The sequence below is a fragment of the Nocardia arseniciresistens genome, from assembly GCF_046764875.1.
In the GTDB taxonomy this organism is placed as follows: Bacteria; Actinomycetota; Actinomycetes; order Mycobacteriales; family Mycobacteriaceae; genus Nocardia; species Nocardia arseniciresistens.
Genome location: NZ_JBKORD010000007.1, coordinates 228,732 through 284,934 on the forward strand (window position 1 = coordinate 228,732; position 56,203 = coordinate 284,934).

Annotated in this window: 55 protein-coding genes, 4 tRNA genes and 2 pseudogenes (2 of these 61 only partly in view); 32 read left to right on the plus strand and 29 right to left on the minus strand. The window is 65.0% G+C overall.

All coding sequences use genetic code 11. The features are described 5' to 3' along the window. Positions 1-2,037, plus strand: the 3' portion of a protein-coding gene (locus ACLMAJ_RS15010) for an MMPL family transporter (protein ID WP_412014270.1). The gene continues 264 nt to the left of window position 1, outside the view; 2,037 of the gene's 2,301 nt are visible here — the last part of the coding sequence; its start codon lies beyond the left edge, outside the window; its stop codon occupies positions 2,035-2,037. A gap of 90 nt (positions 2,038-2,127) precedes the next feature. On the opposite strand, the gene ACLMAJ_RS15015 is transcribed toward ACLMAJ_RS15010, so the two are convergent. Beyond that, positions 2,128-2,373 (minus strand): hypothetical protein, encoded by a 246-nt coding sequence (locus ACLMAJ_RS15015; protein WP_412014271.1) that lies wholly within the window; start codon positions 2,371-2,373, stop codon positions 2,128-2,130. 957 nt (positions 2,374-3,330) lie between these two features. Here ACLMAJ_RS15015 and ACLMAJ_RS15020 point away from each other — a divergent pair. After that, positions 3,331-3,705 (plus strand): annotated as a pseudogene (locus ACLMAJ_RS15020) (EamA family transporter); the annotation flags it as partial. 73 nt (positions 3,706-3,778) lie between these two features. On the opposite strand, the gene ACLMAJ_RS15025 reads toward ACLMAJ_RS15020, so the two are convergent. After that, a complete protein-coding gene (locus tag ACLMAJ_RS15025) occupies positions 3,779-3,979 on the minus strand; it encodes a hypothetical protein (RefSeq protein ID WP_412014272.1) in 201 nt (66 codons plus the stop codon). A 212-nt stretch (positions 3,980-4,191) separates the two neighbouring features. Continuing rightward, positions 4,192-4,392: a hypothetical protein gene (locus ACLMAJ_RS15030; protein ID WP_412014274.1), complete on the minus strand. Its 201-nt coding sequence runs from the start codon at positions 4,390-4,392 to the stop codon at positions 4,192-4,194. A gap of 155 nt (positions 4,393-4,547) precedes the next feature. Between ACLMAJ_RS15030 and ACLMAJ_RS15035 the strand changes: the two genes are divergently transcribed. Continuing rightward, positions 4,548-4,931: a DUF6191 domain-containing protein gene (locus ACLMAJ_RS15035; protein ID WP_412014275.1), complete on the plus strand. Its 384-nt coding sequence runs from the start codon at positions 4,548-4,550 to the stop codon at positions 4,929-4,931. On the opposite strand, the gene ACLMAJ_RS15040 is transcribed toward ACLMAJ_RS15035, so the two are convergent. From ACLMAJ_RS15040 to ACLMAJ_RS15050, 3 genes are all read right to left on the minus strand, one after another. After that, positions 4,910-5,000 (minus strand) — tRNA-Ser (locus ACLMAJ_RS15040). The two genes, ACLMAJ_RS15035 and ACLMAJ_RS15040, sit on opposite strands and share 22 nt — an antisense overlap. Positions 5,001-5,139: 139 nt before the next feature. Then, positions 5,140-5,574 carry a nucleoside deaminase gene (locus ACLMAJ_RS15045; RefSeq protein WP_412014437.1) on the minus strand — a complete coding sequence of 145 codons (435 nt, stop codon included), beginning with the start codon at positions 5,572-5,574 and terminating at the stop codon, positions 5,140-5,142. Positions 5,575-5,627: 53 nt separating this feature from the next. Then, positions 5,628-6,167, minus strand: a complete 540-nt coding sequence (locus ACLMAJ_RS15050) for a tRNA adenosine deaminase-associated protein (RefSeq protein WP_412014276.1) — start codon at positions 6,165-6,167, stop codon at positions 5,628-5,630. Positions 6,168-6,222: 55 nt separating this feature from the next. Here ACLMAJ_RS15050 and ACLMAJ_RS15055 point away from each other — a divergent pair, with 55 nt between their 5' ends. Continuing rightward, positions 6,223-7,176, plus strand: a complete 954-nt coding sequence (locus ACLMAJ_RS15055; RefSeq protein WP_412014438.1) for a prephenate dehydrogenase — start codon at positions 6,223-6,225, stop codon at positions 7,174-7,176. Positions 7,177-7,200: 24 nt separating this feature from the next. On the opposite strand, the gene ACLMAJ_RS15060 is transcribed toward ACLMAJ_RS15055, so the two are convergent. The 3 genes from ACLMAJ_RS15060 to ACLMAJ_RS15070 are packed head-to-tail and all read right to left on the minus strand — an operon-like array spanning position 7,201 to position 11,711. Continuing rightward, the gene (locus tag ACLMAJ_RS15060; RefSeq protein WP_412014277.1) at positions 7,201-7,803 is read right to left on the minus strand and encodes a putative glycolipid-binding domain-containing protein; all 603 of its coding nucleotides are present in this window, start codon (positions 7,801-7,803) and stop codon (positions 7,201-7,203) included. Positions 7,804-7,839: 36 nt separating this feature from the next. Next, entirely contained in the window at positions 7,840-9,720 is a 1,881-nt protein-coding gene (locus tag ACLMAJ_RS15065; protein WP_412014279.1) for an ABC transporter ATP-binding protein, read from the minus strand. Next, a complete protein-coding gene (locus tag ACLMAJ_RS15070; RefSeq protein ID WP_412014280.1) occupies positions 9,717-11,711 on the minus strand; it encodes an ABC transporter ATP-binding protein in 1,995 nt (664 codons plus the stop codon). Before ACLMAJ_RS15070 ends, ACLMAJ_RS15065 begins: the two co-directional genes overlap by 4 nt. 252 nt (positions 11,712-11,963) lie before the next feature. Between ACLMAJ_RS15070 and ACLMAJ_RS15075 the strand changes: the two genes are divergently transcribed. Then, positions 11,964-12,242 carry a putative quinol monooxygenase gene (locus ACLMAJ_RS15075; RefSeq protein WP_412014281.1) on the plus strand — a complete coding sequence of 93 codons (279 nt, stop codon included), beginning with the start codon at positions 11,964-11,966 and terminating at the stop codon, positions 12,240-12,242. 10 nt (positions 12,243-12,252) lie between these two features. Here ACLMAJ_RS15075 and fadD32 read toward each other — a convergent pair whose 3' ends face one another. Then, complete coding sequence (gene fadD32 / locus ACLMAJ_RS15080; RefSeq protein ID WP_412014282.1) at positions 12,253-14,175, minus strand: long-chain-fatty-acid--AMP ligase FadD32; 1,923 nt, start codon at positions 14,173-14,175, stop codon at positions 12,253-12,255. A 100-nt stretch (positions 14,176-14,275) separates the two neighbouring features. Beyond that, entirely contained in the window at positions 14,276-15,526 is a 1,251-nt protein-coding gene (locus ACLMAJ_RS15085) for a KasA/KasB family beta-ketoacyl-ACP synthase (RefSeq protein ID WP_412014283.1), read from the minus strand. A 354-nt stretch (positions 15,527-15,880) separates the two neighbouring features. Between ACLMAJ_RS15085 and ACLMAJ_RS15090 the strand changes: the two genes are divergently transcribed. The 5 genes from ACLMAJ_RS15090 (at position 15,881) to ACLMAJ_RS15110 (ending at position 19,800) form a co-directional block, all read left to right on the plus strand. Next, on the plus strand, positions 15,881-17,035 hold the full coding sequence (locus ACLMAJ_RS15090) for a DNA cytosine methyltransferase (protein ID WP_412014284.1): 1,155 nt from the start codon (positions 15,881-15,883) through the stop codon (positions 17,033-17,035). Then, positions 17,032-17,466 (plus strand): very short patch repair endonuclease, encoded by a 435-nt coding sequence (locus ACLMAJ_RS15095; protein WP_412014285.1) that lies wholly within the window; start codon positions 17,032-17,034, stop codon positions 17,464-17,466. Before ACLMAJ_RS15090 ends, ACLMAJ_RS15095 begins: the two co-directional genes overlap by 4 nt. A gap of 268 nt (positions 17,467-17,734) precedes the next feature. Further along, complete coding sequence (locus ACLMAJ_RS15100; protein ID WP_412014286.1) at positions 17,735-18,484, plus strand: DUF998 domain-containing protein; 750 nt, start codon at positions 17,735-17,737, stop codon at positions 18,482-18,484. Between the two features lie 118 nt (positions 18,485-18,602). Continuing rightward, positions 18,603-18,995 (plus strand): RidA family protein, encoded by a 393-nt coding sequence (locus tag ACLMAJ_RS15105; RefSeq protein WP_412014287.1) that lies wholly within the window; start codon positions 18,603-18,605, stop codon positions 18,993-18,995. Between the two features lie 79 nt (positions 18,996-19,074). Beyond that, complete coding sequence (locus tag ACLMAJ_RS15110; protein WP_412014288.1) at positions 19,075-19,800, plus strand: maleylpyruvate isomerase family mycothiol-dependent enzyme; 726 nt, start codon at positions 19,075-19,077, stop codon at positions 19,798-19,800. Between the two features lie 201 nt (positions 19,801-20,001). Here the strand turns inward: ACLMAJ_RS15110 and ACLMAJ_RS15115 are convergent, their stop codons facing one another. Continuing rightward, on the minus strand, positions 20,002-20,220 hold the full coding sequence (locus ACLMAJ_RS15115; protein ID WP_412014289.1) for a DUF397 domain-containing protein: 219 nt from the start codon (positions 20,218-20,220) through the stop codon (positions 20,002-20,004). Beyond that, positions 20,217-21,098: a helix-turn-helix domain-containing protein gene (locus ACLMAJ_RS15120; protein ID WP_412014290.1), complete on the minus strand. Its 882-nt coding sequence runs from the start codon at positions 21,096-21,098 to the stop codon at positions 20,217-20,219. Before ACLMAJ_RS15120 ends, ACLMAJ_RS15115 begins: the two co-directional genes overlap by 4 nt. A gap of 511 nt (positions 21,099-21,609) precedes the next feature. Here ACLMAJ_RS15120 and ACLMAJ_RS15125 point away from each other — a divergent pair. Next, a complete protein-coding gene (locus tag ACLMAJ_RS15125; RefSeq protein ID WP_412014291.1) occupies positions 21,610-21,831 on the plus strand; it encodes a hypothetical protein in 222 nt (73 codons plus the stop codon). Positions 21,832-21,945: 114 nt separating this feature from the next. Continuing rightward, positions 21,946-22,455 carry an IPT/TIG domain-containing protein gene (locus tag ACLMAJ_RS15130; RefSeq protein WP_412014292.1) on the plus strand — a complete coding sequence of 170 codons (510 nt, stop codon included), beginning with the start codon at positions 21,946-21,948 and terminating at the stop codon, positions 22,453-22,455. A gap of 182 nt (positions 22,456-22,637) precedes the next feature. Here ACLMAJ_RS15130 and ACLMAJ_RS15135 read toward each other — a convergent pair. From ACLMAJ_RS15135 to ACLMAJ_RS15145, 3 genes are all read right to left on the minus strand, one after another. Continuing rightward, positions 22,638-22,710, minus strand: a tRNA-Arg gene (locus tag ACLMAJ_RS15135). A gap of 37 nt (positions 22,711-22,747) precedes the next feature. Further along, a tRNA-Ser gene (locus ACLMAJ_RS15140) sits at positions 22,748-22,837 on the minus strand. A gap of 91 nt (positions 22,838-22,928) precedes the next feature. Continuing rightward, a complete protein-coding gene (locus tag ACLMAJ_RS15145; protein WP_412014293.1) occupies positions 22,929-23,669 on the minus strand; it encodes a dienelactone hydrolase family protein in 741 nt (246 codons plus the stop codon). A 97-nt stretch (positions 23,670-23,766) separates the two neighbouring features. Here ACLMAJ_RS15145 and hisC point away from each other — a divergent pair, with 97 nt between their 5' ends. Next, a complete protein-coding gene (gene hisC / locus ACLMAJ_RS15150; protein WP_412014294.1) occupies positions 23,767-24,843 on the plus strand; it encodes a histidinol-phosphate transaminase in 1,077 nt (358 codons plus the stop codon). A 9-nt stretch (positions 24,844-24,852) separates the two neighbouring features. On the opposite strand, the gene ACLMAJ_RS15155 is transcribed toward hisC, so the two are convergent. Further along, positions 24,853-25,908, minus strand: coding sequence for an alpha/beta hydrolase (locus tag ACLMAJ_RS15155; RefSeq protein ID WP_412014295.1), 1,056 nt, complete (start codon positions 25,906-25,908; stop codon positions 24,853-24,855). Positions 25,909-25,993: 85 nt separating this feature from the next. Continuing rightward, positions 25,994-26,683, minus strand: a pseudogene (locus ACLMAJ_RS15160) (HoxN/HupN/NixA family nickel/cobalt transporter); the annotation flags it as partial. Between the two features lie 491 nt (positions 26,684-27,174). Here ACLMAJ_RS15160 and ACLMAJ_RS15165 point away from each other — a divergent pair. Both ACLMAJ_RS15165 and ACLMAJ_RS15170 read left to right on the plus strand, forming a co-directional pair. Next, entirely contained in the window at positions 27,175-28,227 is a 1,053-nt protein-coding gene (locus tag ACLMAJ_RS15165) for a nitric oxide synthase oxygenase (protein ID WP_412014439.1), read from the plus strand. A 61-nt stretch (positions 28,228-28,288) separates the two neighbouring features. Beyond that, positions 28,289-28,708: a DUF1810 domain-containing protein gene (locus ACLMAJ_RS15170; protein ID WP_412014296.1), complete on the plus strand. Its 420-nt coding sequence runs from the start codon at positions 28,289-28,291 to the stop codon at positions 28,706-28,708. 54 nt (positions 28,709-28,762) lie between these two features. On the opposite strand, the gene ACLMAJ_RS15175 is transcribed toward ACLMAJ_RS15170, so the two are convergent. The 3 genes from ACLMAJ_RS15175 to ACLMAJ_RS15185 form a co-directional block, all read right to left on the minus strand. Continuing rightward, positions 28,763-28,850, minus strand: a tRNA-Ser gene (locus ACLMAJ_RS15175). Between the two features lie 24 nt (positions 28,851-28,874). After that, complete coding sequence (locus ACLMAJ_RS15180; protein WP_412014297.1) at positions 28,875-29,375, minus strand: MarR family winged helix-turn-helix transcriptional regulator; 501 nt, start codon at positions 29,373-29,375, stop codon at positions 28,875-28,877. 43 nt (positions 29,376-29,418) lie between these two features. Then, positions 29,419-30,594 (minus strand): lactate 2-monooxygenase, encoded by a 1,176-nt coding sequence (locus tag ACLMAJ_RS15185; RefSeq protein WP_412014298.1) that lies wholly within the window; start codon positions 30,592-30,594, stop codon positions 29,419-29,421. Between the two features lie 142 nt (positions 30,595-30,736). Between ACLMAJ_RS15185 and ACLMAJ_RS15190 the strand changes: the two genes are divergently transcribed. Further along, the gene (locus tag ACLMAJ_RS15190) at positions 30,737-31,750 is read left to right on the plus strand and encodes an NAD(P)H-quinone oxidoreductase (RefSeq protein ID WP_412014440.1); all 1,014 of its coding nucleotides are present in this window, start codon (positions 30,737-30,739) and stop codon (positions 31,748-31,750) included. 26 nt (positions 31,751-31,776) lie between these two features. Here the strand turns inward: ACLMAJ_RS15190 and ACLMAJ_RS15195 are convergent, their stop codons facing one another. Then, positions 31,777-32,523, minus strand: coding sequence for a hypothetical protein (locus tag ACLMAJ_RS15195; RefSeq protein WP_412014299.1), 747 nt, complete (start codon positions 32,521-32,523; stop codon positions 31,777-31,779). Between the two features lie 192 nt (positions 32,524-32,715). On the opposite strand from ACLMAJ_RS15195, the gene ACLMAJ_RS15200 reads away from it, so the two are divergent. Beyond that, positions 32,716-33,588, plus strand: a complete 873-nt coding sequence (locus ACLMAJ_RS15200) for a glycosyltransferase family 2 protein (protein WP_412014300.1) — start codon at positions 32,716-32,718, stop codon at positions 33,586-33,588. A 75-nt stretch (positions 33,589-33,663) separates the two neighbouring features. Here the strand turns inward: ACLMAJ_RS15200 and ACLMAJ_RS15205 are convergent, their stop codons facing one another. Then, positions 33,664-34,866 carry a cysteine desulfurase-like protein gene (locus ACLMAJ_RS15205; RefSeq protein WP_412014301.1) on the minus strand — a complete coding sequence of 401 codons (1,203 nt, stop codon included), beginning with the start codon at positions 34,864-34,866 and terminating at the stop codon, positions 33,664-33,666. A 238-nt stretch (positions 34,867-35,104) separates the two neighbouring features. Between ACLMAJ_RS15205 and ACLMAJ_RS15210 the strand changes: the two genes are divergently transcribed. The 7 genes from ACLMAJ_RS15210 to ACLMAJ_RS15240 all read left to right on the plus strand — a co-directional run bounded on the left by ACLMAJ_RS15210 (position 35,105) and on the right by ACLMAJ_RS15240 (position 41,722). After that, complete coding sequence (locus ACLMAJ_RS15210) at positions 35,105-35,713, plus strand: bacterial proteasome activator family protein (RefSeq protein ID WP_412014302.1); 609 nt, start codon at positions 35,105-35,107, stop codon at positions 35,711-35,713. 306 nt (positions 35,714-36,019) lie between these two features. After that, positions 36,020-36,847, plus strand: a complete 828-nt coding sequence (gene wzm, locus ACLMAJ_RS15215; RefSeq protein ID WP_412014441.1) for a galactan export ABC transporter permease subunit Wzm/RfbD — start codon at positions 36,020-36,022, stop codon at positions 36,845-36,847. 12 nt (positions 36,848-36,859) lie between these two features. Further along, on the plus strand, positions 36,860-37,699 hold the full coding sequence (wzt, locus tag ACLMAJ_RS15220) for a galactan export ABC transporter ATP-binding subunit Wzt/RfbE (protein ID WP_412014303.1): 840 nt from the start codon (positions 36,860-36,862) through the stop codon (positions 37,697-37,699). After that, positions 37,696-38,679, plus strand: a complete 984-nt coding sequence (gene glfT1 / locus ACLMAJ_RS15225; RefSeq protein WP_412014304.1) for a galactofuranosyltransferase GlfT1 — start codon at positions 37,696-37,698, stop codon at positions 38,677-38,679. Before wzt ends, glfT1 begins: the two co-directional genes overlap by 4 nt. 225 nt (positions 38,680-38,904) lie before the next feature. Continuing rightward, positions 38,905-39,954, plus strand: a complete 1,050-nt coding sequence (gene rsgA, locus ACLMAJ_RS15230) for a ribosome small subunit-dependent GTPase A (protein WP_412014305.1) — start codon at positions 38,905-38,907, stop codon at positions 39,952-39,954. A 55-nt stretch (positions 39,955-40,009) separates the two neighbouring features. Continuing rightward, positions 40,010-40,711 (plus strand): hypothetical protein, encoded by a 702-nt coding sequence (locus ACLMAJ_RS15235; protein WP_412014306.1) that lies wholly within the window; start codon positions 40,010-40,012, stop codon positions 40,709-40,711. A gap of 159 nt (positions 40,712-40,870) precedes the next feature. Next, a complete protein-coding gene (locus ACLMAJ_RS15240) occupies positions 40,871-41,722 on the plus strand; it encodes an SDR family oxidoreductase (protein ID WP_412014307.1) in 852 nt (283 codons plus the stop codon). A gap of 148 nt (positions 41,723-41,870) precedes the next feature. On the opposite strand, the gene ACLMAJ_RS15245 is transcribed toward ACLMAJ_RS15240, so the two are convergent. Next, on the minus strand, positions 41,871-43,772 hold the full coding sequence (locus tag ACLMAJ_RS15245; RefSeq protein WP_412014308.1) for a glycosyltransferase: 1,902 nt from the start codon (positions 43,770-43,772) through the stop codon (positions 41,871-41,873). Positions 43,773-43,892: 120 nt separating this feature from the next. Then, the gene (locus ACLMAJ_RS15250; protein WP_412014309.1) at positions 43,893-44,423 is read right to left on the minus strand and encodes a GtrA family protein; all 531 of its coding nucleotides are present in this window, start codon (positions 44,421-44,423) and stop codon (positions 43,893-43,895) included. A 162-nt stretch (positions 44,424-44,585) separates the two neighbouring features. On the opposite strand from ACLMAJ_RS15250, the gene ACLMAJ_RS15255 reads away from it, so the two are divergent. Further along, the gene (locus ACLMAJ_RS15255; protein WP_412014310.1) at positions 44,586-45,554 is read left to right on the plus strand and encodes a glycosyltransferase; all 969 of its coding nucleotides are present in this window, start codon (positions 44,586-44,588) and stop codon (positions 45,552-45,554) included. Continuing rightward, entirely contained in the window at positions 45,551-47,320 is a 1,770-nt protein-coding gene (locus tag ACLMAJ_RS15260; RefSeq protein ID WP_412014311.1) for a DUF2142 domain-containing protein, read from the plus strand. The genes ACLMAJ_RS15255 and ACLMAJ_RS15260 overlap by 4 nt, the downstream gene beginning before the upstream one ends. A 14-nt stretch (positions 47,321-47,334) precedes the next feature. On the opposite strand, the gene rfbB is transcribed toward ACLMAJ_RS15260, so the two are convergent. Next, positions 47,335-48,348: a dTDP-glucose 4,6-dehydratase gene (gene rfbB, locus ACLMAJ_RS15265; RefSeq protein ID WP_412014312.1), complete on the minus strand. Its 1,014-nt coding sequence runs from the start codon at positions 48,346-48,348 to the stop codon at positions 47,335-47,337. A gap of 300 nt (positions 48,349-48,648) precedes the next feature. On the opposite strand from rfbB, the gene ACLMAJ_RS15270 reads away from it, so the two are divergent. Beyond that, positions 48,649-49,371 carry a DUF8020 domain-containing protein gene (locus tag ACLMAJ_RS15270; RefSeq protein WP_412014313.1) on the plus strand — a complete coding sequence of 241 codons (723 nt, stop codon included), beginning with the start codon at positions 48,649-48,651 and terminating at the stop codon, positions 49,369-49,371. Positions 49,372-49,727: 356 nt separating this feature from the next. Here the strand turns inward: ACLMAJ_RS15270 and ACLMAJ_RS15275 are convergent, their stop codons facing one another. After that, positions 49,728-50,720: an alpha/beta hydrolase gene (locus ACLMAJ_RS15275; RefSeq protein ID WP_412014314.1), complete on the minus strand. Its 993-nt coding sequence runs from the start codon at positions 50,718-50,720 to the stop codon at positions 49,728-49,730. A gap of 225 nt (positions 50,721-50,945) precedes the next feature. Between ACLMAJ_RS15275 and rfbA the strand changes: the two genes are divergently transcribed. From rfbA to ACLMAJ_RS15290, 3 genes are all read left to right on the plus strand, one after another. Beyond that, a complete protein-coding gene (gene rfbA, locus ACLMAJ_RS15280; RefSeq protein ID WP_412014315.1) occupies positions 50,946-51,818 on the plus strand; it encodes a glucose-1-phosphate thymidylyltransferase RfbA in 873 nt (290 codons plus the stop codon). Between the two features lie 2 nt (positions 51,819-51,820). After that, the gene (locus ACLMAJ_RS15285) at positions 51,821-52,369 is read left to right on the plus strand and encodes a dTDP-4-dehydrorhamnose 3,5-epimerase family protein (protein WP_412014442.1); all 549 of its coding nucleotides are present in this window, start codon (positions 51,821-51,823) and stop codon (positions 52,367-52,369) included. Positions 52,370-52,459: 90 nt separating this feature from the next. Further along, the gene (locus tag ACLMAJ_RS15290; RefSeq protein ID WP_412014316.1) at positions 52,460-52,885 is read left to right on the plus strand and encodes a MarR family winged helix-turn-helix transcriptional regulator; all 426 of its coding nucleotides are present in this window, start codon (positions 52,460-52,462) and stop codon (positions 52,883-52,885) included. Positions 52,886-52,914: 29 nt separating this feature from the next. Here ACLMAJ_RS15290 and ACLMAJ_RS15295 read toward each other — a convergent pair whose 3' ends face one another. Next, the gene (locus ACLMAJ_RS15295; RefSeq protein WP_412014317.1) at positions 52,915-53,790 is read right to left on the minus strand and encodes a helix-turn-helix domain-containing protein; all 876 of its coding nucleotides are present in this window, start codon (positions 53,788-53,790) and stop codon (positions 52,915-52,917) included. A 219-nt stretch (positions 53,791-54,009) separates the two neighbouring features. After that, entirely contained in the window at positions 54,010-54,570 is a 561-nt protein-coding gene (locus ACLMAJ_RS15300; protein WP_412014318.1) for a DUF4282 domain-containing protein, read from the minus strand. Positions 54,571-54,802: 232 nt separating this feature from the next. Between ACLMAJ_RS15300 and ACLMAJ_RS15305 the strand changes: the two genes are divergently transcribed. Both ACLMAJ_RS15305 and ACLMAJ_RS15310 read left to right on the plus strand, forming a co-directional pair. Continuing rightward, on the plus strand, positions 54,803-55,249 hold the full coding sequence (locus tag ACLMAJ_RS15305) for a hypothetical protein (RefSeq protein ID WP_412014319.1): 447 nt from the start codon (positions 54,803-54,805) through the stop codon (positions 55,247-55,249). 112 nt (positions 55,250-55,361) lie between these two features. Beyond that, positions 55,362-56,203, plus strand: partial view of a molybdopterin-dependent oxidoreductase gene (locus tag ACLMAJ_RS15310; protein WP_412014320.1) — the 5' portion only. 1,348 nt of this gene lie beyond the right edge of the window; the window shows 842 of its 2,190 coding nt (coding positions 1-842); it begins with the start codon at positions 55,362-55,364; its stop codon lies beyond the right edge, outside the window.

The window sequence follows — 56,203 nt, forward strand, 5'->3', positions numbered from 1 at the left end:
CTCACCGATCCCGCCAATCACCAGGCGATCGAGGCGCTGATCGAGAAGCTGAACCAGCTCGACATCGTCGACCACAGCACCCCGATCACGGACCCGATCGCGGCCGCGGAGAAGATGGGCTGCCTCGAAGGACAGCCCGACATCTCGAAATGCAGTGGCGCGCCGCTGAATGTGCTCAATAAGACCGAGCCGGATACGGTCGCCTTCTTCAGCGTGCCGTTCACGCTCAAAGAGTTCAGCGATATCACGGCCGATGATCGGCATGCCGCTTACGACGTGGCCGATGCGGCGCGCAACGCCGGGTTGACCGTCGAGATGAGCGGCACCATCGCCATGGAGCAGCAGGCGCCGAGCGGCAAATCCGAAATGATCGGCATGGCCGTCGCGCTGGTGGTGATGATCATCGCGTTCGGCGCGCTCGTCGCCGCGTTCGTGCCGATCATCACCGCGATCGTCGGACTCAGCGCGGCCACTTCCCTGATTCTCCTCGGTACCTCGTTCCTGTCGATTCCGAGCTTCACCACCTTCCTGGCATCGATGATCGGAATCGCGCTGTCGATCGACTACGCGCTGTTCATCGTGTCCAGGTACAAACATGAACTGGCAGTGCAGGAGCTGCCGGAGGAAGCGGCGGGTACGGCGCTCGGCACCGCAGGATCGGCGGTGGTGTTCGCGGGCTTGACGGTGATCATCGCGCTGATCGGACTCGCCGTCGTCGGGGTCCGGTTCCTCACCTTCATGGGTCTGGGTGGCGCAATCGCCGCCGCGTTCGCGGTGCTCACCGCCATCACCTTGATGCCGGCGCTGCTCGGCGCGTTCGGCCGCTTCCTGTTCAAGCCGAAGCTGCCGATCATCGCCCAGCACGATCCGGAAGACGACAGCTCGGTCAGCAACGGCATGCGTATCGCGCGGGTGATCGCGAAGGCCCCGGCGGTGACGCTGATCCTCAGCGTCATCGTGCTCGGCCTGCTCGCCGCGCCGGCCGCGGGACTGAACCTCGGCCTGCCCGGCGAGGACAGCATGCCGAAGACCTCCACCGTCCGAAAGGCATACGAGCTGCGCACCGAAGGCTTCGGCGAAGGCAGCAACGGCGTGCTGAAGGTCGTCGCGGACCTCAGCGATGTGCCGCAGGATCGCCGCGAGGCCGCGGTCACGGCATTGCGGGACAAGCTCGTGTCCTACCCCGGCATGGATTACGTGACCGAGCCGCGGTGGAGTGGTGCGGACAAGGCAGGCGCGCTGCTCGACGGTGTCCCGAAATCGGGTCCGAACAATCAGGCAACCAAGGACCTGGTCAGGGAGGCACGCGACGCCGAGCCGCAGTTGAAGTCCGATTTCGGCATGGAATACGGCATCACCGGCACCACCGCGATCTATGCCGACGTCGACCACGTGCTCTTGAGCAAGATCGTGCCGTATCTCGCCATCGTCGCCGGGGCCGCGTTCTTACTGCTGATCTCGGTGTTCCGATCGGTCCTCGTACCGCTGACCGCCGCGCTCGGGTTCCTGCTGTCGATGGCGGCCACCTTCGGCGCGACGGTCTTGATCTTCCAGAAGGGCAAGCTCGGCATCATCGCCGATCCACACCCGATCGTCAGCTTTTTGCCGATCATGATGATCGGCCTGGTGTTCGGGCTCGCCATGGACTACCAGGTGTTCCTCGTGACCCGGATGCGGGAGGAATACGTGCACGGCAAGTCGCCGACAGACGCGATGATCCGCGGCTATCACCACGGCGCGCGCGTGGTCACCTCCGCCGCGATCATCATGATCTCGGTGTTCGGATCGTTCCTGCTGGAATCCGACGCGACCGCGAAGTCGATGGGCTTCGCGCTCGCGGCGGGTGTGCTGTTCGACGCGTTCATCGTCCGGATGGTCCTGATCCCGTCCCTGCTGGTGCTGATGGGCAAATGGGCCTGGTGGATGCCGCGCTGGCTCGACAAGATCGTGCCGGATATCGATGTGGAGGGCGCGAAGTTGTATGCACTACGCGGGCAGCCGCATCCAGAGTCGGTGGGCGTGCCCGCCGCCTCCTAGTCGGTATGACGATTCGCGCCCCCCATCCGAACGGATGGGGGGCGCGAACGTCGTGTCAGATCCTGTCAGGCGACCTGTGAGCAATGCCGCCTATTGGCTCGGTTGCGGCAGCTCGCAGCCGGTAACGGTGGGATTCAAACCCGCGTAGTTGAGCGGACCTGCGAGGGCGGTAACGGCAATGGTGCCCCAACTAGCGCAATTGAGTTGGCCACTATCGAAATAGTGGCGCTGACCAGCGGCGATCAAACCGACGGCCAACCAGACCAGCAGCAGCGTGCTCAGCAGCCGAGTACCCCTTCGGTGTACCGGTCGTGCGTTGATCGTTCGCTCGCGCATTGTCATCGCCTCTTTTCTGCACTCGCGTACTTCTCGCGGGTACCCCCATCGACGCCGATCACTCCTGCGCGGGGCAACACAAACTGCGATACAGTCCCTCACATGTACACCGCCTGTGAGCAACCGACCGGTCTCTTGCCGGACAATTAGGACGGCTAACTTCACACACTGAACGCGCTGTCGCCGATTGCGTGTCTGATCCGAGCAGCCGGTCTCCGCACCGAAATCGGCACCGCGTGGCCACCTCCCCACGCCACCTCGGCATCCGTCGACTGACGGATCTTCCCGGCTGATATCCCCGACCTCTTCGCCTCGATACCGAGCGCGAATCGCCTCGGTGATTCTGTGCGCCTACCGCACGCACTGATTCCCGGATAGGCCCATTCCTCTTCCCGCACAACCGATTCGATATCCAACCGCACACCTCCGGCAGCCACCGGTGGTGTACGCGCTTGTCCGCAGAATGGAGTCACCGTGGTCGTCGACCCGGTAAAAGCAGTCTCACCAGCGGCTTTGACGCCACACCCAGGTAGACCGTCAGCGTTCGGCAGCGTGCCAGCGCCCGCGCTCGTCCTCGCCGCGATGCTCAGCATCCAATTCGGCGCGATCATTGCCAAGAACCTGTTCGACATCCTCGGCTCGGGCCCGACCGCTGCCTTGCGTCTACTGTTTGCCGCCGCAATCGCGATGGCGCTGTGGCGGCCATCGCTGCGCATCGACCGTCGCGCCGCCCCCGGCATTGCCGGGCTCGGAATGTCTATGGCAGTGATGAATTGGAGTTTCTACGCGGCCATCGAACGCATTCCACTCGGCATCGCGGTCACTATCGATTTTCTCGGCCCGCTCGCCGTCGCGGTCGCGGCGTCCCGCCGCGGCCGTGACCTTCCCTGGGTGCTGCTAGCTGGCGGCGGCGTGTTGCTCCTGATGAAAACTGGTGGGGCCGTGTCCTTTACCGGCATGCTGTTCGCGCTACTCGCGGCCGCAGGTTGGGCAGGCTACATCGTGTTCAGCAAGGTGGTCGGCGAACGCACCTCCGGCCATGGCGGACTGGCACTTGCGATCGCATTCAGCGGAATTCTCATGTTACCGCTCGTCGCGGCAGACGCGAGTTCGGCGCTGCTCGATCCGGTGGTGCTGCTCCTCATCGCATGTGTCGCCGTACTGTCGACTCTTGTCCCACATGCCATCGAACTGCAAGCGCTGCGCCAAATTACGGCCTCGGTCTTCGGCGTGCTGATGAGCTTGGAGCCAGCGGTCGCGGCCGTGGTCGGGCTGTTGCTGCTCGGCGAGGGGCTGCATTTCACCCAGTGGGTCGGGGTGGGTCTCGTCATTGCCGCGGCGGCCGGAGCCGCTCGGCTCACCGATGCACCGAAACCGAAGCAGTATCCCGGCGCACAACCCACGGCTACGAACTCGGTTGCGGCACGTTGCAATCCGCGACCTTCGGGTTCACCCCCATGTAGTTCAACGGGCCGACGAGAACGGTCAGCGCGACCGAGCCGAACCCGGCGCAGTTGATCGGACCGCTGTCGAAATAGTTGCGCTGGCCCGCCGCAATGATGCCGATGACCAGCCAGATCAGAACAAGAGCAGTGCCCCGTTTCATTTTTCACCTGCGCATCGTCGCGGCGCGGGCCGTTCGACGACGCATCCTGATCGCGTCCGTCCCGCGCTTCCTACCGAGCGGATACCCGCACGGGTGCCGATTATCCGCGAAAGAACGCGACCCGCCCACTTGTTCGCAAGTGTTTGCGCGCCGCCCCGCGCCGCTCGACAGGGCAGGGGCCGTCGGCCTTTGAACGCCTGCCGCCCTAGCTATTACGGACTCGGTTGCGGCACATTGCAATCGTCGACCTTCGGATTCACGCCCATGTAGTTGAGCGGACCCGCGATCACGGTGACGGCGATGGTGCCGAAGTTCGCACAGTTGACAGGCCCGCTGTCGAAGTAGTGGCGCTGCCCCGCCGCGAGCAAACCGATCAATAACCAGACCAGGACTATAAGGCTGCCGATTCTCATATAACTCTCACTCTTGTATCGACTACGTGTTCCCATGCGTAATGTTCTGCGGCGCATCATCATCGCGTCCTTTCGCACTCTCTTACAGCGCGTATACCCGCAAATCCGACAATCACCCAGGGAACTCCACCGGATCTCGAGTCGTTGCCCCTGACATGGACCTGCTGCTGCAATGGAGCATTCCCGGCTGGATCATCCTGCTGATGCTCGTCGCGCTCTACGAGGCGCTGACCAGGAAACGCCGCAGGCGCCGCAACCCCGTATCGGGCACGTTCACCGACGAGTTCACCGCGCTGTTCTACAGCACCAAGCGTATGGAACTCGACCATCGCGACTCGATCTCGATGCTGCGCGACGAACAAGCCAAGGGCGAGCCCCCACAGTTCGGCGTCGACCTGAACAGCCGAACCGTCGTCCTGCGCCCGAACGAATCCCCACCTGCGCGACCAACCAAATCCGAGTCCCGCCTACTGCGGAAAGAAAAAGCCCCTCACCTGCAAGAGCAAGTGAAGGGCTTTGGCGGTGGCGGAGGGATTTGAACCCTCGGAGGGGGGTTACCCCTCACACGCTTTCGAGGCGTGCTCCTTAGGCCGCTCGGACACGCCACCGCCGACAACCATACCGGACCGCCGCCGGATCGATAAATCGCCTGTAGACCTGCGCGATGTGGGTTCGCATGCCGCTGCGAGTGGGCGCGACATCGGCGTACAAGGGCCGATCCCGCCGGGGCCGCGTCGCCGTTATGGATCAGCGTTGCGTTCGGAAGAAGTCGTCGAGCAGTGTCACGCATTCCTGCTCGAGTACGCCGCCGCGCACCTCGGGTCGGTGATTGAGGCGGCGGTCGCGGACGACGTCCCAGAGCGAGCCGACGGCGCCGGTCTTGGGCTCCCATGCGCCGAATACGACGCGAGCGACGCGAGCGAGCACCAGAGCACCCGCGCACATGGTGCACGGTTCGAGGGTGACCGCGAGGGTTACCCCCTCCAGTCGCCACCCATCGCCGCATACCTCGGCGGCACGGCGAAGGGCGAGGATTTCCGCGTGTGCGGTGGGATCGCCGAGGGCTTCTCTGGCGTTGGCCGCGCGTGCGAGTTCGCGTCCGGCCGAGTCGAAGACGACCGCACCTACCGGGACGTCACGCGGGTCGGCGGTGGCCGCCGCGGCGATCGCGGCGCGCACCATGTCCGAGTCGGAGATCCCGTCTCGCAGCAAACTCACGTCGGTCGGCTGAACTGTCAGCGCGGCAGCTTGTCCAGCACCGCCGACAGTTCGTTGGCGAAGCCGAGGCGCTGGGCGATCATGGCGAGTTGTTCGTCCGGGTACAGGTCGGTCTCGGCGATGATCACGCTCAGGACCGGTTCGGGCAGGCCGAGATCGGCGAGCACGCCGAGGTCGCCCTCCTCCCATGGCTCGACGTCGTCGAGCTCGTCGGGGTCGATATCGGGGATCTCGACGTTGAGGGCCTCGAGCACATCGGCGGCGATGTCGTAGTCGATCGCGGCCGTCGCGTCAGAGACGAGCATCCGGGTGCCGCTCGGGGCCGGCCGGAGCACGATGAAGAACTCATCGTCGATATCGAGCAGTCCGAACACCGCGCCGGAACTGCGCAATGCCTTGAGCTCGTTTTCCGCTGCGGACAGATCGGTGAGTGCAGCCGAACTCAGCGGACTGCACCGCCATTGTCCTTCTTCGCGGACAACGGCCACTGCGAACCCTTCTACGTCGTCGTAATCATCCGACGCCGCCCTGTTCGTGCCCGAGCGCTGTGCTGCCATGCGCGCAACGGTAGTCGGCTCGAGCCGAAATGTTGAAGTCGTATGCGAATCTGTTCTGGTGACTAGCGACCGGAAAGCGCCCGTGTGCGTCCTCGGGGTGGGTTTGATCGGTGGTTCCCTGCTCCGTGCCGCCGTCGGCGCGGGCTATGACGCCTGGGGATACAACCGTTCGGAGGCCGGTGCGCGGGCCGCACGCGCCGACGGGTTCGAGGTCACCGGTGACCTGATCGGCGTGCTGACCCGCGCCCGCGAAACCGACGCATTGATCGTCATCGCGGTGCCGATGCCGGCGGTCGACCACATTCTCGCGGACATCTCCACCTTCGCGCCCGGCTGCACACTGACCGATGTGGTGAGCGTGAAAGCGCCGGTCACCGCGGCGGTGCACAAGCACGGGCTCGCCGGACGCTACATAGGCGGCCATCCGATGGCAGGCACCTCCGAATCCGGCTGGGCCGCCACCGATCCCGGACTGTTCCAGGGCGCCGCCTGGGCAGTCGGGGTCGACGAGGGCACCCGTCCAGAGCCATGGACCCGAGTCGTGCGGCTGGCACTGGCCTGCGGCTCGATGGTGGTCCCGGTTGTCGCGGACGAGCACGACCGCGCCGTCGCCAGGATCTCGCACCTGCCACATGTGCTCGCCGAGGCGCTCGCGATCGCGGGCGCGAGTGGCGGGGACCTGGCGCTCGGGCTCGCGGCCGGGTCGTTCCGTGATGGCACCAGGGTGGCCTCGACCTCACCCGATCTGGTGCGAGCGATCTGTGAACCGAATTCCGAGGCGCTGCTCGACGTGCTGAACAACACACTCACCGTGCTCGCCCGGGCCCGCGACAGCCTGCTCGATACCGGGTCGCTTGCCGATCTCGTCGATGCCGGGTTCGCGGCGAGGCAGCGCTACGACACGGCGCAGCGGTGGGAAATCACCGGTATCCGCCCTGGTGACCACGACTGGCTCGGGCGATTGCGCGAAGCGGGACAACGCGGCGGCGTCATAACCAGCCTGGACTGATGCCTCGAGTCGCCGACAGACGCGTCAGATGCGCTCGGCCAGGCCCGGGTAATCGAGCAGGAAGCCGTCGGCGTCAACGGTGACGGTGGCGCTGGAGACCGGGGACAGCACGCTGATGCCGTCGGCGGCGCCACTGTAGGTGAGGCCGGCTTCCTGAACGAGCAGGTCGGGGAGCCGGACGTAGACGACGGGGACCTGGACGTCGCCTGCCGCGTGTTGCAGGCCGAAACGGCGGATCGGCAGGGTGTTGAAGAACGGGCTGAGGACCACGTCCACGTCGAGGGCGCCCGCGAAGGTGGATCGCACATGACTGCCGCCCGCATCCACCAGCCAGTAGTTCTCTTCGTCTCGTGCGATGGACGCTTGTCGCTCCCCCGCCGCGGTGGTGCTGCGCAGCGAGAGCCGCTTGGTGACGCCGTTCTCATCGGTGACCAAGTCGTAGGAAGCGCTGAAAGCGGGGTGATCCTCGCATGCGCCACCGATCATCCGGCCGGCGGCGCGGATCCGGTTGCCGTTGAGCGTCACACGCACCGATTCCATCCGCACCGCGTTGTGCGCACGCCAGGTGAGAATCGCCGGCCACCGCGATGCCGGTTGGCTGTCAGGGCCCGAGGCTGGGTTCGTCACGTATCTACCGTAAGGGACGCGGCCGCCGGCCCCGCATCACACCAGCGACTCACGCCAGGCCGTGTGCAGACCGGCGAACCGTCCAGTGCCCGCGATCAGCGCATCCGGGGCACCGTCCTCGACGATCCGGCCGGATTCCAGCACCAGCACCCGGTCGGCGATGGCGACGGTGGATAGTCGATGCGCGATGATCACCGCGGTGCGCTCGCGCAGCACCGTTTCCAATGCCCGCTGGACCAGCCGCTCGCTCGGGATGTCCAAGCTGGAGGTGGCCTCGTCCAGCACGATCACCGCGGGATCCGCGAGGAATACCCGCGCGAACGACACCAACTGCCGCTGGCCCGCCGAGAGCCTGCCGCCGCGTTTACGCACGTCGGTGTCGAAACCCTCGGGCAATGCCTGTACGAAGTCGTACAGCCCGATCGCTCGAGCCGCCGCGTACACCTGCTCGTCGGTGGCGTCGGGCCTGCCGAGCCGGATGTTGTCGGCGACGGATCCGGAGAACAGATACGACTCCTGGGTCACCATCACGACATTGCGGCGCAGGTCGGCATCGGTCAGTTCGCGCAGGTCGATTCCGTCCAGAGTCACCGTGCCGCCGGACGGGTCATAGAACCGCGTCAGCAATTTGGCCAGCGTCGACTTGCCCGCACCGGTGGCTCCGACCAGGGCGACTACTTGACCTGCGGGGATATCCAACGTGAACTCCGGTAGCACCGTCCGAGCCCGGCCGTCGGAATCCGAGGTGTCGTAGCCGAACCACACATGGTCCATCCGGACCGCGCCCGCAGCTTTATCGAGTGGGGTCGGATCAGCCGGTTGCGGCACCGAAGGCTCTTCCTCGAGCACACCCGAGATCTTCTCCAGCGCCGCGGCAGCGGACTGATAGGAGTTGAACACCTGGGCGAGTTCGTCGAGTGGACCGTAGAACTCGTTCAGGTACAGCAGGTATGCGGCGAGCACCCCGACCGCGAGGTCGCCCTCGATAACCCGCCACGCGCCGACCACGATGACGACAACGGTGGTCGAATTGCCGAGCAGCCGTGTGAGACCGGCATAGTCGCCCATACCGCGCATAGCGGAGGTGGTGGCCTGCCGGTACTCCGAATCCTCCAGTGCCAACACCGATTCGTTGCGCTGTTCGCGCCGGAAGGTCTGTACCGCGCGGATGCCACCCATCGATTCGACGAACTGCACGACGACCTTGGCGATGGCACCGCGGGTGCGTCGATAGCCCGCGCGCTGTCTACGCTGCGCCCAGCGGGTGACAAGCACCAGCGGGACGAAGCCGACGAGCACGATCGCTGCGAGTGTCTGATCGAGGTAGATCAGCAGGACCGCGATGGTCAGCACCGAAAGGATCGCGCTCAGTGCCTGATTCAGCGCACTCTCCAGCAGCTCCTGGAGTGTTTCGATATCACCGGTCAGCCGGGCGACGACCTTGCCGGAGGTGTACTTCTCGTGGAAGGCGACGCTGAGCCGCTGCATGTGCTCGAATGTGCGGACCCGCAGATCGAACAGCACACTCTGACTCAGCCTGCCCGAAACCCGCAGGAAGAAGAACGTGGTGAGCACGCCGAGGCCGACCGTGCCGAGGTATCCGGTGACCGTGAGCGCCAACGGAACCCAATTGCCGCGGCTGCCCTCGGCAATGCCGGTGTCGAGGCCGTGCGCGATGAACAGCGGCGCCGATACCATCGCGGCGTTGTCCACCACGATCAGCACCACGGCGAGCACCGCCATCCTGCGGTACGGCCGCACCAGCTCGAGCAGCAGTCGCCGGGATCGACCGGCCAGCACCAGGTTTCCGGTCTGGGTGACCTCTTTGTCCTCGCTCGCGATACCGCGCCAGTCGGCGACGGAATCCCGGCCGGCCGGATCGGCCTGCTGCTCGGCCGAATCCACTTCCGCTGTCACGATTCACCTCCCATCAGCTCGCGATAACGGCTGTTGGTCTTCAGCAATTGCTCATGCGAGCCCTCGGCCACGATCCGGCCGTCGGCGAGCACCGCGACCCGGTCGGCGAGCGCCGCCGTTGACGGCCGATGCGCGACGAGCAGGGTGGTGGCTCCCGCGAGCACCGTGCGCAGCCGTTCCTGCACGCGCTCTTCGGTTTCCACATCGAGCGCGGACAGCGGGTCATCGAGCACCATGATGCGAGTTCGACTGCCCTGCTGATCATTTCGAGCGACCTGCGAGCAGTCGCTAGCGGAGCCATTTCGAGCAACCTGCGAGCAGTCGCTAGCGGACCCATTTCGAGCAACCTGCGAGCAGTCGCTAGCGGACCCATTTCGAGCAACCTGCAAGCCATCGCTAGCGGACCCATTTCGAGCAACCTGCAAGCCATCGCGAACGGACTCGAGCACGGCACGGGCAAGCGCGAGCCGCTGGCGCTGGCCGCCGGACAGGCTGAGGCCTTGCTCACCGATCCTGGTGTCGAGGCCCCACGGCAGGTCATCGACGAACTCGGTGGCCTGGGCGATGTCGAGCGCGCGCCGGACATCCACATCGGTGGCCTCCGGGTCGCCGAGCGCGACGTTCTCCCGTACGCTCGCCGAGAACAGCACCGGTTCCTCGAACGCCACCGAGACCAGCGACCGCAGATCCGACACCCGCATCGAGGCGATGTCGATGCCGTCGATGGTGATGACACCGCCGGTGATGTCGTAGAGCCGCGGAACCAGGTTGAGCAGCGCGGTCTTTCCGCTGCCCGTCACGCCGACGAGGGCCACCGTCTCGCCCGGATGCACCACGAGCGAAACACCTTGCAACAACTCCCCTTTCGCATCGGGGAAGGCGAACCGCACACCGTCCAACGTCAACTCACCTGCGATATGCGCGGGCAGCTCAACCGGGTCGGTGGGATCGGCGATGTCGACAGGGGTGTCGATGATCTCCCAGTACCGGTCCGCCGCGGTACGCGAATCATTGAGCTCGGCGAGCAGAAATCCGGTCCAGATGATCGGCCACTGCAGGAAGGTCGACAGCGTGATGGCCGCGACCAGGGTGCCGAGCGTCATCGTGTCGTGCGCGACCGCGTAGCCGCCGTAGCCGAGCGCGAAGGCGATCGCCAGCTGCGGCAGACTCATCATGGCCGACCACAGCGTCGCGTCCAGCCGGACCTTGAGCAACTCGGTCTGCTGGAGTTCACGCGACTGCGCGGTGAAGCGCCCACCGAAGAACACCCCGCGTCCGAATGCCTTCAGCACCCTGACGCCCTGCGCCGACTCCTGGGCGGTGGTCGCCAGATCGCCGGACTGATCCTGGGAGCGCCGCGAGGCCACCTCGTAGCGGCGCACGAACCGGGTGCAGATGTAGATCAGCGGAATCGAGATGATCGCGAAGATCATTCCGATCTGCCAACTGAGCACGAACAATACGAGCAGGCCGACCGGAATGATGACGATGTGCAGGATCAGGAACGGACCAGCGAACGCGACGAATCGGCGTAGCGTGGCCAGATCGTCGATCGCGCGTGAGAGCAGCTGCCCCGATTCCCAGGCATCATGGCGCCCGATCGCCAGAGCCTGTAGTTTCCGGAAGATCTTGGCGCGCATGGTGATTTCGAACTGCGCCGCGGGCTTGGAAACCAGCCACCGGCGGCCCCACACGCCGAGCGCCTCCAGCAGGCCGAGTATCAGCACCGCGAGGACCGGCACGACAAGGCCCGCCGCATTCCGTTGCGCGATCGGCCCGTCGATGATGCGTGCCATCAGCAGCGGGATCACGATCGCGGTCAGCGTGGCGAGGATGGCAAGCGAGGTCGCCCCGATCAGCGGGACCCGATAGGGCCGCAGATACGGCAGAAAGCGGCGCAGCGAATGCAGGCGGCCCACGGCGGTGACAGCGGGCCGCTGCGGTCTATCGGTCTCCGATTCGGCCGACGGCCGTTCGAGCGTGACGGACAAGGCTCCCCCTCGTGGTCCGTGGATTGGCGGTGTCGCGGACGGACCACTCGATGATGTTCCCATCGGGGTCCGACACTCCAGCGTCGCATCGACGCCCGCTCCGGCCAACCGATTTTCTGGCTGGTCCGGTACCGACGAACCGGTATCCGCGAGGGAAATCACGTTCGGAAGACAGGCCGGCGCGGTATTCACCCCCCAAGCCAACAACCTCGAGCATTCTTCAGGTCAAGCGCGTCGACATAGACTTCGGTGGTGATCATCGTCGCCGGATACCTACGAGTCACCGACCGAGACCGATACCTCGCCGACTGTCGCGAGGTTGTCGAGCTCGCACGCGGCACCGCGGACTGTTTGGATTTCAGCCTCGGCGCGGATCTGGTCGAACCGGACCGGGTAAATGTCTACGAACGCTGGTCGACCAGGACGGCGCTCGAGCAATTCCGCGGCACCGGAACCGAAGGCGACCTCGACGCCCTGATCCAGGGCGCCGAGGTCAGCGAATTCGACTACACCAACGAAACCCGTCTGTAGCGACCGTTTCTCAGACGGCCGCCTGTGCCTCCTGATCGTTCGGCGCGTCCGGGAATGCCTGCTGCTGATACCCGCCACGCAGCGTGCCCTCGAGATAGGCGGCGCGGCAGGCCCTGCGGGCGATCTTGCCGCTGGAGGTGCGCGGAATCGAACCCGCCGGCACCAGCAGCAAATCACGCACGGTGACGCCGTGGCGCTGCGCGATGGCCATCCGCACCGTATCCGCGACCGGCTCCGGGTCCTGCTTGCCCGCACCGGACCCACGCTCGGCGACGATGACCAACTGCTCGGAGGTGTCGTCGGCGTCGAAGTTCAGCCCGGAACGGCTGCCCTGTTCGAACACCAACGCGGGCAACTGATTTGCCGGGACCGAGAACGCCGCGACGAATCCGGGCCGCAGTGCGGTGCTGGATTCCTGTGCCGAGAACTCCAGATCTTGCGGATAGTGATTACGTCCGTCGACGATCACCAGATCCTTGACCCGGCCGGTGATGAACAGCTCACCCTCGAAGTAGGCGCCGAAATCGCCGGTACGCATCCACTTCGCGTCGGAAACCGCACCCTGCGCGTGACTGCCTTCGGGCAGTCGCTCGGTGAGTCGGTTGTGGAAGGTCTCGACGGATTCTTCCGGACGACCCCAGTAGCCGATGCCCATATTGTCTCCGTGCAGCCAGATCTCGCCGACCTCGCCGTCGGCCCGCTCGATGCCGGTATCGGAATCGACGATCACCGCCCACTGTGACAACGCGACATAGCCGCAGGACACCTGGGCGATCGAGTTGTCGGTGCCCTGCTCGACCGCGACCATGCGGCCGCTGTTGAGCTCGTTGCGATCCACGTAGACGACCTTGGCCTCGTCTTCGCGCTTGGTCGCCGACACGAACAGCGTCGCCTCCGCCATCCCGTAGCAGGGCTTGATCGTGGTCTTGGGCAGGCCATATGGCGCGAACGCCTCGTTGAACTTCTTCATCGACGACACCGATACCGGCTCGCTGCCGTTGATCAATCCGATCACGTTCGACAGATCGAGCGACTCACCCGCCTTCGGCTTACCGCGCGCCGCGGCATGCTCGAACGCGAAATTCGGTGCCGCCGCAAAAGTTCCGGCCCCGTCAGAGGCGGCAGCCAGCTCCTTGATCCAGCGGTACGGCCGACGCACGAACGCGCTCGGCGACATGATCGTGATGAACCCGCCGCCGATGGTCGGCAGGATCACGCACAGCAGGCCCATGTCGTGGAACAGCGGCAGCCAGGTCACCCCGCGCGAGTTCTCTTTGACACCAATGGCATCGATCATCTGCAGCAGGTTCGTGCCGACCGCCCGGTGGGTGATCTCGACGCCCGCGGGCGTCCTGGTCGACCCCGAGGTGTACTGCAAGTAGGCGACGCTGTCGATATTGATCTCCGGACGCACCCAGGTCGCGCCGACGCTGTCGGGAATCGCGTCGACGGCGATGATGCGCGGTCGCTGCACCGCGGGAAGATGCCGGAAGAAGTTCCGCACACCCGCCGCGGCCGATCCGACCGTGAGAATCGCCGCGGGCGTGCAGTCGCTGAGCACCGCGTGTAGGCGGTCGGTGTGGCCCTGCTCCTCGGGATCGAACAGCGGCACCGCGATATTGCCCGCGTAGACCGCCGCGAAGATCGATACGACGTAGGCGAGCCCTTGCGGAGCGAGAATCGCCACCCGATCCCCGGGCTGCGATACCTGCTGCAGCCGGGCCGCGACCGCCCGCAGCCGAACGCCGAACTCGTGCCAGGTCAGTTCCTGATACTCACCATCACGTTCCCGTGAGTAGTCGATATAGCGGTACGCGAGACCGTCACCGTTCTCCGCGCTGTGCTTGTCGACGAAGTCGATCAGGGTCTTGTCACCCAGGATCTTGATATTGCCCTGCTGGTCCAAATAGTCGTCGAAGGTTTCGCCGATCATCGCCTTATCCTTTTCCAACGCATGCACTAAGCCATGACACTGAACACAGAAAGACACCGGAGCGCCGGGAAGATTAGCAGGTGCGGTGCCCCCTGGTCACTCAATACCGGCCGAAAGTGAGGGCAACGTTGTGCCCACCGAACCCGAAAGAGTTGTTCACCGCGTAGTCGATACGGCCGGCCCTTGCCTGACCCTTGACGATGTCGAGGTCGACATCGGGGTCCTGATTCTCGAGGTTCAGCGTCGGCGGAACGATGCTGTCGCGCACCGAAAGCACGGTGATCACCGACTCCAGAGCGCCCACGGCACCGATCGAATGTCCGAGCGCCGACTTCGGGGCGTACACCGACGCATGGTTGCCGATGGCCTTGCTGATCGCACGCGCCTCAGCGGTGTCGCCGATCGGGGTCGCGGTCGCGTGCGCGTTGATGTGGTTGACATCGTGCTTGGTCAACCCCGCGGTCTGCAGCGCCCTTGTGATCGCGCGCGCGGCACCGGAACCCTCGGGGTCGGGAGCCACCAGATGGAAACCGTCGGAGGTGATGCCCGCCCCGAGCAGCCGTGCGTGGATGGTCGCGCCGCGCGCCTTGGCGTGCTCCTCGGTCTCGACGATCATCATCGCCCCCGCCTCGCCGAACACGAAGCCGTCGCGGTCGACGTCGAACGGTCGCGACGCGCATTTCGGGTTGTCGTTGCGGGTGCTCATCGCGCGCATCATGGTGAATGCCGCGATCGGCAGCGCCTGGATGGAACCTTCGACACCGCCGGTGATGACCATGTCGGCATCACCCATCACGATCATCTTCCAGGCGTTGGCGATCGCCTCCGACCCCGACGAGCAGGCCGATACCGGGGTCACCACACCCGCACGCGCTCCGAACTCCAAGCCGACGCATGCCGCGGCGCCGTTCGGCATGATCGCCTGCACGGTCAGCGGCGAAACCTTGCGGTAGCCACCGTTTTCCATCTTGTCCCGCGCGTCGACGATGGCCTCGGCGCCGCCGAGCCCGGTGCCGATCGCGACGCCGAGGCGGTCCTTGTCCACCTCCGGGCTGCCCGCATTGCGCCAGACCTCACGGCCGAGGCAGATCGCCATCTGCTCCACATAGGACATTTGCCGCGTCTCTGACCTTGTCAGGCTCGCGCCGGGCGCGACTTTCAGGTGGCCGCCGATGCGGACGGGGAGGCCGAAATCGTCGATGAAGGCGTCCTCGAGGACGTCGATACCGCTCTCACCGTTGAGCAAGCCCTTCCAGGTGGAGTCGACATCACCTGCGATCGACGTGGTCGCCGCGAGACTGGTGACGACAATGTTGGGGTAGTCCCCGTTCGTGGTGGACGAAATCTGCATATCGCTCACTTTCCTGGCATCACTTGGGTAAACCGGGAACTGCGCGTCGACGCTGGAGCGCCGGAAGGTCAGCAGTGGCCAGGAGCAGATCGCCTCCCGCCGTCGAACGGCCTTGACGATACCTGGCCGATAGCTGAATGGCATTATCAGTCACGCGGCGGTCACCGGGATTTCGACTCGAGTAACCTGCTCTGCGAGCACGGAGCGCTGTACCGTTTCGAGCGACCTGCAAGCAATCGCTAGTGGGAGACCGTTCGAGCGACCTGCAAGCAATCGCTAGTGGGAGACCGTTCGAGCGACCTGCAAGCAATCGCTAGTGGTCGGTCAGCGCCCGTCGTGGGATCGCGGAAAGGGATGGCTGTGACGGGCGGGCGGATGGTCGGGCTGTTCGCCGGTATCGGCGGGCTGGAACTCGGACTCGGCGCGCGCGGCTGGAATACCGAGTTGCTCTGCGAGATCGAGCCCGGTGCCCAAGCCGTGCTCGCCGCACGCTTCCCCGAGGTGCCGCTGCACGGCGACATCACCAAGCTGCGCGCGATACCGGGCGGCACCGAACTGGTCGCCGCGGGCTTTCCGTGCCAGGACCTTTCACAGGCCGGGCGCACCGCGGGCATCACGGGCAAGCGCTCCGGCCTCGTCGACGAGGTGTTCCGGCTGGTGCGCCGACAGCGCGGTCCGCGCTGGCTGCTGATCGAGAACGTGCCCTTCATGTTGCAGCTCGGTCGTGGCGCGGCGATGCGGCACATCACCGAGGCGTTGGAGGAGCTCGGCTACACCTGGGCCTACCGGGTGGTGGACGCCCGCGCGTTCGGCCTGCCGCAGCGTCGTCAGCGGGTGCTGATGCTCGCCTCGCGCACCGAGGACCCGCGCCAAGTGCTGTTCGGCGATGACGCGGGCGAACGGATCGTCGGCGATCCCGAACGGGATCCGTGCGGCTTCTACTGGACCGAGGGCGTACGCGGGCTCGGCTGGGCGGTGAACGCGATCCCCACCATCAAGGGCGGCTCGGCGCTCGGCATCGCGAGCCCGCCCGCGGTGCGGCTGCCGTCGGGCGAGGTGGTCACGCCGGGCATCGTCGACGGAGAACGGTTGCAGGGCTTCGACTCCGACTGGACAACGCCCGCGACAAACGCGCCGGGCATTCGGCCGGGGCATCGCTGGAAACTGGTCGGCAATGCGGTGAATGTCCGGATGGCGGAGTGGATCGGCTCGCGCCTTGCCGAACCGCTCGGCGCGATTCCCGATGATCAACCATTGGAACCCGGTCAGCCGTGGCCGAGCGCGGCGTGGGGTCGCTGCGGTGTTGCTCACCGGGTGCCGGTCTCGACATGGCCGGTGCACGAGCCGTATGAGGATCTCGCAAACTTCCTCACCGATTCCCGGCTGCTTTCCGCACGCGCGACCGCCGGATTCCTACGCAGAACCGGCATGGGAAGTCTGCGGTTTCCGGCAGGATTCCTCGACGATATGGAAAGCCATCTCGATCGGATGGGTGGCTGGGCGGCATGAATTCGGGGGCTACATCACCCCGTCGGCCAACGACGGATGCGGCGACGAGTGCGCGAATGGCACGGCAGCGGCGCAGCGGAACCAAGCCGGAGCTTGCGCTGCGGCGGGAATTGCATCGGAGGGGATTCCGATATTTCGTCGATCGGGCGCCGATTCCCGGGCAACGGCGCAGGGCCGATCTGGTATTTCCGCGCCTGCGCGTCGCGGTCTACGTAGACGGCTGTTTCTGGCATCGCTGCCCGCTACACGCCACCGATCCGAAGAATAATGCGCAGTGGTGGGCACAAAAGCTGCTCGACAACGTGACAAGGGACCGCGCGACCGATTCGGCGTTGGTCGAGGCAGGCTGGCAGGTCATTCGAGTGTGGGAACACGAAGACGCCGAGACGGCGGCGAACCGGGTGCAGATCGCCCTCCGGGCAGGCGACTGAATTACCGGCTGCGCACCCGAACCAACGTGCGCGGCGCATGTGCGGCCATATAGCCGGACACCGCCATCGCGGTCATCACTGCGACCCCGGCGAGGGCTGTCGCGAAAGCAATCATCGGAACTCCTTCGATCTTGTGTCTCCTTCAGGGTGTCGGATAGACCTGACAGGATCCTGTGCACGGGTTGGGAACGATGTGCGAACCGTTCGGCTACAACACACTGACCAACCCTTGATCACCGGACCGGAAACAGGCGGGACAATGGGTCAGGTGAGTGGTAGCCGGAGGATCGCCGAACGACGCGTGCGGATGGCATCCTGGTTCATCGCAGCGGCGATCGCGATCGCTGGGCTCTGTTATTCGTCGTGGCTGCTCGAATTCTTCCTGCATATCGACATCGACCCGGTCAACTCTTTCCTCAGCGAACTGGACGCCGACGGCAAGCCCTACCGCGAGGTATTCTCGACGGCCGACAAGATCGTCGGCGCACTACTGATCCCCGCGGCTCTTGCCGGTCTGCTGCTGTTCCCTCGGCGCAAATTCACCACCGTCGGCTGGGTGGCACTGTTCTGTTTCGGCGCCGCGACCATCGGCGACGTGCTGCTGCCACTGCGCGACTGCACCCCGCAGGACAACACCGCGTGCGGCGGTGGCGGCAGTCAGCTTTTCCCGCAGCTGCATCAGCCGCACGCACTGACAAGCACTCTCGCGGTGACCGCGATCGCGGTCGCCGCCTTCGCGTTCAGCCTGGCCGCGTTCAAGTACCACCGCTGGCGGATTCTGCGCGAGGCCGGGCTCGTGGTGCTGGCGCTCGGGTCGGCGGCGACGGTGTGGATGCTGGTCGCCGATAACCTGACCGGTGATTACGCCCTCGGTATCGCCCAGCGGATCCAGGTCGGATCGATGTCGCTGTGGCTGATCTCGTTGGCCGCGGCGGTGATTCTGGAGGGTCGGGAATGGATCGACCCGGATAGTGAGGAGCCCGGCGAAGTGATCGTGGTCGACGGCTGCGCCACGTAGCATCGACGATCATCCGACGCGTGAGGCTTCCGCAGCTGGTTTCGTCGATGGTGCGGACCGGACTCGGTGGGTCGATGCTCGCAGGAAGTCGCGCACCCGACGGTGCCATGCTTGCGACATGAATGATCGCGTGAACATCTCCTCGGCCGCCGAGTTCGAAGACATCGTCGGCTATTCCCGCGCCGTCCGGATCGGCAATGTCATCGCTGTCAGCGGCACCACCGCCTCGCTCCCCGGCGGCGCAGCGGTCGGTGGCGATGACATCGGCGAGCAGACCAGGGAGGTCCTGCGGCGCATCGCCACCGCGCTCACCGACGCGGGCGCGAACCTCTCGGATGTGATCCGCACCCGAATTTTCGTCACCGACATTTCCCGCTGGCCCGAGATCGCCAAGGCGCACGCCGAGGTCTTCGGCGACATCCGGCCCGCCGCGTCCATGTACGAGATCAAGGCATTGATCACCCCCGCATTGCTGGTGGAGATCGAGGCAGACGCGATCGTGTCTGCGTAGCCACGTCGACGGTCATGACTCGCCCGCTGCCGAGGGTGGTTTGCCAACCCGCCGGGACTGGTATCGCTAGGGTCGGATCGTGACCAGCGAAGCTCCGGAACCCGCCATTCAGCTCGAAACAGTCGCCGAAGCGACGACCCGCTTCCTCGACACCGCACGCCGTCTCAGCGATAGCGAGGTGACCGAGCCCTCGCTACTGCCCCGCTGGACCCGCGGACACGTACTCACCCACCTCGCCCGCAACGCCGACAGCCTGGTCAACCTGCTGCGCTGGGCCCGCACCGGCATCGAAACCCCGCAGTACACAAGCATGCTCATCCGCGACGCCGACATCGAATCGGGCGCCCCACGCCCATTGGCCGAGCAACTCGCCGACAACGAGGCCGCCGCCACCCGCTGGCTCGATCTCGCAATGGAGGCACCGGCGGAAGCTTGGGCGGCCACGGTCCGCACCAGACAAGGCAGGCCGATCCCCGCCACCGAGGTCATCTGGATGCGCCTACAGGAAGTCGAAATCCACCACGTCGACCTGGCCGCCGACTACCAACCCGCCGACTGGCCAACCGATTTCGTCACCCGCCTACTCCCCCGAGCCGCCGCCGACCTCACCAAAGCCGCCGCATCGACCCCCGCCACAACCTTCACCATCCACGCGACCGACACCGACTTCACCACCACAATCGGCTCCTCCGCACCGTCCCACGACGTAAGCGGCCCCGGGGCTTCCCTTTTGGCCTGGCTCCTCGGCCGGTCCAACGGCACCGACCTGACGGGCGACCTCCCACCCCTCCCCGCCTGGAAGTAACCGCACACACATGCAGCGCTCAAAGACTTGGTCGGAACAGAGATTGGCGGATGGCACAACTGGATCCATACCAATTCCGGCAAGTCGCTACGCGAGCTGCGGAATTCGCCCTGACCAGCCGCTATCGACAGATAGCAGTCTTCTGAACGAGAGAACCGACCGTCCCTCCCTGGGGCGGGAGTGGTCGGTCGGCCATGACAACTACGACCAGCGGAATTCCCCATCAGCAATGGCGGCAGCGAACGTATCCCACACGCCGCCACCGAACACTAGTGCCGGGCCGTCTGGATTCTTCGAGTCCCGGACGCCGACGAGATCATTGGACAGGAAGGCGACCTCGACGCAATCTTTCGTCGCCGAGCTACGGGTGCTCTTGAACCAGCGAGCACCTGCAAGGTCGATTTCGTACTTGTCGCTCACGTGGCGTACTCCCTCGCTAGCTGCCGAAGCAGACTCCTGCTCGCAGTCTCATCCAGCGCGGCACCGCAGATGGACTCATGAGCCACATAGTAGCGGCCCACACCGCGGTGCGACTCCAGATATAAGTCACCAGTGAGGTTTTCGAGGTAGACAATCGGCGGCTCAATCGGCTGTTTGTTCTTGTCCATCCCGAAGTCGACGACAGTGAACAACCCGATCGGATCGCCCTGTGGGATACCCGCCGAGTACGGGAGTATCCGGAGTGTCACGTTCGGCAACGTTGACATGTCCGCAAGGTGCCGCAGCTGTGCGTTCATAACGCGAGAGCCGCCCACAACCCGATGCAGCGCACATTCGAGGAGAACGGCATTCAACTCCGTAGCCTTCCGCTTTCGGGTGAGAATCCTCTGACGGCGCTGTTTCACTTCGACCCTTCGATCGATTTCGTGGCAAGAGATATCAGGCAGCGCCGAACGCAGAAGCGCCCGAGCGTAATCCGGTGCTTGTAGCAATCCCAACACAACGTCCGGGGCGTATGACGTCAGCTTTCGCGCCCCCGCCTCCAACCCCACATAAACGTCGAAATCCTGCGGTATCAGCTTCCCGTACTCATGCCACCAGCACTTCCCCGACGCTTCCTGCGCCAGCCCGAGCAATCCGGCAGTGACCACCTCGCTGGCGCTGTACACACTGCACAGCTCCCGGATATCGAGCAGCCGGATCTTGTGCGTCTGTCCCGTCTCCAACCTCTGTAGCGTCGTCGTACCGCGTTCGATCAGGCGCGCGGCTTCCGGCATGGACATTCCGGCCTGCAAGCGCAGGTCTCGGAGGTGCCGTCCCAGCTGCCGTCGCGGCACGGTGCTTCCTGTTTCCGACATGGGCCCCCTGCCTCAGTTCTCGGATGTGAAAGTAAATCGTTCGCGAACGAACCGATCTCCGTAAATGGATCTTGTCCTCGCCGTTCGGCGCGATCGGAATGAAATCCCCATGAAGACTCTGACTCCTCCGCCTGTCGCGTGCTCTGCTGTTGCCGCGCCCGGCCGGAGAGCCGTAGGAAACTGAGAAACCTATTGGATCACAACGGATTGCCACAATCCGCTGATTCGGCCGGGCGCACCCGAATTCACCGATACGAACCTTCGAGGACCCTGTGCTGATCAAACCGCTACCAACCCCAGCGCACGGCTCCGCCTCGGTATACCGAAACACTCGGCACCGTGATCGGTCGCCTCGTCGCACACCGCGTCATCGGTACCACGGCGGCGGCTGAAACGCACGAGTAGATCGCGGCACTTCCAGTCGAAGCGCCGCACCCTCGTCGAACGAGCCACCCGATAGACGATGCTGGTCCACCTGCCCGAGGGGCCACGACAGGATAAGGGGCACAGGATGGAAACCGGCACGGTGTGGCGCTGGAAACCGCGTAACGGTACCGGCGTGATCAAGCTCGATGACGCCGACAGCACGCTCGTTTGGTTCCACCTGTCAAACGCTCGCGGGGATCTCGACATCACCACGATCGCCGAGGGGCTGCCGGTCGATGTCGAAGTCGAACCGATCCCGCAGGCGGGATACACATGTCGCGCAAGGGCGGTACACCCAAGAGACTGACAGGTGAGGTCACTGCGGGTTTTGGGCCATTCGCATGCGCTGGTCCGCGCGGGAGTGTCACGCTTTGTTTTGTTTGTCGCACCGGATCAGCCCATACGAGGGAGGTACAGGTCGATGGCGAATATCACCGGCGTCAGCCCCTGCAGCGCCAAGGTGGGGCAGCAGATGGTCATAACCGGGTCAGGTTTCAAGGGAGTCACCCGGGTCTTCTTCGAGAACGTGAACTTCAAGAAATTCGACGCGCAGTTCACGGTGGACAGCCCTACCCAAATCACCTTGACGGTTCCTGTGACAAGCTACGGCACCTTGCACGTCTTCGTCATGGGAACCGACGGGCAAGAGTCCACGATCCCCCGGGTACCCGTCCTGGAATCTGACGGCGACCACTTGTCCAGCGCGGGAACAGGCGGAGTCAACTGGTCAGCGAGGCCCGGAACCGCCAACCAGGTCAATTTGCTATGCGACGACGGCGGGCAGTGGAGGCCGGATCCGTTCCAAGCACAACAGGAGGCGCAGGCCGCGGCGAACGCGGGTATGGCTGCCATGTTGGACGAGGTGACCAAGCAGGACGCCGCTATGTTTGCCAGCCTGAGATCGCAGGACGATCCGAATAATCCAGGGTGATGCGGCGGCGGTGATCCGCACTGCTCTTCGCCTTGGTGTCGGGGGCGGTGGCCTGCCGCGTTGCTCGGTCACGTCCGGTACAGCGTCGCCCGCGAGATGGGCAAAGTACCGGATTCGACATAAATGCCTGTGAATACCGATCGGCCCCTGAACTGCTATCGCAGTTCAGGGGCCGATTCTTGTGCGCCCGAAGGGATTCGAACCCCTAACCTTCTGATCCGTAGTCAGATGCTCTATCCGTTGAGCTACGGGCGCATGCGGTGTTCAGTTGTTACCCGGTAAACCGGGGGTGTGGCGGAGGCGAGAGGATTTGAACCTCCGGTCCCCGTGAAGGGACAACTCATTAGCAGTGAGTCCCATTCGGCCGCTCTGGCACGCCTCCTGGAGCCTTCTCTTCGAGGGCACCGGTCCTTTCGAACCGCCGAGCATGAAGATTACAGTAGCCGCAGTCTAGATCGCAAAACGGCTGGTTATCAGCGTAAGTTGCTGTCGAACCAGTCGAAAATCCGGGTTTGGGAGTCGATGAAATCGGTGTCGTCGTCGACACCGGAATGATCGGCGCGATGATGCAGGCCGGGGTAGCTGATGACGAGGCTGGCCACCGAGGCTCGGGCGGTCGCGTCGCGCAACTGGTCGACGTGCGCGGGCGGGGTCGCCGGATCGTCGGAACCGTAGAGACCGAGCCAAGGGGCCTGCAGATTCGGGGCGGCGCGGACGAGGGCATCGGCTTGTTCGGTGAGCGGCTCGATGATGCCGGGTGCCGCGACACTCACCGCGGCGCCGATCGGGCGATTGGTGGCGACCAGGAAAGCGGCGGTGCCGGCGTGGTCGAAGCCGAGCACGCCGATGCAGTCCGGGAACACGCCACGGCGGGTCAGCCAGTCGAAGCAGGCGTCGAAGTCCTCGAAGAGCTCGTCACCGAAGATCTCGGCCGCGGGTTCCCCATTGACGCGATGGAACAGATTGGGCGCAACTACCGTCCAGCCTTCGGTCGCCAGCGCGGCCATTAGTTCCAGCAGTGCGCCGGTGAACTCACGAGATTCGTGCAACACCACAATGCCGCCACGAGCATTGCCCTCCGGCTCGGCCACGGTGATGGGAACCCGCTCTTCTTCGGCATGTCGCCGGTCCTTCAGCGATGATTCGCCGTCCAGAGCGGAAATCATGTCGTCGCAGCCGCGAAGCGGCGCAATATCGTCATAAGTGCCCGACATGGAACCAGCGTAGGGCGATATCCTGCATCTTGGCGAGAAATTGCACGTGAGCGGCCCTCCCCCACAGAATTTCTGGTACCCGGCATAGGCTGGGAGAGTGAGCGCGAAGATCCGGCCCGACCTCGATTCGATCCCGGCGTACGTCCCTGGCCGTAACCATCCCGGCGCGATCAAGCTGGCAAGCAACGAGACGACCTTCGGTCCGCTGCCTGCCGCCGCGAAGGCGATTGCGGAGGCCGCCGAGCTGGCCAACCGTTATCCGGACAATCAGGCCACGGAGTTGCGCGCGGCGCTCGCGGACTTCCTCGGCGTCGCGACGGCGAATGTCGCTGTCGGCTGCGGCAGCGTCGCGCTGTGCCAGGAACTGGTGCAGATCACCTGCGGTGCGCCGACCGACGAGGTGCTCTTCGCCTGGCGCTCGTTCGAGGCGTACCCGATCGTCACCCAGGTCGGCAATGCGACCGCGGTGCAGGTGCCGCTCACCTCGGAACTGGTGCACGATCTGGACGCGATGGCGGCCGCGGTCACCGAGCACACCAAACTGATCTTCGTCTGCAACCCGAACAATCCGACGGGCACCGCGGTCGGCAAGCAGCAGCTGGCACGCTTCCTCGACGCCATACCGAAGCGGGTGCTGATCGTCCTGGACGAGGCGTACTACGAGTACCTGCGGCTGAACCCACAGGATCGCCCTGACGGCGTGGAGCTGGGCCGTACCCGCCCCAATGTCGTTGTGCTGCGCACCTTCTCCAAGGCCTACGGCCTGGCGGGCTTGCGGGCGGGCTACGCCGTCGGCGATCCTGCGGTGATCACCGCGCTGATGAAGGTGCATATCCCGTTCAGCGTGAACCGGGTCGCGCAGGCCGCCGCGATCGCCTCGCTCGAGGCGCGGCACGAACTGTTGGACCGGACCGACACTCTCGTCACCGAACGCGAGCGGGTCCGCGAGGCATTGCTCGCGGCCGGCTACCGGGTGCCGCCGAGCGAGTCGAACTTCGTGTGGCTGCCGCTCGGGACGCGCAGCGCGGAGTTCGGCGAGGCGAGTGCGGCGGCCGGTGTGCTGGTGCGCCCCTACGGCGCCGACGGCGTCCGGGTCACCATCGGCGATCCACACGAAAACGAGCAGTTCCTGCACTTCGCCACCGCCCCGGCTGTTGCCGCGCAGTTCGGCTGAATGGCACAGCTAGGCAACGCCGAGCGGCCGCGACACCGTCGGCCATGACTTGGCCAGCTCGTCACGCCAGTACGGCCACGAGTGGGTTCCGGTCAACCGGAAATGCGAGGTCACCGGGATACCGAGGGTGCCGAGACGCTCGGCGAGCCGAAGCGTGCAGGCATTCGTCGCGGCCTCCAGCGGGCCGCCGAATCCGATGGTGCTTGTCATGTCGGGGTTGCTCGGTGTGTCGTACTTGCCGGGAAGTCCGCTGCCGACCGAAAGGTAGATTGCCTTGCCGCGCAAGGCATCCGCGTTCAGCAGGACGTCATGATCGAGCCAGGCGGGATCGTTCTGCCTGCCGAACATATTGTCGGGCTCACCGCGGTAGGTGGCCACCACCGCGCGAACCTGCGCCTGTCCGATATCGGTTCCCATGGAAAAACACCCGCTGTGCGCGGCGACCGCCATATAGAGCTTCGGCTGCCGGAAGGCGAGCATCATGGCGGCCTCGGCGCCCATCGAGACACCCATGACCGCGTTGCGTCCGTTGCCGTCGAACTCGGTATCGATCAGCGGCGGCAGTTCCTTCGCGAGGAACGTCTCCCACATATTGGTGCCGAGGACCGGATCCGCCTGCTGCCAGTCGGTATAGAAACTGGCCGGTCCGCCCACCGTCAGCACCACATTGACGGCTTTGTCTTCGAAGAATTCGTCCGCGTGCCCCTGCTCGGTCCAGTTGTTGCTCGTCGGGCTCGCGCTGCGGCCGTCGAGCATGTACACCGTCGGGCGGGGATGGTTGCGCTCGCGCGGCAGCAGCACCTGCACCTCGACGACCCGGCTCATGGCGGGCGAGCGGACGAACACCCGCAACCAGCGGTCGGTGATAGGTTCGATGCGGTCGATGGAGGCCTGCGTTGCGGGCGTCGTCGTCGGCTCAGCCGCAGCGGGCCCATCGGAGGACCCGGTGTTGGGCAGCGGCGCAGCCGATACCGATGACACGCCGACAGCCGACGCACCGGATAACAGTGCGACACCAACCATGGCGCTGGAGACCCAGCGCCGCACCCCGCGCCGAGACAGCATGGTCGCTATCCTGCCAGAAACTCGAAGGCCGACCGCACCGCCATATCGGCACAAATATTGACGTGACCGGCGCCACTTTCATTGCTCAGTCGGCGGCCGAGGTGTCCCGCCAGTGCCGTTCCACACCGGCGAAGCGCCATACCGCCACCGCGATCGCCCAGGTCGCCACGAACAGTCCGACGACGATGTATCCGAGATCACCCAAATCCAGGTTCCCGATCCAGGCGATGATGCCCGACTCGACCTCGAGCCTTTCGGCGACGATCGACACGATCTCCTGCCCACCGATCAGCAAGGCCACCGCCACCGACAATCCGGTAATCACCAAGTTGTAGTAGATCTTTCGGATCGGCTTGGCGAAGGCCCAGTCGTATGCGTAGCTCATGAACGAGCCGTCGAGCGAATCGAACAGTGTCATACCCGCCGAAAACAGCACCGGCGGAACGAGAATCGAATACCAGGGCAGCCCGGTCGCGGCCGCGCCACCCGCGATCACCAGCAGGCCGACCTTGGTGACAGTGTCGAAACCCAGCCCGAACAACAGTCCGACCGGATACATCTGCCATGGCTTGCCGACCAGCCGGACCACCGGCGCGAGCACGCGATTGAGCAGCCCTCTGTTGTCCAACTCGCGCTCGAGCCGCGCTTCGTCGAACTCGCCGTGCCGCATGCGCCGAAAGACGCGCCAAATCCCCAGCAGCGAAGCCAGATTCAGCAGACCGATCGCGATCAGGAAGGTGCCGAGCGCCATACCCAGGACCCACGCACGAGCCGAACCCTCACTACTCCGACGACCGAACCGCTCAACCGCAGCGCGACACGACACGCATGATTCGGGTCGGCCGTAATGGGCCCTAACAGGTAATACCGCAAATACAGGCACACGGCCAGCACACCAGTCGTACGCTGCTACACGGACCTTTTCGCCCCCGATTAGGACGAGCATGATCGCGGATAGCAAACGAAAGCATCGAGGTCAACCTGCGATGTGCGCCTACGGCAAACCATCAGCTCGCACCGAAAGTTCCGTCGAGCACTCGATCCGCCGACCGGCGACCGCAATCCGGGAGCTATCTCGCGGTCCGCCCACCGCCGCCGCGCCGCTTCTGCGAATTCTCTGCTCGAAAGATGTCTGTCTGTTTGGCCGCAGTACCTGATGCCCGACCGGAGAAAACTGTGAACCACGTGCTACCTGTTGCGTCGCTGGACAAGCCCCTCGAAACAAGCACTTACACCGACCCTTTCAGCATCGAGCTGCGGCAGCGCATGCACGAATGCGATGAATTCTTCCGACAGCCCGAACTCGCCCACCTGCCGACGCACCGCCGCCGCAACGCGCTGGAGCAACTCGAGCAGACCCGCAGCTACACGCAGACGGCCGAGGAAATCCTGATCGGCGCCAAGCTCGCGTGGCGCAACCACGCTCGCTGTGTCGGTCGAAAACACTGGCGATCGCTGAAGTTGCTCGATGCGCGACGGGTGCGCTCGGCCAGTGATCTCGCCGAGGTCTGCTGGCAGCATTTGCAGATGGCCACCAATGGCGGCGCGGTCCAGTCGCTGATCACCGTCGGACCTCCGCGCCAAGCCGACGGCCGCGAATTCCGCATCGTCAGTCCACAATTGATTCGCTACGCGGGGTACCGCAATGGCGACGGCAGTGTCACAGGCGATGCGGCGAATGTCGCGATCACCGAGTTCGCGACGAAGCTCGGTTGGCGTGGCGCCGGCACCCCGTTCGACATTCTGCCGGTGCTCATCAGCACACCGGACGAGCCGATCCGCTGGTTCGACGTGCCGTCCGAGTTGGCGAAGGAGGTCGAGCTCGAGCACCCCGACCTGGAAGAGTTCGCCGGTCTCGGCCTGAAATGGCATGCCGTGCCCGCAGTTTCGAATATGAACCTCGAAATCGGCGGCATCACCTACCCGTTCGCACCATTCAACGGCTGGTACATGGGTGCGGAAATCGGCGCACGCAACCTCAGCGACACCAGCCGCTACAACATGCTCCCGCTGATCGGCGAGATGATGGGCCTCGATACCCGCCACGAACGCACCCTGTGGCGTGACCAGGCGCTTGTCGAACTGAACCGCGCGGTTCTGCACAGCTTCCGCAGGTCCGGCGTTTATATCGTCGACCACCACACCGTCGCAAAACAGTTCTGCGATCACGTCGAGCGCGAGGAGGCCGCGGGCCGCACCTGCCCCACCGACTGGTCCTGGGTGAATCCACCGATCTCGTCGGGCCTCACTCCGACCTTCCACCGCTACTACGACCCGCCGGACCTCGACATCCGCCCGAACTTCGTGCGGCGTAGCTGACAGTCCGCCATCTCTAGGCTGACGGACATACCCGGTCGGCTCTCATCGCAGCGGAGTGACCATGAATGACCCGTACAATCTGAACCGTTTTATTCGCGCCCAATCCGACATATTCGACGAAGTCGTGGCCGAGTTGCGAGCCGGGAAAAAGCATAGTCATTGGATGTGGTTCGTCTTCCCGCAGCTTCAGGGCCTCGGACGCAGCGAAGTCGCTCGACGGTACTCGATAACCTCCATCGCGGAAGCTCGGGCTTACTTGCAGCACGAAATACTCGGACCGCGACTCAGGGAGTGCAGCAGATCAGTCTCGATAATCCAGAATCAGTCGATCGAAGAAATATTCGGCTGGCCCGACTACTTGAAACTGCACTCGTCGATGACCCTGTTCGCCAGGTCTACATCCGACAACCAAATATTCTTGCTCGTCCTCGAAAAATACTTCAACGGTATCGAAGATCAGCAGACCCTCGACCGCCTCTGAATCCGACGTTTCGAGGTAGTCGATGGATCCTCGAGCCTTGCTGTGCTCAACATTTGGCGGAGACGGAGGGATTTGAACCCCCGGTCGATCTCTCGACGCTCGCTTTCAAGGCGAGTGCATTCGGCCGCTCTGCCACGTCTCCAGGAGCACGATCGTAGCTGACCCGTCAGTCGGCACGCTCGCCGATCACCTTGTCGATGCGCGCGAAGGCGTCGCCGATCACCGCCAGCTGGGCGGGGGTCAGTAGATCGACGAAGTGGTTGCGGACGGCGTCGACGTGGCCGGGGGCCGCGGCCACCAGTCGGCGCAGGCCCTCCTCGGTGAGTTCGGCGAGCACGCCGCGACCGTCCTCCAGGCAGCTGTTGCGGCGCACCATGTGCTGGTCTTCCATGCGCCGGATCTGATGGGTCAGTCTGCTGCGCGACGACAGCACACCGTCGGCCAGCTCGCTCATTCGCAGTGATCGATCGGGTGCTTCGGACAGCAGGACCAGGATTCGGTATTCGGCGATGCTGAGGTCGCTGTCGCGTTGTAGCTGACGGTTCAGTGTTGCCATCAGGCGCTGGTGGCCGTCCATGTACGCGCGCCATGCGCGCGCCTGCGCTCGGTCGAGCCAGTTCGGCTCCGCAGGTCCGGGACTGCTCGGTTCGGAATACACATCATCCATTCTAGGCGCGCCTGAGCTGGGCGAATCCCCGGCTGCTCGCGGCTCAGCGCGCGGTGACGACGAGCGATCTGTCCAGCTCGGCCGGGCTCGCGCAGCCGGAGAGGCCGAGCGCGGAGTCGAAATCGGCCAGCAACAGCCGCAACGCGTGGCGCACCCCAGCACGGCCCGCGATGCCGAGACCGTAGGCCCACGGCCTTCCGTACAGCACCGCCTTCGCGCCGAGGGCCAGCGCGATCAGCATGTCCGAGCCGGTGCGAATCCCGGAATCGAATAGCACGTCGGCGCGATCGCCGATGGAGGCGACCACCACGGGCAGTGCGTCGAGCGCGGCGATCGAGCCATCTACCTGACGGCCGCCGTGATTGCTCACCACCACCGCGTCCGCGCCCGCGTCGACCACCTGACGTGCGTCGTCGGGGTGCAGAATGCCTTTCGCCGCGATCGGAAGATCGGTCCATTCGCGCAGCCTGGCGAGGTCGGCAGGGCGCAGCGCATGGTTGCTGAACACGCTGGCCCAGGCGCCGATCGCCGCTCGCATCGCGGCCTCGCTCTCTTCCGGCGGCGCCGGTAGTTTCGCGCGGAAGACCGGATCGGACAGATAGTTGGCGATGCCTTTACCGTGCAGGAACGGCAGATGCGCGTGTGCGAGATCGCGTGGCCGCCAGCCGAGGTTGGGCGTATCGACGGTGACCACGATCGCTTTGGCGCCCGCACGTTGCGCTCGTTCGACGAACGAGCGGGCCAGCTCGTCATCGCTCGGCCAGTACAGCTGATACCACCAGTCCCCGGCCGTCGCGCCGACTTCCTCGATGGTCGAGGACGCCGCCGTCGACAGCACCGTGCCGATACCGAGCTCCTTGGTGACATCGCCGACGATCACCTCGCCGGCCTCGTGCAGCAATTCGAGCACCCCCACCGGCGCGGTGAGCACCGGCGCGGCCAATCGCGTCCCGAGTACCTCCACCGAAAGATCTCGCGCACCGGGCCAGGAGGTACCGCGCAGCATTCTGGGCACGATCCGATACCGGTCGAACGCGCTGCGGTTGGCCGCGGCGGTCCGCTCCGACGAGGCGCTACCCGCCACATACGCGAAGGCGACCGGATCGAGCACCTGCTGTGCCCGCTGCTCCAATCCCGCGGCGGTCATAGGTAATTCAGGCACCGAACCATCGAGTCCACCCTGGTAGATCTCGTTCTGGAAGTCGAAAAAGCCGGTCACGGATGGGACGCTAGTCCGTCCGATCCGTTCGCGCAGGATGCTCGCCGGATCGATGCAAACCACCGGGCGCAACATGTGGTCCCCCGCCCATCAGGGACCCGATACCCGGTCCCGCGCACAGCCCGGCGCCGCGCCCGGCAGTATGGGGCGGGTGCGCGCAATCAATCTGAACGGTTTCGGCGGACCCGAGGTGATGGAGTGGGCCGAGGCGCCCGATCCGACTCCCGGTCACGGTGCGGTGCTGATCGAGGTTGCCGCCGCCGGTGTCAATCGCGCCGATCTTTTGCAGCGGCAGGGCTTCTATCCACCGCCCGCGGGCGCGAGCGAGATCCTCGGCCTGGAGGTCTCCGGTGTGATCGCCGAGGTCGGCGACGGCGTGCACGACTGGCACGTCGGCGACCGCGTGTGCGCGCTGCTGTCCGGCGGCGGATATGCCGAGCGGGTCGTTGTACCGGCGACGCAGCTGCTTCCGGTACCCGACGAACTGGATCTCGGTGCGGCGGCCGGACTGCCCGAAGTGGCCGCAACGGTGTGGTCGAATCTCGTAACCACGGCGGGAATGCACGCGGGCCAACTGGTGCTGATCCACGGCGGCGGCAGCGGAATCGGCACGCACGCAATCCAATTAGCGGTAAGCCGTGGTGCGCGGGTCGCGGTGACCGCGGGGTCACAGCGGAAGCTGGAGCGCTGCGAAGAACTCGGCGCGAGCGTGCTGATCAACTACCGCGAGAAAGATTTCGTCGCGGCCATCCGTGCCGAGAAGTCCAGCGCGGGCCACCCTGGCGCCGACATCATCCTCGACAACATGGGCGCCAGCTACCTGCCGCGCAACGTGGAGGCCCTCGCCGAACACGGCCACCTGGTCGTCATCGGCATGCAGGGCGGCGTCAACGGCGAACTGAATCTAGCTGCGCTGCTGGGCAAATGGGGCAGCATCCACGCGAACAACCTGCGTAAAAGACCCGCGACCGGGAACCACAGCAAGGCCGCCGTCATCACCGATCTGATCCAGCATGTGTGGCCGCTTATCGCCGACGGCACCATCGTTCCTGTCATCCACGCGGAACTGGCGATCGAGGACGCCCCCGAGGCACACCGCATGCTCGATTCCTCCGACACCTTCGGAAAGGTGATCCTGCGCGTCCGCGAGTTCTGACGAGCGCTGGGGCCATCACCGACCGGTTATCGACGCGCGGTTTGTATTCCGAGGTAGTTGACGATGCTCGGTGCGGGATCGGCCAGATCGTCCACCCGCAGATACCGCAACGCTGCCGCTTCGTGGATGTGTGCTGTGGCGTCCGTCAGCGGCGGGTTGGGCTGTCCGTCGACGACGCGTATCCCGGCGCCGGGTACGTGTTCGATATTGAACACATGGGAATCGCCGAGGTCGATGCTCTGCCCCGGAGGCCAGTCCGCAATGACGATCCCGCGTGAACCGGGTTGCCGGAATGCCTCGTAGAGATGGCTGCGCTCGAGCACCGCAGTAAACCTTCGCGACCAGGCAATCTCGGTAACACTGTGCGGGAACCCGGCCTCGAACGGGAACGAAACCTGCCCTGCCTTCACGCCCACGTCGTATCCTCGCCGACGCAATTCGTACGCGGTCGCCACGGCCACACAGTTATTGCTTCGTCCCGGATCGGCCGAGTCGAAATGCGGATTCACCCTGTTCAAACAGTCGTCGATCTCTCGGTTGACCCGCTCGGACCACGGCGGCTTTGGTTGGAACCACACGAAGTCGTCGCCCTTGGCAAACTGTCTTCCCAAAGCGTGGTCCATGTCGCCGACCTCGTCCACCGTCCTCTGCACCTGTCCGCCCGCCCGCCGCATCACCCCCGCTAGAGCCGGCGTCTCACGATCCACGAGTGCACGAGCGACGTCGTCGGTGGCGCGCCGAAAAGCCAAGATCAGCTCGTTGCTCACCTGCATAGCTGCCAGCCCGTCCTCTTAAAGTACCAACTGGTCTTTTATAGAAGCGGGCCTTCCAAGCGTTAACGGCCACGTCGGAGGGTGTGTCCTGGGTAACCGTCCGCATCGTGTGCTGCCGATCCGGGCATCTGGGAAGTGGTTGTCGAATAGATCGCTCGGCCGGTCGGGCATCGGGGTGATAAGTTCCCCGGCATGTCTCGCCGCGATGAGAAGACCGTCGGCCTCGTCCTCGTCACCTACCAGAGCGCAGAGGACCTGCCGCCCTTCTTGGAGTCGCTGACGGCGGCGGTCGAGCCGCTGGAGCTCGATGTGATCGGTGTCGACAACACATCGACCGATGGAAGTGCCGGTTTCGTCGAGCAGTTCGGCGGGACAGTAATCCGCAATCGTCAGAACGTCGGTCTCTCCGCCGCTATCAACCAGGGCGCGGCCGCGACGAACGCCGAGTGGATCCTGGTCGCCAACCCCGACACACACCTCGCGCCCGGCTCGATAGCCACGCTTGTCGAAACCGCCCGCACCGACGACAAGATCGGCATGATCGGACCGCAAATCGCCAGGCTGGACGGGACGCACTACCCGACCGGCCGACAGTTCCCATCGCTCGCGGTGGGCATCGCGCACGCATTGCTCGGCGGGGTGTGGCCCGGCAACCCGGCCACTCGACGGTACTTCGGCAAGTCGGTGACCACGGTCAGCGATGTCGACTGGATCTCCGGATGCTGCATGCTGTTTCGCCGGGAAGCGTTCGACGCCGTCGGCGGGTTCGACACCCGATACTTCCTCTACTTCGAGGAAACCAAGATGGCACTCGACATGCACCGCGCCGGGTGGCGAGTCGTGCTCGATCCCACCGTCGAGATCCGCCACCGCGAAGGCGGCAGCATGCGGTCTGCCCCTTTCCGCAAGATCCGCAGCCACCACCGCAGCGCTTTGCGGTTCTACTGCGACTTCCATCAGGGCTCACCGTGGCTGCTGTTCGCGCCGCTCGTCGCGGCGGGCCTGGTGGTACGCGGCACGGCGTCTGTTCTGCGGACCGCGATCGCGCAACGCTTGCGGCGCTAGCTGAGCGGCCGCTCGTCGAGCCCGATAGATGCTGTCGAATGTCGCCGATGTCGGTGCGCCATCCAGTCGACCCGACTACTCCAAAGCCGCGAGGGCCCTGCCGAGTTGGTCGATTTCGAACTTGGTGGTGTACGGGGCGAGGCCGACGGTGACCGCGCCGCCTTCGTCATTCACACCGAGGGCATCGAGCAGGCGGCTGCCGCCGTGCACACCACTGAGGGTGCCGATGCGGTTGTCGGCGAGTTTGGCGGCGACCTTTTCGGCCTGCATGCCTTCGAGGGTGAAGCTGACGGTCGGGATGCGGGTTGACGCGCGGCCGATGACGGTCAGGTTGGCGATCTTGTCGAGGGTGTCCATCAGGTGCTCGAAGAGCTGGTCGTGATAGTCCTGCAGTGAGGTAATGGACAATTCGAGGCGCTCGCGGCGGGTGCCGGTGGCGCGCTCGTCCAGACCGGCCAGGAAGTCGATCGATGTGGTGAGCCCGGCGAGCAAGGCGTATTGGTGGCCACCTACCTCGAGCCGCTCGGCGCCTTTTGCGTAAGGATTCAACGACATCGACGGAATGCGGTCGAGGAACGCGGGGTCGCGGAACACCAGCGCGCCGATCTGCGGGCCGCCCCATGCGGGGGCGCTGAGTGCGACGACGTCGGCATTGAGTTCGTCGATATCGATGAGCGCGTACGGCGACGCTCCGAATGCGTCGGCGACGAGTAGGCCACCGACCTCGTGCACGCGGTCCGCCGCGACGCGGACCGCGGGCGCGGATCCGACGATCGGGGACGCGGCGGTCAAAGCGACCAGCCTGGCGGTGGGGCCGATCAATTCCTCGAATTGCCAGGAGGGCATCTCACAGGTCTCGATCTCGACCTCCGCCCAGCGCACATGCGCGCCGTAACGGTTCGCGATCCGCAACCAAGGCGCGACATTGGCCTCGTCGTCCAAGCGCGAGAGCACGATCCCGGTGCCGAGCCCGAGACGCGAACTCAATGACTCGGCCAACCAAGCCAGCAAAACCGCCCGGTCCGGGCCGAGTACTACACCCGCCGGATCGGCGCCGACCAGATCCGCGACGGCCTCACGAGCCGCGTCCAGAATCGCGGCACTGCGCACCGCCGCGCCGTTACGTCCGATATGGGAAAACGACGATGTACGGAAACCCGTTGAGACGGCGCGAGATACCGAATCCGGGACCAACATGCCCGCTTGCGGGTCGAGATGGATCCAGCCGTCGCCCAGGGACGGTATCAGGCCCCGAACCCTCGCGACGTCGTAAGTCATGCTGGCCACTCTAAGGGCAGCGGGTGAGGCTGTGTAACCGCGATCCCTCTCGAGAGCAAGGACATCATCGGGCACGAGCGCAGCGACCTGGGACTCAGCATGGCAACCGACTTTCAGCAAATCCGAACCACACGACCCGAACAGAATAGAACGCCGGTGCGCCGCCGCGACGCGGACTCCGGCGACCTCTCCCCGCCCGCCTTAGCGCGTCCGCCGCCGACGGGACATGATAGGGATCATGACGCAATCGGATGAGACACCGGAATCGATCGTCGTGATCGGACCCGACGGCCAACCGCTGACCATCCCCGTCGAGCCCGGATCCGACACGCCCTTCACCGCGCAGGTCGTCACCGACAGCGACAAGAAATCCGACGATCCGGATGGCAACGGCGACGCGGGCGAATCGCTCGCCGACATGGTCGAGCAGCCCGCGAAGGTCATGCGTATCGGCACCATGATCAAACAGCTGCTGGAGGAGGTGCGTGCCGCACCGCTGGACGACGCGAGCCGCACCCGGCTGCGCGAGATCCACAAGTCCTCGGTCCGCGAGCTGGAACAGGGCCTCGCTCCCGAACTTCGCGACGAGCTCGAGCGACTCACGCTGCCGTTCACCGACGATGCCATCCCGACCGACGCCGAACTGCGCATCGCACAGGCCCAGCTGGTCGGCTGGCTCGAAGGGCTGTTCCACGGCATCCAGACCGCGCTGTTCGCCCAGCAGATGGCGGCTCGTGCCCAGCTCGAACAGATGCGCCAGGGTGCGCTGCCGCCCGGCATCCACACGGTCGACCCACGTGCCGGTCAACCGGGCCATGCCACCGGCGGCACCGGGCAGTATCTCTGAGAATTTACGAGGGTAGGCTCGAGCACCGTGCCCGCCGCTGCCGCTCGCCCCGACTCGGTTTCCGACCTGGATACGGGGCGTCCTGAAGAGAGCCAAGTGCGTTCAGATACCAGCAAAGCGCGTTCCGAAGAGAGTTCCGCGCGTCCTGAACAGGACACCGCCAGCGACGACATCGAGGCGGCCGAGGACAACTCCTTCCCAGTGAACGAGAAATCAGCGAATGAGGACTCGGTGACCACCGACGAGCAGCCGACCGCGTCGGCAGACGACGCCCCCGAAGGTGAGTCCGTCACGGTCGAGACACCGATCGTGTCGGATTCCCAGACCTTCCAGCGCGCCTTCATGGATTTCCGCAGCGGCTTCAGCCAGCGCGAACTATGGTTGTCCCTCGGCTGGCAGGACATCAAACAGCGGTACCGGCGCTCGGTGATCGGGCCGTTCTGGATCACCATCGCGACCGGTGTCCAGGCCGCGGCGATCGGTCTGCTGTACGCGGCGCTGCTCGACCAGCCGATCAAGGACTATCTGCCCTATGTGGCCGTCGGCATCATCGTCTGGAATGTGATCAATGCCAGCATTCTCGAGGGCTCGGATGTATTCATCGCCAACGAGGGGCTGATCAAACAGCTGCCTTCGGCGCTGAGTGTGCACGTCTATCGCCTGGTGTGGCGGCAGTTGCTGTTCTTCGCGCACAACATGCTGATTTATCTGGTGGTGCTTGTCGCGTTCGGTGTCTGGGAAAAACTGCACTGGACAGCGATATTCGCTATCCCCGCGCTCGGGCTGCTTTTCCTCAACGCGATGTGGGTATCGATCGTGTTCGGCATCTTCAGCACGCGCTACCGCGATATAGCGCCGATCCTCGGCAGCCTCACGCTGATGCTGTTCGTGCTGACCCCGGTCATGTGGAATACGAAAAGCCTGGAGGCGCAGGGCGGCCAGGTCAGCGAGCGCGCGAAACTTGCCGAAATCGTCCCGACGTTCCACTACCTGGAGATCATCAGGGCACCGCTACTCGGCGACGATCAGCATCTTTATCACTGGGTGATCGTCGGCACCATCACCGTGATCGGCTGGCTCGTCGCGATCTTCGCGATGAAGCAGTACCGTTCGCGCGTGCCGTACTGGGTATAGGAGGCGGGCTCGATGACCGATCATGTGAGTATCGAAACCCGCAACGCGTGGGTCGAATTCCCGATCTTCGACGCCAAATCGCGGTCGCTGAAGAAGGCGTTCCTCGGCAAGGCCGGCGGCGCGATCGGACGCAACCAGTCCGATGTGGTCGTGGTGGAGGCGCTGCGCGACATCACGCTGTCGCTGAAGGAAGGCGACAAGGTCGGCCTCGTCGGGCATAACGGCGCAGGCAAATCGACGCTGCTGCGGCTGCTTTCGGGAATCTACGAACCCTCGCGCGGCAGTGCGCGAATCCGCGGCAGGGTGGCGCCGGTGTTCGACCTCGGCGTCGGCATGGACCCGGAGATTTCCGGCTACGAGAACATCATCATCCGCGGCCTTTTCCTCGGGCAGACCCGCAAGCAGATGCTGGCCAAGATCGATGAGATCGCTGATTTCACCGAACTCGGTGAATATCTGTCCATGCCACTGCGCACCTATTCGACGGGTATGCGGGTTCGACTGGCCATGGGCGTTGTCACCTCGATCGATCCGGAAATCCTGCTGCTCGACGAGGGTATCGGCGCGGTCGACGCCGAATTCATGAAGAAAGCCCGCATCCGGTTGCAGTCATTGGTGGCCAGGTCCGGCATCCTGGTGTTCGCCAGTCATTCGAATGAATTCCTCGCGCAACTCTGCGATACGGCCATGTGGATCGACCACGGACAGATCCGTTTGCGCGGTGGTATCGAAGAAGTTGTGCGTGCATACGAAGGACCTGAGGCCGGGAACCACGTCGCAACGGTGCTACAAGAAATGGAAGCCGAGCGGACAATGGACACCGAGCGAGAACTGGAGCGGAACCAGGCATGATCGACCCGACCGGGCAAGAATCCCCGATCGTCGCCGAGGGTGAGGCGGCGTCCTCAGTGGACTTCGTCCCGGCCGGAACCGGACCCGATGCCAGGATCATCGCGGTCGTGGTGACGCACAAGCGGCGTGAGCTGCTCGCCGCGTCGCTGAAGGTCGTCACCTCACAATCGCGCCCGGTGGATCACCTGATCGTGATCGATAACGGCAATGAACCCGAGGTCGCCGAGCTGGTCAACGAGCAGCCGATCGAATCGACCTACCTCGGTTCGGCGCACAATCTCGGTGGCGCGGGCGGTTTCGCGCTCGGCATGCTGCACGCGCTCACCCAGGGCGCGGACTGGGTGTGGCTGGCCGACGACGACGGCAGGCCCGAGGGTCCCGAGGTACTGTCGATCCTGCTGGATTGCGCTGCCAGGCATGGCCTTTCGGAAGTATCGCCGGTGGTCTGCGATATCGACGAACCGGATCACCTCGCGTTCCCGTTGCGCCGCGGCGTGGTGTGGCGACGGCTGCGTTCCGAGCTCGGCGACGAGGACTTCCTGCCCGGCATCGCCTCCCTGTTCAACGGCGCCCTGATCTCGGCCAAGGCGGTCGACGTCATCGGCGTCCCCGATCTGCGACTGTTCGTGCGCGGCGACGAGGTCGAGGTGCATCGCCGACTTGTCCGCTCCGGCCTGCCCTTCGGCACCTGCCTACAGACGGCCTACCTACATCCCAACGGTTCCGCCGAATTCAAGCCGATCCTCGGCGGCCGGATGCACACCCAGTACCCCGATGATCCGGTGAAGCGCTACTTCACCTATCGCAACCGCGGCTACCTGATGGCCCAGCCCGGCATGCGAAAGCTGCTCCCCCAGGAATGGGTTCGCTTCTCCTGGTTCTTCCTCGTTACCCGCCGCGACCCCGCGGGGCTACGGGAGTGGTTCCACCTGCGCAGCCTCGGCCGCAACGAGCAGTTCGGCGGGCCGGACAAAGACTGACGCCGTAGCCCGCGTGAAAATAGGTTGCGCGGTACCGGCCAGGATGTCAGGGTGTCAGGGAACTTCGATGAGACAGGTGAGGAGGTGGGCGGCGTGACTACCGAGCTTCGGATTGTCATGCCCGGGCGAGCCGCGCGATTGCGCGCCGCCCGTCGGAGGTCCACCTCTCCCGCACCTCACTGAGCCCGCGTCGGGCCCAGTGCTCGACGAAAGATTCCTTCCATCATGGTCGACTACGACCTGCTCGTCCCTTACGGCTGGACCGAAGCCGTTGCCAATGAATATGAAGCGCTCATCATGGATGGGTGCGTACCCGCGCGGGTGATCCGGATGGATCGCAGCGAGTGCGATGTCGCGACACCATCGGGCCGGGCTCGCGCTCGGTGTCCGCGCGCGGATGCCGAAATCAGTGGGCTGTGTACCGGCGATTGGGTTGGCATCGACGCCGAATCGAATGTGCGGCAACTATTCCCGCGCCGGTCGGCGATCGTGCGCTCCTCGGTGTCCGGACGGTCACATGGTCAGGTGCTCGCGGCGAACGTCGACACCGTGCTGATTTGCACCGCCGCCGACGCCGATGTCGATCTCGGGCGGATCGAGCGAATGCTCGCGCTGGCCTGGGAAAGCAATGCGCAGCCGATTGTGCTGCTCACCAAAGTGGATGCGGCGCTGGATATTCCGATCGACGAGGTACGGCCTATCGCGCCCGGTGCCACGGTGCTCGCGGTCAGCGCGAGCAGCGGGGCCGGGCTGGATATGCTCGCCGCGATGCTCGACGGAACCGTTGTGTTGCTCGGTCCTTCGGGCGCGGGTAAATCGACGCTCGCCAATGCCCTGCTCGGCCGAGACGTGTTCGTCACCAACAGTGTTCGCACTGCCGATAAGAAGGGCAGGCACACAACGGTGCATCGGGAGCTGCAACCGCTGCCCGGTGGCGGCACGCTGATCGATACACCGGGACTGCGCGGCATCGGATTGTGGAACGCGGCAGAAGGCATCGAGAAAACCTTCAGTGATCTCGAAGCTCTCGCCGAGCAATGCCGATTCGGCGATTGCGCACACAATGGCGAGCCGGGCTGCGCGGTCGGGGAGGCCATCGATAACGGCGAGCTGACGCAGCGCCGATTCGACAGCTATCGCAAGCTGGCCCGCGAGAACGCGTGGATGGCCGCGCGCACCGACAAACGACTGCAAGCCGAGCGAGAGCGGGCCTGGCGCGACATCACCAAGCAGCACAGGAGGACTTACCAGGAGCGGAACTCTCAGCGGCGCTGAACTGGCCGAATCACGGTAGGGTCGGCTCGCATTGATCGCTAACTGGGAGGGTTGAATGAGTTACCCCGGCGGGTATCCGCCTCAGGGCCAGCAGCCCGGGCAATGGCCTGGGCAGCCCGCACCGCAGTACGGTGCGCCGCCGCCATACGGTGCGCCGCAGTACGCACCGGATCAGCAGGCCGGCCAGCCGCAGCCTGCGTACGGCCAGCCTCCTGTCAGCCAGCCGCAGATCCCGCAGCCTGCCTACGGCCAGCCGGCATTCGGCCAACCGCAGGCTCCGCAGTTCGGACAGCAACCCGGGTATGGGCAGCCATACGGGCAGCCCGCACCGCAGTTCCCGCAGCAGGCGCCATACGGAGCACCGCCAGCACCCCCCGCACCGCCTGGCCTCACCGTCGACGCCTCGTATTCGGGGTGGGCATTCCTGCTCGGATTGACCAAGCCGAAAATCCTGATCAACGGCCAGCGCGTGCCGAACACGCGCTGGGGTCCCAACCACATCCCGGTCGGGCCCGGCCAGTACCACGTCAAGGTCGCCACACCGTGGCTGTTCGACATGGGTCCCGCCACGGTGACCGCGCCGATCGCCGAGGGACCGGGGGCGCGGTTCTACTACCGTGCGCCCGTGGTGATCTTCCTCAACGGCGCGATCGGCCAGGTGCCGCAGAAGACGCCCGGAATGGCGTTCCTCTACGTCACCTGGGGACTTGCCGCACTGATCATGCTGCTCAATATCGTCATGATCGCGAGCATCTAAGGGTCTGTGAAGTCGAGGGCATCGGAACCCCCGCGGTACCGGTGCCCTCTCTTCCACCTCCCTATGCAACTGGTTGCATAGGGTGAGGGTTTACCCTTAACGTGCAAAGCGCGGAAGGCCGCGGGGCGCCACCTGCGGCACATACGACAGGAGCACGTTATGACGGAACCGGGATCGAAGCCCCTAGCAGGCAAAACGATGATCATGTCGGGCGGAAGTCGCGGCATCGGCCTGGAGATCGCCAAGCGCGCGGCGGCAGACGGCGCGAACATCACCCTGATCGCCAAGACCGACCAGCCGCATCCCAAGCTTCCCGGCACCATCCACACCGCGGCGGCCGAGCTCGAGGCCGCGGGCGGCCAGGTGCTGCCCTTCGTCGGCGACGTGCGCATCGACGAGTCGGTGGCCGAGGCCGTGCGCCAGACGGTGGAGCGCTTCGGCGGAATCGATATGGTGGTCAACAACGCCTCGGCGATCGACCTGTCCCGCACCGACGCCATCTCCATGAAGAAGTACGACCTCATGCAGGACATCAACTGCCGAGGCAGTTTCCTGCTCTCCAAGCTCAGCATTCCCGCGCTGCGCGAGTCGGCGGCGGCGGGTCGAAACCCGCATATCCTCACCCTCTCGCCCCCGCTGAACCTCGATCCGAAGTGGGCGGGTACCGCACTCGGCTACACCATCGCCAAGTATGGAATGTCGCTGACCACACTCGGATTGGCCGAAGAACTCAAGGGCGACGGCATCGGCGTCAACTCCCTGTGGCCGCGCACAACCATCGCAACCGCCGCGGTGAAGAACCTGCTCGGTGGCGAGGAAATGATCGCGACCTCCCGCACCCCGGACATCTACGCCGATGCCGCCTACCTGGTCCTCACTTCCCCCTCGAAGGAGACCACCGGCAATTTCTTCCTCGACGACGAAGTCCTCGCCACCCACGGCATCACCGACCTCGACAGGTACCGCGTCGTCCCCGGCGACGGCGAGCTGACCACCGACCTGTTCCTCTAGGACAGCACCCGAGCGTCGCGCCGCCGCGGCAAGGCCACCGGCAGGTGCGGCTCGCGCTCTTCGTCCGAACCGTGTCTCCGGCGGCACTGTGCACAGACGAGCCGCACCCACGTCTGCGGGTGCGGCTCGTCTGTCGTTGTGCGGGAACCTATTTCGGCTCGATGCCGTACAGGCGCTCCCAGTTGGCGCGGCTGGTCAGTTCCGGCACCGCGGCGCGGTACTGCTTCTGCACGGTCGGCAGTTCACGACGCAGGCGGCGAAGCACGCGCAGGGTGCGCACCAGCAAGGCGCGGGCCCTTGCTTTGTCGCGCTGACGGATTCGGACGCCGGACTGCGAGGCATCGGTGACCACGACATGGTCGAACAGCGCGACGTGCCACCAGTGGGCGTCCTCGCGGGTGACGCCGATCAGGCCGTGCTGGGTGCGGCCGGTCCACTGGCCGATGGCACGCTTGATGAGCACGGCGGTCACACGGCTCGGTTCACCGCCGGCCCTGCGCAATTGGATATCGCCGGAGCGGACCGGCGGAGTCGCGGCCGCGTGTTTGGCCGTCTCCGGGTAGTCGCCGCGGCTGGTGCGGGCGGCGGCAAGTGCGTCGATTCCGCCGTCGCGCAACACCTTCGGGCCCTCGAGGAAATCCTCGATGCCCTGCAAGGTGGTGTGCACCAGGCCATATTGCATGGCAACCAGGTGTTCGGCCATGCTGCGGAACAGCTGACGGGTGATGGCCTTCGCGTCGAGATCGGTGTGCAGCGACCCGACGATGAGGGAGTTGCGCGTGCTGAAGTAGCGCGCCCAGTCGTCGTAGTCCTTCCAGTAGAAGTCGGCGTGCCACACCGCGGCGTTGGGCAGGGTGACGGTGACGAACCCGTTCTCCCGGGCTCGCACGCCGTATTCGACGTCATCCCACTGGAAGAAGATCGGGATGGGCAAGCCGATCTTGGCGACGACTTCGGCCGGGATCAGGCAGGTCCACCAGGCGTTGTAGCCCGCGTCGACGCGCCGCTCCTGATTGCGCTTGAGCATGCTGGTGTTGCGCAGCGCCTTGGGCACCTTCTGCCCGTGCTTGAGCTCGTGCAGGTGCACCTCTTCGGCCCCGACGTTGAGATAGTCGGGGTTCAGCAGGAACAGCATCTGCGCGCCGACCAACGTCGGCTCCACCGTCATATTGGCGAATGCGTTGAGCCGCAACACCGTTTCCGGCTCGCACAGGATGTCATCGTCCATCAGGATCACATCGGCGTGCTCGTTGATCGCGGACACCTCGTAGAGGCCGCGGGTGAAACCGCCGGCGCCACCGAGATTCGGTTGCCGGATGTAGCGCAGCTTGTCGCCGAAGACCGGGAGAGTGTCCTGGAACAGCGGGCGGTTCTCCACCAGATCGGTACCCTGGTCGACCACGTACACCGCGTCGATCGCGGCGAGCACGGTCGGGTCGGAGGCCAGCGCGGCCACCGTGTTGGCACAGTCCTCGGCACGGTTGAAGGTGCAGATCGCGATCGCCACCGGCCGCATATGGTCCGGCGCCACCGAGGTCCAGGTGAGCTCTGTGATCCCGAGGTCGCCTCCGACCGCATCGAACTCGAGCCACAGCGCGCCACCGTCGACGTACTGATCCAGCGGCGCGCTCAGCGTCAGCGGCCCGCTCGCGGTGATCTCGGCGGTCTCGATGATCCGGCGGTGCCCGGCGATATCGGAGGCGACCACCCTGACCTTTGCCTTCGCGACCACATCGAGCACCATCGTCGCCCGCACCTCGGTAACGGTGGTCCAGCGCTGCCAGTAGCTGGCGGAGAACCGACCGAAGTAGGTATTGGTGTGCGCGGTCGCGCCCTTGTCCAGCCGTAGCGAAAGCCGTTCCCGATGCGCGCGGCCCTTGACGACGGCATACAGCTCGTCACTCACCTTCGCCGACGGCCCCGTGAAGATGCCGCGCTGCAGCAGCAGACGATCGGGCGCCCGATGGTCGGCGCGCAGCGAGGCCGGCGCCGCAGCGGCCGAAGGTCGATCGTTCGTCTCGGTAACGGCCTGGGTAGCCGACTGATCCATGAAGTCCTCGAAATCTTTATTGTGCCGACGGGACAGACAGCCCCTGGATGCCGTTCGCGGCGGGTGCGAGGATATCAACCGACCTCGGCCCATGCCTGCTCAGTGACCAGAGCGCCGCGATTATTTTTGTTGCTCGTCGTTCGCCGGACGACCGACGAATACGAATTTGTCATAAGCCCAATAGCGGAAAACGACCGCGACGATCTGACCGATGAGGGTGCCGGAAATATTGTCCGACAGTGGCGTCGACAGATCGAGCACGTAACGGGAAAAACCGAGACAACCCAGCTGTAAGCCGATGGCGACCACATTGAACAACGCGTAGAGCAGATATTCACGGCCGGGGTTGTCGGTCTTCTTGTGCGCGAAGGTCCACCACTTGTTGCCGAAGTAGGTGACAACGGTTGCCACGACAATCGCGATGATCTTGGCGGGCAACGGGAAGTGATACAGAACCCCCTCGCCACCCCAGAACACGAGCAGGTTGTAGGTGCCCGCGTCGACAAGGAACCCGATCGCACCGACCACCAGGAATGCCCCACCACGTCGCAGCGCACCGAGCACTCTCGCGGCAAGCGGCTCGGCGGTCGGCGTCGGTGATACCGAGCCGGACCGCTCGGGCACAGACACGGGTTGCTCGGGGTAGGGCACCGGGCGACGGTACCCCAATGGGCTGCCGCCGCGCCGTCACCCGAGCTATTAGGCTCGGTTAATCGACCGCCCGCAGACCCTTACCGAGTAAGCGCGGCGCCGCACAGCCCTGTACCCTCCCGGTGTTCCTATTCACACCGCCGACCTCGAGGATTGACCCGGGTGGATTCCACCGAGCTTCGTATCGCCGCCGTGGTCCCGTGCCACAACGAAGAGGCTTCGGTCGCCAAGGTCGTCGCCGACCTACAGGCCGCCGTGCCAGGAATTGTCGTCTATGTGTACGACAACCTGAGTACCGACGAGACCGCAGAGCGGGCTCGCGCCGCCGGTGCGATCGTGCGTGCCGAACACACCAAAGGCAAGGGCAATGTGGTGCGGCGGGCCTTCGCCGACATCGAGGCCGATGTCTATCTGATGATCGACGGCGACGACACCTATGAGGCATCGGCAGCGCCGCTGATGATCAAGACGCTGCTCGACGGACCGTACGACCACGTGCTCGGTGTCCGCAGGCAGGAAGACGCGGACGCCTCGGCATACCGCTCCGGCCACGAGACCGGCAACAAGGTGCTCAACGGCGTTGTCGGAAAGGTGTTCGGCGAGAACGTCGAAGACATGCTCAGCGGATTCCGGGTGTTCTCGCGCCGGTTCGTGAAGAGCTTCCCCGCGGTGTCGCGGGAATTCGAGATCGAGACCGAACTGACGGTGCATTCGCTGCATCTGCGGGTACCGCGAACCGCCGTCCCCGTCGGGTTCCGCGATCGGCCCGCCGGCAGCGAAAGCAAGCTGCGGACCTATCATGACGGGTTCAAGATCCTCGCGCTGATCATCGGATTGGCAAGGCACGAGCGACCCGTCGCGTTCTACGGCCTTTTCGGCACGCTGAGCTTTCTGGTCTCGATCATCCTGACCATCCCGATAGTGGTCGAGTTCTACAACACCGGCTCGGTGCCGCGCTTCCCGACGCTGTTCCTCGGCTTCACCCTGCTGCTGCTCGGCGGCCTGGCATGGACAGCCGGCCTGATCCTCGACGGCATCCGACGCTCGAGGCACGAGGCGTCGCGGCTGGTCTACCTGCGTTATTCCGCCGTCAGCGCGGACGGTCCGCGCCCGAACGGTACCGACCGTTGACCACATCGGCCGACCGGACCACGACGGACTCCGGCGAAGAGACGACGCCAACGGGCAACGGGCCGAGTCCGGCACCGACCCTCGATCAGCCCGCTGCCTCGGATAACGATGCAGCACAACCGAACTCGCCCGAGGCCGCCGAGTCGAGACGCACGTCGCGCGGCACGGTCGGTCGACTGGCGCAGCGCATCGTGACCCGCTTCGGCGCCGCGACTGTCGCGTTCACCATCCTGGCGACCCTCTTCGGAGCGCTGTTCGCCGTGGTGACTCCGCCGTTCTGGGGCCATGACGAGATCACCCAGTTCGGCAGGGCGTATCAGGTCGCGCACGGCGGCTTCCTGCCCGAGCGAATCAAGGACGACCGCGGCATCGCCTACGGCGGAGAGGTGCCCGTCAGCATCACCGCCCTGATGGGCTACGCCCTCAACGACTACACCACCAACCCGGAAGAGCCGGACGAGATGGTCGGCGATCCCGACGGCTACGACCGACTCGGTGGCGCCGCGGTCTCCTCGGCTACCGACCAGGTCTGGTTCACCAATACCGCCGCCTACTCACCGGTGCCGTATATCCCTGCCTCCGTTGGCATTCGGCTGGCCGAACTGTTCGGCCTGAACGTCGGCGGCATGATTCTGCTTACCAGGCTCGCCGGACTGCTCACCTACCTCGCGGTCGTCGGAGTCGGCCTGTGGGCGCTGCGTAAGCATCGCGTCCAGTGGCTGGCGTTCACCGTCGCGGCGCTGCCGATCGCGGTGTTCCAGTCCGGCACGGTCACCGCGGACACGTTGACCAACGCGCTGGCCATCATGGTCTCGGCGCTGTTGGTCAAGGCGCTGTTCATCGGCGACCGGCTCGGGCGGATCGAGACGGCGGCACTGCTGAGCGCAACCATCCTGCTGCCGATAAGCAAGCCGACCTATGTGCTGCTCGCGATGCTCATCGTGGTGATTCCGATACATCGGTTCGGGTTCTCCCGCACCGCTAGCGACTGCTTGCAGGTCGCTCGAAACAACACCGCTAGCGACTGCTTGCAGGTCGCTCGAAACAACACCGCTAGCGACTGCTTGCAGGTCGCTCGAAATAGCACCGAACGTGGCGGCTCGTGGTCCGACGCGGGCTGGCGGCGCTGGATCCCGTTGGGCTTCGCCGCGGCCGGTGGTCTGGTCTTCGCGGCCTGGATGAAGGTCGCGGCACCTACCGGGGACGGCATGGGCCTGATGCGCCCGCAGCACCAATGGAATTCGGTGAAGCCGGGCGAACAGCTGAACGGAATCCTCTCCGATCCACTGCATTTCGTGAACGTCTTCGGCGAAAGCATCGCGCTGCGTGACGGGCGCTGGTTCAGTCAGTTCTTCGGTGAGCTCGGCTTCTCCTACATCGACGTCCCCGCCGTTTCGATGCTGGCCTGTCTGCTCGCCTTCGCGGTGAGCGTCGGTATCGGGGATCGGATGAACCAGGCCACCGCGACATTCCGGCGCACCCTGATCGTCGCGCTCACGGTGGCCGCCAGCGTCGCGATGATCTATGTGACGCTCTACATGTCCTTCACACCGGTCGGCTACTACATGATCGACGGCGTGCAGGGGCGCTACTTCGTCCCGCTGGCGATCATCGGGCTCGCCGTGCTGCTGCGGTGGATGCCATTGCGGCTCACCGACTCCGATGGCAAGACCCCGACTCGCGGTCCGGCGATTACCATCGTCGCGGCCACCGCGGTCGCACTGATCGCCGCACTGTGGAAGTACTACTCCATCGTCTGGGGCTAGTTTCGCGTCTCGGGTCAGTGCGTGGTGCTGATCTCGGTTTCCCCCGCGTCGGCGTAGGCGCGCTCGGTGAGCGCCTTGTGCGGGCGCCACCACGATTCGTTGTCGCGGTACCACTCGATGGTCGCGGCAAGCCCGGAACGGAAGTCGGAGTAGCGCGGGGTCCAGCCGAGTTCGGATCGGAGCAGCGACGCGTCGATCGCGTAGCGCTGGTCGTGACCTGCCCGGTCGGTGACGTGGTCGAAATCGTCGGGGTCGCGGTCGAATGCCTCCAGGATCAACCGCACCACCGACTTGTTGTCGAGTTCGCCGTCGGCGCCGATCAGATAGGTCTGGCCGATCCTGCCCCGGTCGAGGATGTCCAGCACCGCCCGGTTGTGGTCGTCCACATGAATCCAGTCGCGCACCTGATGGCCCGCGCCGTAGAGCCGGGGGCGGACACCGTCGATGAGGTTGGTGATCTGCCGCGGGATGAACTTCTCCACGTGCTGATACGGCCCATAGTTGTTGCTGCAGTTGGAGATCGTGGACCGGACGCCGAACGAACGAGTCCAGGCACGCACCAGCAGATCACTGGAGGCCTTGGTCGCCGAATAGGGGCTCGACGGGTTATAGGCCGTTGTCTCGTCGAACGCGGCGGCCTCGGGCGTCAGGTCGCCGTAGACCTCATCGGTGGAGACGTGGTGGTAGCGCACGTCATGACGGCGCACCGCTTGCAGCAGCGAGTAGGTGCCGACGATGTTGGTCTGCACGAACGGCCACGGATCGGCGAGGGAGTTGTCGTTGTGCGATTCGGCCGCGAAGTGGACGACGGCGTCGACACCGCTGACGAGCTCGTCGACGAGGTCCAGATCGGCGATATCGCCGTGCACGAAGTCGATTCGGTCGGCCACCGGAGCCAGCGAGGCCCGATTACCCGCGTAGGTCAGGGCGTCGAGGACGGTTACGGTCGTGTCGGGGCGCTCGGCCAGAGTCTGTCGGACGAAATTCGCACCGATGAATCCGGCGCCGCCGGTTACGAGCAATCGCACTCCATGACACTACGTCCACCGGTGAGCCCGTCGGCGGCCGAGGGTCCTTCGCACCACTGGGAGGCTTTTCCGCGATGTGATCTTGATCTCATCGACTGGACGAGGCGAGTAACGACCAGTTCGGTTTCTCGTCATAAACCCTTGTCGGCGTGCTTATTTCTGAGAGCTCACCAAGCCGCTGATCTTAATGGTGAACAGAATTTGAATTAATGGTCACAAGTGGTTCACCAATCGTTAGCTGGTCTAGATTTCGATCGTCTAGTCCCCTTCGAACGCTTTAAACCTTGAGGTCCTAACAACATGCTGATGAGGAAATTCGCCGCTACGTCGGCACTGCTGATCGCCGCCATGGGCGTCGCGGCAGGCACCGTCAACGCGGCCCCGGCAGTCCCGGCTGCCGCCGCCCCGATCAATTTCACCGCTAACGCCACCGATACCCAGTCGATCGTGACGACCGATGCCGGTTCGCTCGTTGTCGAAGATGACGCACTGAAGATCAAGGCCGCCGACGGCACCGTGGTCGCGGGTACCCCGCTGAAGTTCCGCGTCGACGAGTTCGAGTTCCCGATCGCCGCCGAAATCGCCGGCCGCACAGCGACTCTCACGCCGCAGCTCGATCCGGCCCAGGCGGTCTACAAGCCGGTTGCGCTGCCGTATGAGGACAAGGCGCCCTGGAAGAACGATTACGACCGTGAGGTGGCCGCCTGGACCCGGCTGACCAGCACCATCTCCATGGGCGCCACCATCGGCACTCTCGTCGGCGGCCTCGGCGGTGCGGCCGTCGGCTGCGTGCTCGGCGGCATCGTCGGCGCGACCGTCGCCTCGGCCACCCTTATCGGTCTGTTCGGGCCGTTCCTGCCCGCGGCCGTCGTCGGCTGCATCGGCGGCATCGCCCTTGTCGGCGCCGTCGGCGTCTTTGCGGGTCAGATCCTCGTCACCGCCCCGGTGGCGATCGGTGCGGTGATCCAGTACTTCACCACCATCAACCAGCCGTTGCCCGCCGCTCCGGCTCCGGCCAAGTAAGACTGAACAACGGGCCGGAAGACCCCGCGCGGCTGCCGGCCGTGCGGGGTCTTCGTCCGTTGGACTGAGTTGCCACGCCCGGCCTCCAGACCCGATGGGATGCGAGCATTTGCCGCCGAAATCGCGGCCCGAGCCGGACTCCCGATTAGATGAACAAATGGTGAATGGCTCAGAGACGCACCATTACTGATAATTTGCAATCTCACCCATACCGTCGCTGAAATAGTACCGAGTGGAAGCGCGCCTACTTGTCGGTGCGGAATGCTTTGCGGTCCAGCCACACCCAGCGCGGCCCGAAAAAGAACCCCGCCCCGGAAAATTCCGGGACGGGGTTCGACTCGTCCGGCCGACCGTGATCAGGCCGTCCGAGCCTGCTCGGGTTGTTCGAGGCGAGCCCGCACGAACCGGGAGACCCTCGCCAGCGCCGCCCTGCCCTCGGGGAGGTTCGGGAAGATGCTCATGAACGCGTGCACCTGACCGCGCCAGAGCTCGAGTGAGTTCGGCACGCCCGCCGCGGTGAGCCGCCGCGCCATCAGTTCGCAGTCGTAGCGCAGTATTTCGTCCTCGGCCGCGATCAGCAGCACCGGCGGCAGGCTCGCCAACGCGCCATTGACCGGCGAGAGCATCGGATCGAGGCGGCGGTCCACCTCGGCGCCGATCCGCACGACCGCGGCGAGCGCGGACAGCGGTATATACGGATCACGCGCCGCGTTGATGTAGTCCCGCTTGGCGGCATAGTCGAGGTCGAGCAGAGGGCTCAGCCCGATCAGGCCCGCGGGGCTCGGCAGTCCGAGCTCGATCGCGCGCAGTGCCGTCGCGAAGGCCAGGTAACCGCCCGCCGAATCACCCGCGAAGACGATCCGCCCCGGGTCCGCGCCGTGCCGCAGCAGCCAGCGGTAGGCGCTCAGGCAGTCCTCGACCGATTGCGTAATGCTCTGCGCGGGCAACTGGCGATAGTCCACATTCACCACGGGCAGTCCGGTACGCCTGGCCAGACTTGCCGCGACGGGACGATGGGTGCGCAGTCCACAGACGGCGAACCCGCCGCCGTGCATGTACAGCACAGCGCCGTGCCGAAGCGCACGCGAGCCGCCGGAAGGGCGGATGACCTCCATCCGGAAACCGTTCAGCTTCACCTGTTCCCGGTCGATGCCGCGTGGCTCGGGGCGCAACCGCGCCAATGTGTCGATCGCGGCCGCGCCGATGGGGATGGTCACGCGGGTGATCGGAGCGGCCCGCAAGGCGGGCCGCAGCACGCCGAGGCACGTTGCCAACAACACCCGGGAGTGCGCGCTCGGACCATCCGGATTCATCACGACACCGGGCTCGCCGACACTGCTAGCGGACATCGCGCACCTACCTCACAACTGGCGCGCCGAGCCCGGCCGAAGGTGCTGGCGGGCGAGTTGTCGACGCTGACATCTCACACAATGATATTTCAGAACATCACGTGAACGTGACGTACGCAACAGCAATGTCCCGGCGCGCCCATGCGCCAAACGTTCGTGATCAATTTGTGGGCAAGTCGGAACCTCCCCGAATCCGGGCAGGGTGAAACTGGCAGACTCCTCCTCATGCGCGGAATCATTTTGGCGGGCGGCACCGGTTCCCGGCTGCACCCGATCACGCGCGGGGTGAGCAAGCAGCTGGTCCCGGTCTACGACAAACCGATGGTGTATTACCCGCTGTCCACGCTGATGCTCGCGGGCATCACCGACATACTCGTGATCACCACCCCGGAGGACGCCGACGCCTTCGGCAGGCTGCTCGGCGACGGCAGCCAGTTCGGCATCTCGCTCAGCTACGTCGTCCAGCAGGAGCCCGATGGGCTTGCCACGGCATTCGTACTCGGCGCCGACCACATCGGCACCGACAGCGCGGCACTGGTGCTGGGCGACAACATCTTCCACGGCCCCGGCCTCGGCACCAGCCTGAACCGGTTCGCGGGGATCGAAGGCGGCGCGGTCTTCGCCTACTGGGTGTCGGACCCGACCGCGTACGGCGTCGTCGAATTCACCGACGGTCTTGCGGTATCGATCGAGGAGAAGCCGAAGAAGCCGCGGTCCAACTACGCGATCCCCGGGCTGTATTTCTATGACAACGACGTGGTCGAGGTCGCGCGTGGGCTACGCCCCTCCGCGCGCGGCGAATACGAGATCACCGATATCAACAGGGCCTACCTGGAACAGGATCGGCTCCAGGTCGACGTACTGGCCCGCGGCACCGCGTGGTTGGACACCGGCACCTTCGACTCGCTGCTCGACGCCGCCAACTACGTCCGCACCATCGAACAACGGCAGGGCCTGAAGATCGGCGTGCCGGAAGAGGTCGCGTGGCGGATGGGCTTCATCGACGACGAACAGCTGCGCGCGACGGCCGAACCGATGGTCCGTTCCGGCTACGGCGACTACCTGCTCGATCTGCTCGAGCGCGGACGGAATTGGTGAGTATGGAGTTCCGTGAACTCGCGGTGCCCGGCGCCTGGGTGATCACCCCGCGCCAGTTCGGCGACGACCGTGGCATGTTCCTCGAATCGTTCAAGGCGTCGGAATTCGAGAAGGTGACCGGGCGGCCGTTCGATCTGCGACAGGCCAACTGCTCGGTCTCCGCCGCGGGCGTGCTGCGCGGCATCCACTACACCGAAGACCCGCCCGGCCAGGCGAAATACGTCACCTGTGTGCGCGGTGCGTTCCTCGACGTCGTCGTCGACCTGCGCCAAGGCTCGCCCACCTACGGACGCTGGGACAGCGTGGTGCTCGACGACGTCGAGCGGCGCTCGATGTTCCTGTCCGAGGGACTCGGCCACGCGATCCTCTCGCTCGAGGATCGGTCCACCGTCACCTATCTGTGCTCGCTGGAGTACACCCCCGAATTCGACAGGGACATCGATGCATTCGACCCCCAGCTCGGCATCGAATGGCCGACGGTCGGCCGCGACGGTAGGCCGCTGACCTACGTCCGCTCACCCAAGGACACGGCCGCTCCCCCTTTCTCGTAGCGGTCACTCGGGCAGGAAGGCATGGCATATTAAATGCGGGCGCATTAAATGCACTTGCATTAATGTGTCGGGACCATTAAGATGGGCCGCATGTCGAACGTGTCGACTCCAGACGCAGCCCGGCGCACCGTCGCGCCGACCGGGCTGGTTGGCGAGTGGCGTGAGCTGCTCGACCGGCATGCGGCGGTAAGTTGCGCACTCGAAAAAGCGCTACAGGGGCAGCATGAGATCGGACTCAGCGAGTTCGAGACGCTGGACCGGTTGATCGATGCCCAATGCGGCAACTACCGGATGAGCGATCTCGCCAATGACATCTATCTGAGCCAGAGCGCGCTTTCGCGTGCCGTCGCCCGGCTGGAACGCGATGGGCTGGTGTCGCGCACCATGTGCGCCGAAGACCGCCGCGCGATTTTCGTCTGCCTCACCGATAAGGGCCGCGAGGTCTACGAACATGCGCTGCCGACGCATCGGGCGATACTCGAGAACACCTGGGACGGCAGCCCACGCTGCACGTAGGCAGCACGGTCACAACGCGGCGCGACCGCTCACAACCCGGCGCGCGCATCCTCGATGGCGGCCCTACCGTCCGACGCCGTCGTCTTGGCGTTCGCGAAAGCCTTTCGGTATCGCTCTGTTTCGTGATCCTTGTCGAGGTAGATCGGTCCGGTGAACGACTCGATGTAGACGACCGACGGTTCGGTCAGCTCGTCGACGCCACCCTCGGCGAAATCGAGCAGCACGAAACGGCCCGCGTCCATGCCGTCGTGATAGCCGGAATCCGAGGCGACCACCCGGATTCGCACATTGGGCAGATCACACATCCGCCGCAGGTGCTCGAGCTGCTCGGCGGTCACCTCGGCACCGCCGACACGATGCCAGAGCAACGACTCACTGATCACCACGTCGAGCTGTAGCGGCGAATCACCGCGAGTCACCAACGCTTGCCTGGCCATTCGCAATTGCACCCGGCGCTCGATCTCGGCATCCGTCGCCTCGGGGCGGCCCGCCGCGAGCACCGCGCGCGCATAGGACTCGGTTTGCAGGAGGCCGGGAACCAGCTCGTTCTCGAAGGTGGACAGCTGCCTGGCGGCTTCCTCCAACCCGATGTACACCTCGAAGCCCTCGTTGATCACGTCGCTGTACCCGGTCCACCAGCCCCGCGCCTTGGTTTCCCTTGCCAACGCGGTCAACGGATCAACGAGTTCGTTCGGCGCACCATAAATCTTGCACATGGCCTCGACGTCCAGGCTGCGCAATGAGGTCTGGCCGGTCTCGATTCGCCAGATCTTGGCCTCGGACCACTCGAGCTGCTGGGCGGCGATCCTGGTCGTCATCCTGGCTCGATTGCGCAGATCGCGCAGGTGACGGCCGAGTTGCCGGCGCGGCATGGTCGAACCGGTGGTGCCGTGCGGTAAAGCCATGCTTCCCCCTCGTGCGTGCGTCATCACGACCCGCGAACCTCCCGTGAGCGCGAGTTCGACGCTCCCTACCTGAGATGCCGTCGTCGGAATCGGACATCCGAACAGCATTGTTTCACAATGAAACTCACAGATAACACCGTTGACGTCACAGATACGACGATGGCGCAGGTGCGACGAACAGGTTCAAGTACCAACGGATGCGGCAATTCCGTCTAGTTCCTATTTGCGCGAACCGCCCTTGCGGAAGCGCCAGAACTGCACCGCACGGACGTCCTCGGAAAGCTGATTGACCGGCTCCGCGACATCCGAAAGCGCCTGGAAGAGATCATCGGCGAGCTCGCTGATGTGCTCGACCCTTGTCGCCAACCGCGACGCGTTCACAAGGAACTCCAGCAGCAGCCGGACCACCGCCGCGATGGTCAGCCCGAGCGGCACCGCAACCAGCGCCGCGAGCACACCGAGTACCACGTCGACTCGCCACATAAGCACTGTCAGCGCGATCGGCAGCGCGATAGCGAAGGTAAGGCCGAGCATGTAGGCCAGCGGCAACAACGTCCTGGTCGCCGGGCGGTGGAACTGCACGTCGAGCAGTCCGCGCGCGGCCTCGACACTCCATCGGCCGAAAGCGCGCGGACTTTCGAAGGGCTCGGCAGGTTCTTCTTCGGTCCCGGTCGAGCGCGAGAACCGCCTGGAAGTGGACTCTTTCCACGCGATCCAACGCGATTCGGTCTCGTACTCATCCGAATCCGGCACCGGAACGCCGTTGGACTCATCGGTCATGTCGCGATCCTCCCCGCATCGGGGCCACCAGCCAAGGGACGGCAAGGAAACCGGCCATAGCTGATCGGCATCCGATGAGACGAACCCGACACTCATGAAGATCTTTTGAAAACCCGTAACGCCCGGGCCACTCCCCGCCGATACGCCCCATGAATGCAGCAAGACCGAGTACATCGGGGAATGGAGAAAGACAGTGCGCACCACGTTTCCGACTTCCGTCTCAGCGGCAGCAATGACTGCCGCTGCGCAGGACTACATCCAGCGCGGGTGGACGATCGCTGAAACGACGAACGGGATCTGCCTGATCACGGATGCCGATCTGTCGGGCATCGAGGTCAGCGGAGAACTGGCCGCCGAGGTGCGGCGGTTCCTCCGGGCGAACAATCTTTCCGGCCCGGTGATCGAGATCCCGGGAGCCGAGCGGCGTGAGATCCACCTCGTCACCGGCCTCCGCAAGGCCGCGATGGCACTGGAGGCGCTGCGCGAGGCAGGCGCCACCATCCACACCGACGGCGAGGGCATCCCGCTGCCGCCGACCCAGCTGATGACGGGCTCGGCCTGCTGGAGCATCTCGCCGAACGAAGCCCGCTGGGTCCCGCCGGTAGTCGCGATCAGCGCGGCCGTCCGGTCCGCGGTCTCGCGCAAGCAGCAGCCCGTACTCACCAGCGTCGCCTGCTGACACCTGCATAAAGGGCAGGGTCCGCACTACCCAGCCCACCATGACCGGTAACCGCACCGCGGTTATCGGTCATTGCTGTTTCACTCTGCGTTGTCACGGGCGATGATGAGGTATGGCCCAGACCACAGATCCGTCCCGCACGCTGCTGCGCACCTGCCCACTGTGCGAGGCGGTCTGCGGACTCGAAATCACCCTCGATCCCGAAGACCACGTGACCTCCGTCCGCGGTGATCGACAGGATCCGTTCAGCAAGGGCTTCATCTGCCCCAAGGGTGCGAGCTTCGGACATCTGGACGAGGACCCCGACCGGCTGACCGAGCCGATGATCCGGGATCGCGCGACCGATACCTGGCGCACCGCGTCCTGGACAGCGGCATTCGATCTCATCTCCGAACGATTCCCCGCCATCGTGGCCGAGCACGGAAACCAATCCGCGGCACTGTATCTGGGCAACCCGAATGCGCATACCGTGGCGGGCGCGCTGTACGCGCCGATACTCATCCGCGCGCTGGGAACCAAGAACTTCTATTCCGCGAGCACGGCCGATCAGATGCCCAAGCAGGTGGCCAGCGGACTGATGTTCGGTGATCCGCTGACCGTGCCCGTTCCGGATCTGGATCGCACCGACTATCTGCTGATGCTCGGCGCGAACCCGCTGGAGTCGAACGGATCACTGTGCACCGCACCGGATTTCCCCGGCAGGCTGAAGGCGCTGCGCAGTCGGGGTGGCCGATTCGTCGTGGTCGATCCCCGGGTGACCAGGACCGCGAAGCTCGCCGACGAGCATCTGTTCATCCGGCCGGGCAGCGACGCTTATCTACTGTTCGGGATCGTCCACACGCTGTTCGCGCAGGACTTGACCGACATTCGTGTCGGGGTGGCCGGGCTGGACGACGTGCGCGCGGCCGCCGCGGACTTCACCCCGGAGGTGGTCGCGACCCGGACCGGGGTGCC

Coding starts and splice junctions, on each gene's coding strand:
- ACLMAJ_RS15165 (WP_412014439.1), top strand. CDS start 27,175: ATGCACGAATGCGATGAATTCTTCCGACAGCCCGAACTCGCCCACCTG.
- ACLMAJ_RS15275 (WP_412014314.1), bottom strand. CDS start 50,720: ATGTCCGCTAGCAGTGTCGGCGAGCCCGGTGTCGTGATGAATCCGGAT.
- ACLMAJ_RS15145 (WP_412014293.1), bottom strand. CDS start 23,669: ATGTCGGGCACTTATGACGATATTGCGCCGCTTCGCGGCTGCGACGAC.
- ACLMAJ_RS15045 (WP_412014437.1), bottom strand. CDS start 5,574: ATGGTGCGCGCCGCGATCGCCGCGGCGGCCACCGCCGACCCGCGTGAC.
- ACLMAJ_RS15240 (WP_412014307.1), top strand. CDS start 40,871: ATGACGGAACCGGGATCGAAGCCCCTAGCAGGCAAAACGATGATCATG.
- ACLMAJ_RS15170 (WP_412014296.1), top strand. CDS start 28,289: ATGAATGACCCGTACAATCTGAACCGTTTTATTCGCGCCCAATCCGAC.
- ACLMAJ_RS15210 (WP_412014302.1), top strand. CDS start 35,105: ATGACGCAATCGGATGAGACACCGGAATCGATCGTCGTGATCGGACCC.
- ACLMAJ_RS15030 (WP_412014274.1), bottom strand. CDS start 4,392: ATGAGAATCGGCAGCCTTATAGTCCTGGTCTGGTTATTGATCGGTTTG.
- fadD32 (WP_412014282.1), bottom strand. CDS start 14,175: ATGATCGGCGAAACCTTCGACGACTATTTGGACCAGCAGGGCAATATC.
- ACLMAJ_RS15090 (WP_412014284.1), top strand. CDS start 15,881: ATGGCTGTGACGGGCGGGCGGATGGTCGGGCTGTTCGCCGGTATCGGC.
- ACLMAJ_RS15205 (WP_412014301.1), bottom strand. CDS start 34,866: ATGACTTACGACGTCGCGAGGGTTCGGGGCCTGATACCGTCCCTGGGC.
- ACLMAJ_RS15180 (WP_412014297.1), bottom strand. CDS start 29,375: ATGGATGATGTGTATTCCGAACCGAGCAGTCCCGGACCTGCGGAGCCG.
- ACLMAJ_RS15095 (WP_412014285.1), top strand. CDS start 17,032: ATGAATTCGGGGGCTACATCACCCCGTCGGCCAACGACGGATGCGGCG.
- rfbA (WP_412014315.1), top strand. CDS start 50,946: ATGCGCGGAATCATTTTGGCGGGCGGCACCGGTTCCCGGCTGCACCCG.
- ACLMAJ_RS15295 (WP_412014317.1), bottom strand. CDS start 53,790: ATGGCTTTACCGCACGGCACCACCGGTTCGACCATGCCGCGCCGGCAA.
- ACLMAJ_RS15130 (WP_412014292.1), top strand. CDS start 21,946: ATGGCGAATATCACCGGCGTCAGCCCCTGCAGCGCCAAGGTGGGGCAG.
- ACLMAJ_RS15125 (WP_412014291.1), top strand. CDS start 21,610: ATGGAAACCGGCACGGTGTGGCGCTGGAAACCGCGTAACGGTACCGGC.
- ACLMAJ_RS15035 (WP_412014275.1), top strand. CDS start 4,548: ATGGACCTGCTGCTGCAATGGAGCATTCCCGGCTGGATCATCCTGCTG.
- ACLMAJ_RS15120 (WP_412014290.1), bottom strand. CDS start 21,098: ATGTCGGAAACAGGAAGCACCGTGCCGCGACGGCAGCTGGGACGGCAC.
- ACLMAJ_RS15025 (WP_412014272.1), bottom strand. CDS start 3,979: ATGAAACGGGGCACTGCTCTTGTTCTGATCTGGCTGGTCATCGGCATC.
- wzt (WP_412014303.1), top strand. CDS start 36,860: ATGACCGATCATGTGAGTATCGAAACCCGCAACGCGTGGGTCGAATTC.
- ACLMAJ_RS15190 (WP_412014440.1), top strand. CDS start 30,737: ATGGGGCGGGTGCGCGCAATCAATCTGAACGGTTTCGGCGGACCCGAG.
- ACLMAJ_RS15085 (WP_412014283.1), bottom strand. CDS start 15,526: ATGCAGATTTCGTCCACCACGAACGGGGACTACCCCAACATTGTCGTC.
- ACLMAJ_RS15245 (WP_412014308.1), bottom strand. CDS start 43,772: ATGGATCAGTCGGCTACCCAGGCCGTTACCGAGACGAACGATCGACCT.
- rsgA (WP_412014305.1), top strand. CDS start 38,905: ATGGTCGACTACGACCTGCTCGTCCCTTACGGCTGGACCGAAGCCGTT.
- ACLMAJ_RS15050 (WP_412014276.1), bottom strand. CDS start 6,167: ATGGCAGCACAGCGCTCGGGCACGAACAGGGCGGCGTCGGATGATTAC.
- ACLMAJ_RS15200 (WP_412014300.1), top strand. CDS start 32,716: ATGTCTCGCCGCGATGAGAAGACCGTCGGCCTCGTCCTCGTCACCTAC.
- glfT1 (WP_412014304.1), top strand. CDS start 37,696: ATGATCGACCCGACCGGGCAAGAATCCCCGATCGTCGCCGAGGGTGAG.
- ACLMAJ_RS15290 (WP_412014316.1), top strand. CDS start 52,460: ATGTCGAACGTGTCGACTCCAGACGCAGCCCGGCGCACCGTCGCGCCG.
- ACLMAJ_RS15235 (WP_412014306.1), top strand. CDS start 40,010: ATGAGTTACCCCGGCGGGTATCCGCCTCAGGGCCAGCAGCCCGGGCAA.
- ACLMAJ_RS15300 (WP_412014318.1), bottom strand. CDS start 54,570: ATGACCGATGAGTCCAACGGCGTTCCGGTGCCGGATTCGGATGAGTAC.
- ACLMAJ_RS15155 (WP_412014295.1), bottom strand. CDS start 25,908: ATGCTGTCTCGGCGCGGGGTGCGGCGCTGGGTCTCCAGCGCCATGGTT.
- ACLMAJ_RS15270 (WP_412014313.1), top strand. CDS start 48,649: ATGCTGATGAGGAAATTCGCCGCTACGTCGGCACTGCTGATCGCCGCC.
- ACLMAJ_RS15105 (WP_412014287.1), top strand. CDS start 18,603: ATGAATGATCGCGTGAACATCTCCTCGGCCGCCGAGTTCGAAGACATC.
- ACLMAJ_RS15195 (WP_412014299.1), bottom strand. CDS start 32,523: ATGCAGGTGAGCAACGAGCTGATCTTGGCTTTTCGGCGCGCCACCGAC.
- ACLMAJ_RS15015 (WP_412014271.1), bottom strand. CDS start 2,373: ATGCGCGAGCGAACGATCAACGCACGACCGGTACACCGAAGGGGTACT.
- ACLMAJ_RS15305 (WP_412014319.1), top strand. CDS start 54,803: ATGACTGCCGCTGCGCAGGACTACATCCAGCGCGGGTGGACGATCGCT.
- ACLMAJ_RS15285 (WP_412014442.1), top strand. CDS start 51,821: ATGGAGTTCCGTGAACTCGCGGTGCCCGGCGCCTGGGTGATCACCCCG.